This is a genomic window from Colwellia ponticola (genome assembly GCF_005885605.1).
Taxonomy (GTDB): Bacteria; Pseudomonadota; Gammaproteobacteria; order Enterobacterales; family Alteromonadaceae; genus Colwellia; species Colwellia ponticola.
In genome coordinates, this window is the sequence record NZ_SZVP01000001.1 from 57672 (window position 1) to 115342 (window position 57671).

At 37.9% G+C, this 57671-nt stretch carries 51 protein-coding genes, 4 tRNA genes and 1 pseudogene (1 of these 56 only partly in view); 19 read left to right on the forward strand and 37 right to left on the reverse strand.

The window, feature by feature from the left end; translation table 11 throughout:
- Positions 1-161: 161 nt before the first annotated feature.
- From FCS21_RS00230 to yaaA, 3 genes are all read right to left on the reverse strand, one after another.
- Positions 162-1964 carry a TIGR03545 family protein gene (locus tag FCS21_RS00230; protein WP_138619987.1) on the reverse strand — a complete coding sequence of 601 codons (1803 nt, stop codon included), beginning with the start codon at positions 1962-1964 and terminating at the stop codon, positions 162-164.
- A complete protein-coding gene (locus tag FCS21_RS00235) occupies positions 1964-2497 on the reverse strand; it encodes a TIGR03546 family protein (RefSeq protein ID WP_138619988.1) in 534 nt (177 codons plus the stop codon). The genes FCS21_RS00230 and FCS21_RS00235 overlap by 1 nt, the downstream gene beginning before the upstream one ends.
- Before the next feature lie 120 nt (positions 2498-2617).
- Positions 2618-3391 (reverse strand): peroxide stress protein YaaA, encoded by a 774-nt coding sequence (yaaA, locus tag FCS21_RS00240; RefSeq protein ID WP_138619990.1) that lies wholly within the window; start codon positions 3389-3391, stop codon positions 2618-2620.
- Between the two features lie 275 nt (positions 3392-3666).
- Here yaaA and tal point away from each other — a divergent pair, with 275 nt between their 5' ends.
- Together tal and FCS21_RS00250 are read left to right on the forward strand one after the other, a co-directional pair.
- Complete coding sequence (tal, locus tag FCS21_RS00245) at positions 3667-4629, forward strand: transaldolase (protein ID WP_138619991.1); 963 nt, start codon at positions 3667-3669, stop codon at positions 4627-4629.
- Positions 4630-4784: 155 nt separating this feature from the next.
- The gene (locus FCS21_RS00250) at positions 4785-5588 is read left to right on the forward strand and encodes an alpha/beta fold hydrolase (protein ID WP_138619992.1); all 804 of its coding nucleotides are present in this window, start codon (positions 4785-4787) and stop codon (positions 5586-5588) included.
- Between the two features lie 531 nt (positions 5589-6119).
- On the opposite strand, the gene eno is transcribed toward FCS21_RS00250, so the two are convergent.
- Both eno and pyrG read right to left on the reverse strand, forming a co-directional pair.
- Positions 6120-7418, reverse strand: a complete 1299-nt coding sequence (gene eno, locus FCS21_RS00255) for a phosphopyruvate hydratase (RefSeq protein ID WP_138619994.1) — start codon at positions 7416-7418, stop codon at positions 6120-6122.
- A 157-nt stretch (positions 7419-7575) separates the two neighbouring features.
- Positions 7576-9207 carry a CTP synthase gene (gene pyrG / locus FCS21_RS00260; RefSeq protein WP_138619995.1) on the reverse strand — a complete coding sequence of 544 codons (1632 nt, stop codon included), beginning with the start codon at positions 9205-9207 and terminating at the stop codon, positions 7576-7578.
- A gap of 364 nt (positions 9208-9571) precedes the next feature.
- Between pyrG and FCS21_RS00265 the strand changes: the two genes are divergently transcribed.
- Positions 9572-10168 (forward strand): DUF4202 domain-containing protein, encoded by a 597-nt coding sequence (locus FCS21_RS00265; RefSeq protein ID WP_138619996.1) that lies wholly within the window; start codon positions 9572-9574, stop codon positions 10166-10168.
- Between the two features lie 43 nt (positions 10169-10211).
- Here FCS21_RS00265 and FCS21_RS00270 read toward each other — a convergent pair whose 3' ends face one another.
- The 5 genes from FCS21_RS00270 to rlmD form a co-directional block, all read right to left on the reverse strand.
- Positions 10212-10604, reverse strand: coding sequence for a YbaN family protein (locus FCS21_RS00270; RefSeq protein ID WP_138619997.1), 393 nt, complete (start codon positions 10602-10604; stop codon positions 10212-10214).
- Positions 10605-10659: 55 nt separating this feature from the next.
- Complete coding sequence (locus tag FCS21_RS00275) at positions 10660-11280, reverse strand: RNA methyltransferase (RefSeq protein ID WP_138619999.1); 621 nt, start codon at positions 11278-11280, stop codon at positions 10660-10662.
- Between the two features lie 91 nt (positions 11281-11371).
- Positions 11372-12217: a nucleoside triphosphate pyrophosphohydrolase gene (mazG, locus tag FCS21_RS00280; protein WP_138620000.1), complete on the reverse strand. Its 846-nt coding sequence runs from the start codon at positions 12215-12217 to the stop codon at positions 11372-11374.
- A 98-nt stretch (positions 12218-12315) separates the two neighbouring features.
- Positions 12316-14547, reverse strand: coding sequence for a GTP diphosphokinase (gene relA / locus FCS21_RS00285; RefSeq protein WP_138620002.1), 2232 nt, complete (start codon positions 14545-14547; stop codon positions 12316-12318).
- A 52-nt stretch (positions 14548-14599) separates the two neighbouring features.
- A complete protein-coding gene (gene rlmD, locus FCS21_RS00290; protein WP_138620003.1) occupies positions 14600-16072 on the reverse strand; it encodes a 23S rRNA (uracil(1939)-C(5))-methyltransferase RlmD in 1473 nt (490 codons plus the stop codon).
- Positions 16073-16329: 257 nt separating this feature from the next.
- Between rlmD and barA the strand changes: the two genes are divergently transcribed.
- The gene (gene barA / locus FCS21_RS00295; RefSeq protein WP_138620005.1) at positions 16330-19236 is read left to right on the forward strand and encodes a two-component sensor histidine kinase BarA; all 2907 of its coding nucleotides are present in this window, start codon (positions 16330-16332) and stop codon (positions 19234-19236) included.
- Between the two features lie 80 nt (positions 19237-19316).
- Here the strand turns inward: barA and FCS21_RS00300 are convergent, their stop codons facing one another.
- The 11 genes from FCS21_RS00300 to rpoE form a co-directional block, all read right to left on the reverse strand.
- Positions 19317-19565 (reverse strand): hypothetical protein, encoded by a 249-nt coding sequence (locus tag FCS21_RS00300; protein ID WP_138620007.1) that lies wholly within the window; start codon positions 19563-19565, stop codon positions 19317-19319.
- Between the two features lie 102 nt (positions 19566-19667).
- Positions 19668-20408, reverse strand: a complete 741-nt coding sequence (gene pdxJ, locus FCS21_RS00305) for a pyridoxine 5'-phosphate synthase (protein WP_138620008.1) — start codon at positions 20406-20408, stop codon at positions 19668-19670.
- 230 nt (positions 20409-20638) lie between these two features.
- Positions 20639-21388 carry a DNA repair protein RecO gene (recO, locus tag FCS21_RS00310; RefSeq protein WP_138620009.1) on the reverse strand — a complete coding sequence of 250 codons (750 nt, stop codon included), beginning with the start codon at positions 21386-21388 and terminating at the stop codon, positions 20639-20641.
- Positions 21389-21401: 13 nt separating this feature from the next.
- Positions 21402-22319, reverse strand: a complete 918-nt coding sequence (gene era / locus FCS21_RS00315; protein WP_138620010.1) for a GTPase Era — start codon at positions 22317-22319, stop codon at positions 21402-21404.
- A gap of 3 nt (positions 22320-22322) precedes the next feature.
- Positions 22323-23096 (reverse strand): ribonuclease III, encoded by a 774-nt coding sequence (gene rnc, locus FCS21_RS00320; protein ID WP_138620483.1) that lies wholly within the window; start codon positions 23094-23096, stop codon positions 22323-22325.
- A gap of 44 nt (positions 23097-23140) precedes the next feature.
- On the reverse strand, positions 23141-24073 hold the full coding sequence (lepB, locus tag FCS21_RS00325) for a signal peptidase I (protein WP_138620011.1): 933 nt from the start codon (positions 24071-24073) through the stop codon (positions 23141-23143).
- 162 nt (positions 24074-24235) lie between these two features.
- On the reverse strand, positions 24236-26026 hold the full coding sequence (gene lepA, locus FCS21_RS00330; RefSeq protein WP_138620012.1) for a translation elongation factor 4: 1791 nt from the start codon (positions 26024-26026) through the stop codon (positions 24236-24238).
- 118 nt (positions 26027-26144) lie between these two features.
- Positions 26145-26624, reverse strand: a complete 480-nt coding sequence (locus tag FCS21_RS00335) for a SoxR reducing system RseC family protein (RefSeq protein ID WP_138620013.1) — start codon at positions 26622-26624, stop codon at positions 26145-26147.
- Positions 26625-26654: 30 nt separating this feature from the next.
- Positions 26655-27626, reverse strand: a complete 972-nt coding sequence (locus FCS21_RS00340) for a MucB/RseB C-terminal domain-containing protein (protein WP_138620014.1) — start codon at positions 27624-27626, stop codon at positions 26655-26657.
- A 90-nt stretch (positions 27627-27716) separates the two neighbouring features.
- A complete protein-coding gene (locus FCS21_RS00345; RefSeq protein ID WP_138620015.1) occupies positions 27717-28427 on the reverse strand; it encodes a sigma-E factor negative regulatory protein in 711 nt (236 codons plus the stop codon).
- Positions 28428-28519: 92 nt separating this feature from the next.
- Positions 28520-29146, reverse strand: coding sequence for an RNA polymerase sigma factor RpoE (rpoE, locus tag FCS21_RS00350; RefSeq protein WP_246046930.1), 627 nt, complete (start codon positions 29144-29146; stop codon positions 28520-28522).
- Positions 29147-29427: 281 nt separating this feature from the next.
- Here rpoE and nadB point away from each other — a divergent pair, with 281 nt between their 5' ends.
- On the forward strand, positions 29428-31029 hold the full coding sequence (gene nadB / locus FCS21_RS00355; protein WP_138620016.1) for an L-aspartate oxidase: 1602 nt from the start codon (positions 29428-29430) through the stop codon (positions 31027-31029).
- 22 nt (positions 31030-31051) lie between these two features.
- On the opposite strand, the gene FCS21_RS00360 is transcribed toward nadB, so the two are convergent.
- Both FCS21_RS00360 and FCS21_RS00365 read right to left on the reverse strand, forming a co-directional pair.
- Positions 31052-31492, reverse strand: a complete 441-nt coding sequence (locus FCS21_RS00360) for a hypothetical protein (protein ID WP_138620017.1) — start codon at positions 31490-31492, stop codon at positions 31052-31054.
- Between the two features lie 70 nt (positions 31493-31562).
- Entirely contained in the window at positions 31563-31868 is a 306-nt protein-coding gene (locus FCS21_RS00365) for an FAD assembly factor SdhE (RefSeq protein ID WP_138620018.1), read from the reverse strand.
- 306 nt (positions 31869-32174) lie between these two features.
- On the opposite strand from FCS21_RS00365, the gene ygfZ reads away from it, so the two are divergent.
- Positions 32175-33152, forward strand: a complete 978-nt coding sequence (gene ygfZ / locus FCS21_RS00370) for a tRNA-modifying protein YgfZ (RefSeq protein ID WP_138620019.1) — start codon at positions 32175-32177, stop codon at positions 33150-33152.
- A 91-nt stretch (positions 33153-33243) separates the two neighbouring features.
- A complete protein-coding gene (locus tag FCS21_RS00375) occupies positions 33244-33732 on the forward strand; it encodes an FKBP-type peptidyl-prolyl cis-trans isomerase (protein WP_138620020.1) in 489 nt (162 codons plus the stop codon).
- Positions 33733-33862: 130 nt separating this feature from the next.
- Here FCS21_RS00375 and recA read toward each other — a convergent pair whose 3' ends face one another.
- Entirely contained in the window at positions 33863-34924 is a 1062-nt protein-coding gene (gene recA, locus FCS21_RS00380) for a recombinase RecA (protein WP_138620021.1), read from the reverse strand.
- A 293-nt stretch (positions 34925-35217) separates the two neighbouring features.
- Complete coding sequence (locus FCS21_RS00385; protein WP_138620022.1) at positions 35218-36111, reverse strand: ArgP/LysG family DNA-binding transcriptional regulator; 894 nt, start codon at positions 36109-36111, stop codon at positions 35218-35220.
- A gap of 116 nt (positions 36112-36227) precedes the next feature.
- On the opposite strand from FCS21_RS00385, the gene FCS21_RS00390 reads away from it, so the two are divergent.
- Positions 36228-36851, forward strand: coding sequence for a LysE/ArgO family amino acid transporter (locus FCS21_RS00390; RefSeq protein WP_246046931.1), 624 nt, complete (start codon positions 36228-36230; stop codon positions 36849-36851).
- Between the two features lie 253 nt (positions 36852-37104).
- Positions 37105-39750, forward strand: a complete 2646-nt coding sequence (gene mutS, locus FCS21_RS00395) for a DNA mismatch repair protein MutS (RefSeq protein ID WP_138620023.1) — start codon at positions 37105-37107, stop codon at positions 39748-39750.
- Between the two features lie 126 nt (positions 39751-39876).
- On the opposite strand, the gene FCS21_RS00400 is transcribed toward mutS, so the two are convergent.
- From FCS21_RS00400 to FCS21_RS00415, 4 genes are all read right to left on the reverse strand, one after another.
- Positions 39877-39952, reverse strand: a tRNA-Phe gene (locus tag FCS21_RS00400).
- A 140-nt stretch (positions 39953-40092) separates the two neighbouring features.
- Complete coding sequence (locus tag FCS21_RS00405; protein ID WP_138620024.1) at positions 40093-40470, reverse strand: DUF1289 domain-containing protein; 378 nt, start codon at positions 40468-40470, stop codon at positions 40093-40095.
- Between the two features lie 228 nt (positions 40471-40698).
- On the reverse strand, positions 40699-42222 hold the full coding sequence (locus FCS21_RS00410; protein ID WP_138620025.1) for a SulP family inorganic anion transporter: 1524 nt from the start codon (positions 42220-42222) through the stop codon (positions 40699-40701).
- Between the two features lie 294 nt (positions 42223-42516).
- Positions 42517-43179 (reverse strand): GntR family transcriptional regulator, encoded by a 663-nt coding sequence (locus FCS21_RS00415; protein ID WP_138620026.1) that lies wholly within the window; start codon positions 43177-43179, stop codon positions 42517-42519.
- 593 nt (positions 43180-43772) lie between these two features.
- On the opposite strand from FCS21_RS00415, the gene FCS21_RS00420 reads away from it, so the two are divergent.
- Positions 43773-44135 carry a hypothetical protein gene (locus tag FCS21_RS00420; RefSeq protein ID WP_138620027.1) on the forward strand — a complete coding sequence of 121 codons (363 nt, stop codon included), beginning with the start codon at positions 43773-43775 and terminating at the stop codon, positions 44133-44135.
- Between the two features lie 49 nt (positions 44136-44184).
- Here FCS21_RS00420 and trmB read toward each other — a convergent pair whose 3' ends face one another.
- Positions 44185-44910, reverse strand: a complete 726-nt coding sequence (gene trmB, locus FCS21_RS00425; protein ID WP_138620028.1) for a tRNA (guanosine(46)-N7)-methyltransferase TrmB — start codon at positions 44908-44910, stop codon at positions 44185-44187.
- Between the two features lie 137 nt (positions 44911-45047).
- Positions 45048-45386: a YggL family protein gene (locus tag FCS21_RS00430; RefSeq protein ID WP_138620029.1), complete on the reverse strand. Its 339-nt coding sequence runs from the start codon at positions 45384-45386 to the stop codon at positions 45048-45050.
- A 280-nt stretch (positions 45387-45666) separates the two neighbouring features.
- On the opposite strand from FCS21_RS00430, the gene mutY reads away from it, so the two are divergent.
- From mutY to FCS21_RS00465, 8 genes and pseudogenes are all read left to right on the forward strand, one after another.
- Positions 45667-46764, forward strand: coding sequence for an A/G-specific adenine glycosylase (gene mutY, locus FCS21_RS00435; protein WP_138620030.1), 1098 nt, complete (start codon positions 45667-45669; stop codon positions 46762-46764).
- A 174-nt stretch (positions 46765-46938) separates the two neighbouring features.
- Positions 46939-47211 (forward strand): oxidative damage protection protein, encoded by a 273-nt coding sequence (locus tag FCS21_RS00440; RefSeq protein WP_138620031.1) that lies wholly within the window; start codon positions 46939-46941, stop codon positions 47209-47211.
- Positions 47212-47425: 214 nt separating this feature from the next.
- Positions 47426-47501, forward strand: a tRNA-Phe gene (locus tag FCS21_RS00445).
- 111 nt (positions 47502-47612) lie between these two features.
- A tRNA-Thr gene (locus FCS21_RS00450) sits at positions 47613-47688 on the forward strand.
- Positions 47689-47864: 176 nt separating this feature from the next.
- A tRNA-Thr gene (locus tag FCS21_RS00455) sits at positions 47865-47940 on the forward strand.
- Between the two features lie 559 nt (positions 47941-48499).
- Positions 48500-48898, forward strand: a pseudogene (locus FCS21_RS00460) (DUF4136 domain-containing protein); the annotation flags it as partial.
- A 258-nt stretch (positions 48899-49156) separates the two neighbouring features.
- On the forward strand, positions 49157-49285 hold the full coding sequence (locus tag FCS21_RS17075) for a hypothetical protein (protein ID WP_281279938.1): 129 nt from the start codon (positions 49157-49159) through the stop codon (positions 49283-49285).
- Between the two features lie 270 nt (positions 49286-49555).
- A complete protein-coding gene (locus tag FCS21_RS00465; RefSeq protein WP_138620033.1) occupies positions 49556-51730 on the forward strand; it encodes a cation:dicarboxylate symporter family transporter in 2175 nt (724 codons plus the stop codon).
- 72 nt (positions 51731-51802) lie between these two features.
- Here the strand turns inward: FCS21_RS00465 and FCS21_RS00470 are convergent, their stop codons facing one another.
- The 4 genes from FCS21_RS00470 to FCS21_RS00485 form a co-directional block, all read right to left on the reverse strand.
- The gene (locus tag FCS21_RS00470; protein WP_138620034.1) at positions 51803-52663 is read right to left on the reverse strand and encodes an N-formylglutamate amidohydrolase; all 861 of its coding nucleotides are present in this window, start codon (positions 52661-52663) and stop codon (positions 51803-51805) included.
- A gap of 126 nt (positions 52664-52789) precedes the next feature.
- Positions 52790-53248, reverse strand: a complete 459-nt coding sequence (locus FCS21_RS00475; protein ID WP_306461452.1) for a TM2 domain-containing protein — start codon at positions 53246-53248, stop codon at positions 52790-52792.
- Positions 53249-53281: 33 nt separating this feature from the next.
- Complete coding sequence (gene yidD / locus FCS21_RS00480; RefSeq protein WP_138620035.1) at positions 53282-53512, reverse strand: membrane protein insertion efficiency factor YidD; 231 nt, start codon at positions 53510-53512, stop codon at positions 53282-53284.
- A complete protein-coding gene (locus FCS21_RS00485; RefSeq protein ID WP_138620487.1) occupies positions 53505-53729 on the reverse strand; it encodes a DUF4177 domain-containing protein in 225 nt (74 codons plus the stop codon). Before FCS21_RS00485 ends, yidD begins: the two co-directional genes overlap by 8 nt.
- Before the next feature lie 255 nt (positions 53730-53984).
- On the opposite strand from FCS21_RS00485, the gene FCS21_RS00490 reads away from it, so the two are divergent.
- Positions 53985-54710 carry a YebC/PmpR family DNA-binding transcriptional regulator gene (locus FCS21_RS00490; RefSeq protein WP_138620488.1) on the forward strand — a complete coding sequence of 242 codons (726 nt, stop codon included), beginning with the start codon at positions 53985-53987 and terminating at the stop codon, positions 54708-54710.
- Between the two features lie 142 nt (positions 54711-54852).
- Here FCS21_RS00490 and FCS21_RS00495 read toward each other — a convergent pair whose 3' ends face one another.
- Positions 54853-56022 carry a metallophosphoesterase gene (locus tag FCS21_RS00495; protein WP_138620036.1) on the reverse strand — a complete coding sequence of 390 codons (1170 nt, stop codon included), beginning with the start codon at positions 56020-56022 and terminating at the stop codon, positions 54853-54855.
- 140 nt (positions 56023-56162) lie between these two features.
- On the reverse strand, positions 56163-57671 hold the 3' portion of the coding sequence (locus tag FCS21_RS00500) for a TonB-dependent receptor domain-containing protein (protein ID WP_138620489.1). The gene runs 1551 nt beyond the window's last position; 1509 of the gene's 3060 nt are visible here — the last part of the coding sequence; its start codon lies beyond the right edge, outside the window — the gene reads right to left on this strand; its stop codon occupies positions 56163-56165.

Genomic DNA, 57671 nt, shown 5'->3' on the forward strand with positions numbered 1-57671 from the left:
TTAAAGCCTCTCGCAAGAGTGAGCTAAAGTAACGCGCTAAGCCATATTACAAACTTCACAAACGTCGAATAAAAAATAAAAAAAGACCGGTTTGCTATTAGCAAGCCGGTCTTTTTATTTATAGCACAAAATCAGTGCATGATTAATAACGGACTAAGACGTTAACCAAACAAGTCGCCCAACTTTCCTTTTAACTTATCTTTGGCTTTATCTTTAAGCTTATCTTCTAGTTTTTGCTGTTGTTGCTTAACAATATCTGAATTTTGTAAATCACTTAACGCATTATCTGTGTCTGTTAGTAAGGCCTCAATATCAAGTAGTTGTGCTGTTTGACTATCACCTAACTTTAAAGCCGTCGATAACTTGTCATTTAAGCCTTTATTTACCTTACCTTTAAAATCAGTTAACTTGGCACTAAGTTGCTCTTTCACCGCACCTGTTAATGCATCATTTAACGACGAAGCCATGGTCAAGCTGGGCTTGGTAACTGGGCCATTTACACCAACATCAAGCGTTAAACTCTCTAAAGACTTAACCGTATCAAGTAATAGCTTAGTAACAGTAGACGACGCAGTACCTTGGTAACTTGCTTGCTCAAGTGAGAAATGATTACTCGCTCTGATGTCACTATTTTTCAAGGTAAAGTTACCTTTACCATCAAGTTGCCCTGTACTCAGTGATAAGTTAAGCACCTTGCTTTTTGTTAACTCAGTATCAGGTAATGCTCTATTGTTAACTAGCCATTGACCCGCGCCATTAAAATCACCTAACTCTGTTAAGTTGAAGTTACTCGTTAGTTTAAGTTCACCATTATCAACGGAGTTAATATTAATTAAGCTATCTTTACCTCTAAGCCAATGTTGGTGCGTTAATTCACTCCCCGTGACCGTAATTGCATTTTGTCCAAGCTGAACCGAGAATAGTGCCTTTTTAATTAATACTGAAGGTAATGGTTGCGCCTCTTTAAAAAAGATAAAGCGACCTTTAGCATGAGACTTCTCTTCGACGACGACACTGTCATCATTGTTCATATTAGCCATCATTGGTGAGATAGCATCATAAGCCCATCGTGCTTTCTCCACATAATCACGCGCTTTTTCCCCAAAAATAATATGGGCGAAATCTTCAGTTTCGATACTCTCTAGTTGATATTTTTGTTTAATGTGTTGCCAGTCTTTAGTTGGTGCCGCTTTTAGATCATTAACCTGTTCAGTGAGTAAGTTTTTAGTCTCTGCAACTTGTTGCTTAGCTTGATTCACAAGTGCTTGGTCCGCTTTAAACTCCGTTTTAATTTCTTCAAAGGCTGCTTTTATCTTTTCTATATCTGCTAGCGAGTTAACTTTCATTTTCCCTAACGCTTTTACTTGCGTTTGATAGGCGGCCAATTTAGTTTTATCTGGTATTTTTGCTTGCAGCGCTTTAATTTTTTCCTGCTCAATGTCATAGCTGTCTTTGAGTTGATTGCTCGCTTTAACCGTTAGCAAATTACTATCATTCAGCACAGTATTCACATCAGGCAATTGCCTGTCTATTGCTGGTAACATTGCTTTAGCTTTATCAGACAAGCTGTCTTTTTTGTCTTTACTTTCACTTTTCTGGTAAACATCACCGGTTTTAGCCCTAACGCCAGCAAAGGCTAATTGACTTACGGTGAGTTCATCCACAATGATTTTACCAAATAGGTATTGCCATACATCGACACCAGCAGTGGCTCGCTCAAAACTAAATACATTATGTGTTGGCATATCTTTATCGGTTACTTGTAAGCCCAGCACACTGATTTGTAACGGCGAGTATGACAGTTCAACGTCTGCTACATTCACTTCTGCGCCAAAAGCACTTTCTGCTGAAGTAACAATAGCGGCTTTCACTAAGCTTTCGGCAAATAGATAGAATAAACCTACAATAAGTACACTTAAGATAAAAAAGGCTACCATGCCTTGCCAACGAATAAAACGTGCCATTATAAGCCTCCTTTAGTAAAGCTAGATTCACCTGAAAAACGACTATATAAACTATAAAATTTAGAGGCTTTTAATGCTTTAACTATTCTAAATTTTTGGAAAAAAGTCATGATATGCACGCGATATTTCTCAATAATTAATTTACTTGTAAAGTAGATAGGTACGCATAAAGCAACGCCTAACACCAGTGCTCCTAACACATAAGTATGATGCCAATGGGCTAATTTAAACCAGTCGAATTGATATAAAGATGTAAAAAATATCGCTAAAGCCGGCTGAGTAAGTAACGACTCACCAACACTAACAATAGCTGGAGATAATAAATAACTAAGCCCTGAAAAAAAACCAACCGCTAGAATAAAGCTACCTAAATGCACTCTAATGAGTAGTACAAAAAAAATAATAGCGATGTTGTGTAAAGTAAATAGTGGCGATAAACCAACGATAAAACCTAGTGCTATGGCTAGGGCTATTTGCCTGATAGAACTATCACTGTTTAAGGCATGTAGTAGTTTGGCTAATAAAGTTAACATGTCACCTCCTGTTAATGTTTGGCTATGTTTGAAGTTATATCAAACTAAAATGTTACTGGTATGCGACGAAAAAATCTCGAAAGCACTGCCAGTTTACGGTTAATAATTAACTATAAAAACTTAATTTTCTTTGCGGGTAAATACCCAATCATTACCTTTAGACATTGTTTCATCATAACGATACCCCGCTAAATCAAATGCGGTTAATTGCTCCACCGTAGTTAACTTATGTTGGATAATATAGCGCGCCATAAGACCACGGGCTTTTTTAGCGTAAAAGCTAATAATTTTATATTGGCCATTTTTCCAATCTTTAAATATTGGCGTAATAATCGTACCTTTAAGCAATTTTTTATTGACCGATTTAAAGTATTCAGTCGAAGCAAGGTTAATAAGCACGTCCGTTTTTTGTTCACTCATCGCTTGGTTTAATTCGTTAGTGATTATATCGCCCCAAAATTGATATAAGTTATCACCGCGACTATTACTTAGTTTACAGCCCATTTCCAAGCGGTACGCTTGTATTAAATCAAGGGGTTTTAATAAACCATATAAGCCAGATAAAATTCTAAAATGTTGTTGGGCAAAATCAAAATCTTCTTCACTAAAGGTTTGTGCGTCAAGCCCGGTGTAAACATCACCGTTAAAACTTAAAATAGCTTGTCTAGCATTAGCTGGCGTAAATGGCGTTGACCATTCACCAAATCTAGCGGCGTTTAAACCGGCAAGTTTATCGCTTAGTTTCATCAAACTAGCAATATCGCTTGGGGTAAGCTTTACACAGTCATCAATCAGTAACTGGCTTTGTTCCAGTAAGGTGGGTTGGCTAAATTTTTCTGTCGCTAAGGGAGATTCAAAATCTAACTTTTTCGCTGGTGAAACAACAAGTAACATGCTTAAAACCTAATCAGTAAATACTTAATAATAGCTAATATATCATAAGCTTTACAAAACTTAATAGCGTTTAATCCTGAACACTTTTTAGCTTGGCATTTTTACTCTAGTGTTAACGTTTTTAAGCGTTGAAAAACAAAAAATACATCAGCCTTATTAAATATTACCTAATTAAAGGGTGCTTTTTTATTTTTATATTGTAGTATTTCTTCAGCTACATTCATTATCTAGTTTAATTATGTATAAACTTTCAAGGAAATATTTAAGGTAACGCCATGACAAATTCTTCTTCACAGCTTGCACAATTGAAAAAAATGACCACTGTTGTAGCTGATACAGGTGACATTGAAGCTATTGCAAAATTTCAGCCTCAAGATGCAACCACCAACCCATCACTTTTACTAAAAGCAGCCTCTTTACCTAATTATCAAGGACTAGTAAAAGACTCTGTTATTTGGGCTAAGACACAATCTGATGATGCAGCGCAGCAAGTTATTGATGCCGCCGATAAGTTGTCTGTGCTTATCGGTTTAGAAATTTTAAAAACGGTTCCAGGTCGTATTTCAACGGAAGTCGATGCTAGACTATCTTTTAATACTGCGGCTTCAATTACTAAAGCACACAAACTGATAGCCATGTATAACGAAGCAGGTATTAGTAACGATAGAATTTTAATTAAGCTGGCTTCAACCTGGGAAGGTATTAAGGCAGCAGAGCAGCTTGAGCAAGAAGGTATTAACTGTAACTTAACTTTGTTATTTAGTTTTGCACAAGCCCGAGCCAGTGCAGAAGCCGGTGTTTACTTAATTTCGCCATTCGTCGGTAGAATTTTAGACTGGTATAAAAAAGATACTGGACGCAATGATTATGCAAGTCATGAAGACCCTGGTGTTGTCTCTGTTACCAGCATTTATAACTACTATAAAGAGCAAGGTTATAACACAGTAGTAATGGGGGCTAGCTTTAGAAACACTGGTGAAATTCTTGAATTAGCAGGCTGTGATCGTTTAACGATTAGTCCACAATTAATGGACGAACTGGCTAGTAGCAATGAAAACGTTGTACAAAAATTAACAGCGAGTCAAGCAACAGCAACACAGCAAGCGCCTTTAAGCGAAGCACAATTTCGCTGGCAGATGAATGAAGATGCCATGGCCACAGAAAAATTAGCTGAAGGTATTCGTAACTTTACTATTGATCAAATAAAGCTTGAGCAACAATTAACTGAACTGCTTTAACAAGCTTACTCAAATTACCTTGCCAATAAGCCCAGTTTTCTGGGCTTTTTTATACCGTTTTATAACGGTTATCTCAGTCAGATATAACTCTCCTATTGACAAAAATCAAACACCCGTTTAAGTTTTGTCTTAACTTTTCTTTATAAACTGATCTCATGTCAAAAGATATTATCGTTTTTTCCCACGCCAATGGCTTTCCAGCAGGTAGCTATAAAACGTTATTTAGTTACTTACCTGACAGTATGCAGGTTGTCGCCTTAGAAAAATATGGACATAACGCTAACAAACCCGTTAATCATAACTGGCAGGCTCAAGTTGAAGAGTTAATAACTTTTGTTGAAGAGCAGCAGCTTGACGGTAAAAAAGCTATTTGTGTTGGTCACTCTTTTGGCGGTGTCATCTCTTTTCTTGCCTGCTGTCAGCGACCAGACTTATTCAAAGGTCTTATTATGCTAGACCCGCCGGTCTTAAGTGGCATTAATGCGTTAACGATTAGGCTATTGAAAAAGACAAAATGGATAGATAAGTTTAGCCCCGCAGGTCTTGCTAAAAAACGTCGTAGTCATTGGCCGTTAGGCGCTGATGTAGGTTTAGGTTTTTCTAAAAGAAAACTGTTTAGAAACTTTGATAGTCGCTGTTTGGCTGATTACATAACGCACGGAATTTGTCAGCGTAACAATCAGTTAGAACTCGTTTTTGATGCGCAAATTGAAGCTAATATTTTTAGAAATATTCCTTCGAATTTAGCCCGTTACAAAAATAAATTAACAATACCTGCCACACTAGTTCACGCTGAAAGTACCGATACTTTTCCGCATGAGATCTTTCAGCGCTTTACTAAATTAAATAAGCACATAAAACTAACCACCATGCCTGGTGGTCATATGTTTCCACTGGAAAGTCCAGAGCAAACCGCTAAATTAATTAGTGACATTATCAGTGATTTTCCTGATAGCTAACGCTGACATGACAGTTATACCAAGTTGATTAAGTGCTTTCCCACTCAGCACGAATTAAAAGCTTTAGCGGCAAGGCATTGATTGAAGAGCATGGTCATTCAGGAGAATGTGCTCCTGCATTCCTAATAAGCTACCTGCGTGTAGCGTCCTTGTCAAAATCAATAACGCCGCCTGTAAGCCTTTACCTTTTATTGGGTACTTGCCCCCTTGGGAGCTTGCTCGAGGCACACTAACCGCGTTAAAGTTATTTGATGTAGAGTGATTAAACCGAAAAATTCGCCTTGTGATTACACATAGAGCATAGCGCTGAGTTGGGAAAAAATTTAATCAACTCAGTATTATAAAATCTGTCGATATAAAAAAAGCACGCTTGCCTTTACAGGAACAAGCGTGCTTTTTCTATTAGTACTAACAGATAACAATTAAAATTAAAGCGACTTAGTTTGATAACAAGGTGCTTACGCGGCGTTGAACCGAGTCAATAAGCACAAACAACAAAGTGATAAACCTAAGAAGCAAAAGGATTAATTATTATTGGCCTTTAATTTCAGACAAGCCATTGTAGATAGCTTTATCACCTAAGAATTCTTCAATACGTAATAATTGGTTATACTTAGAGACACGGTCAGAACGACATAAAGAACCGGTTTTGATTTGACCTGCAGCAGTACCTACCGCTAAATCGGCAATGGTTGCATCTTCAGTTTCACCACTACGGTGAGAGATAACCGCTGTGTAACCCGCATCTTTGGCCATTTTAATCGCCGCTAATGTTTCTGTTAAGCTACCAATTTGGTTGAACTTAATTAAAATTGAGTTAGCGATATTTTTATCGATACCTTCTTTTAATATTTTGGTGTTCGTTACAAATAAATCATCACCAACGATTTGTACTTTATCGCCAAGTAAATCAGTTTGGTATTTAAAACCATCCCAATCAGACTCATCTAAGCCATCTTCAATTGACACGATAGGGTATTGGTTACAAAGTTCACCTAAGAAGTCAGAGAATTCGTTTGAGGTGAATTGCTTGCCTTCACCTTTAAGGTCGTAAATACCTTTTTCGTTGTCATAAAATTCTGATGCAGCACAATCTAATGCTAAAGTGATATCCGTACCTAGTGTATAACCTGCAGCAGATACCGCTTCTTTAATAACGGCTAAGGCATCAGCATTTGACGCTAGGTCAGGCGCGAAACCACCTTCATCACCAACAGAAGTGCTTAAGCCTTTATCTGATAACACTTTTTTCAGCGCGTGGAATACTTCAGCGCCCATACGTAATGCTTGGCTAAAGTTTTTAGCGCCAACTGGTTGGATCATAAACTCTTGAATATCGACGTTGTTATCAGCATGTTCACCACCATTGATGATGTTCATCATTGGTACGGGTAAGCTGTATACGCCTGGGGTGCCATTTAAGTCAGCGATGTGTTCAAATAATTGCACGCCTTTATCGGCTGCTGCTGCTTTAGCAACCGCTAAAGACACGGCTAAAATTGCGTTGGCACCAAATTTTTCTTTGTTTTCAGTACCATCTAAATCAATCATGATTTGGTCAATGCTAACTTGTGCTAACGCACTTTGGCCAATAAGTGCAGGAGCAATGTCATTACGAATAGCGGCAACAGCATTTAAAACGCCTTTACCTAAATAACGTTCTTTATCACCATCACGTAATTCAAGCGCTTCACGTGAACCTGTAGATGCGCCAGAAGGAGCTGCAGCACGACCAAAGGCGCCTGATTCTAGGTATACATCGGCTTCAACTGTTGGGTTACCACGAGAATCCATGATTTCACGTGCTAAAATTTTGCTAATTTTTGACATTATCATTCCTACTGATTTTTATGACGCTCAAACAACGTGCTGAGCAATAAAGTTAATGTGTAAACTTAGGTGGTTACTCAGTGCGATGACAAGCAACCTCTATTATTACTAGACCTAAACCTAAAACCGTAGCAATAGCTACGGTTTTAGTGGTGAGTTATTTACTCTTTTTTAATTCAAAAGTAGTGGCAATAAAACTTTCGAATAAACGGTGACCATCGCGTGGCGTAGAGTTAAATTCTGGGTGGAATTGACCGGCAACAAACCAAGGGTGGTCAGCAACTTCAATCATTTCAACTAAGCTCTTATCTGCTGATAAACCTGAGAAGATTAAACCTGCTTTAGTTAACTGTTCACGGTAATTATTATTGACTTCATAACGATGACGATGTCTTTCATGAATCGTTTCGCTACCGTAAATCTCACACGCTTTAGTACCTTTAATTAAGTGACATAGCTGTGAGCCTAAGCGCATGGTGCCACCTAAGTCTGACTGCTCACTGCGGTATTCAACTTGACCTTCTTTGTCTAACCATTCGTTGATTAAGCCAACGACTGGGTAAGGTGTTTCTTGGTTGAATTCAGTACTGTGTGCATCAGTTAAACCAGCAACGTTACGAGCAAATTCAATGAGCGCCACTTGCATACCTAAACAGATACCTAGATAAGGTACTTTGTTTTCACGGGCATATTTAGCTGCTGCAATTTTACCTTCAACGCCACGTTCACCAAAACCACCGGGTACTAAAATTGCATCAAGTTCAGCTAAAATTTCAATACCTTTGACTTCGACATCTTGTGAGTCAATGTATTTGATATTAACGGTAACTTGATTTTTAAGTCCGGCATGTTTTAAGGCTTCGTTTACTGATTTATAGGCGTCTGGTAATTCAATGTACTTACCCACCATACCAATGGTCACTTCGCCTTTCGGGTTGGCTTCATGATAAAGCACTTCTTCCCATTCGCTTAAGTCTGCTTCAGGTACATCTAAACCAAAGCGTTTAACCACTATTTCATCGGTGCCTTGGGCTTTTAATAACGCTGGAATTTTATAAATACTGTCAACATCACGCATTGACACCACTGCTTTTTCTTCAACGTTAGTAAATAATGATATTTTGGCGCGCTCTGAGTTAGGAATAACACGGTCTGAACGACACACTAAAATATCAGGTAAAATACCAATAGAGCGTAAGTCTTTTACTGAATGCTGAGTCGGCTTAGTTTTAATTTCACCTGCAGCCGCTAAGTAGGGTACTAAAGTAAGGTGCATAAACATAGCGCGAGCTCGACCTACTTCTAACGCTAATTGGCGAATTGCTTCTAAAAATGGTTGTGATTCCATATCACCCACTGTACCGCCTATTTCAACCATGGCAATATCGTAACCCTCAGCACCTTCAACAATACGTCGCTTAATATCATTAGTGATATGAGGAATAACTTGGATTGTTGCACCTAAAAATTCACCTCGACGCTCACGCGCTAAGATATCTTGATAAATACGACCTGAAGTAAAGTTATTACGCTTGGTCATTTTGGTACGAATAAAACGTTCATAATGACCTAAATCAAGGTCGGTTTCTGCGCCGTCATCGGTAACAAAAACTTCGCCATGCTGTATTGGGCTCATGGTGCCTGGATCAACGTTAATATACGGGTCAAGTTTTAGCATAGTGACTTTTAAACCACGTGCTTCAAGAATTGCGGCTAACGAGGCTGCGGCAATACCTTTACCAAGAGACGATACTACACCGCCAGTTACAAAAATATATCTAGTTGTCATGTTTACACCGATGTCAGAAAAAACAGAATTTTGTGCTTTGTTTGTTAATATTTAGTAAACGCAATTTCAAAAAAACTTATATAAACAAAAACATACGTCAGTGTTAAATAAGTTGTAAATACATATTTAACTACATAATTCGCATAAATGTTATTTAGTGGAAATTGGGGTTTTGTCAAACAAGCAGGACGGGAAAGTATTATACGTAAAAGCGAAAGGAGTAACAATAACTACTAGCTATTATGGTTATAAATTTATATTTTAATTATTTTATTGCTCACTTAAGAATACGGTTAATGCTTTTCTTATCTGTAGATGGGTATAATACCACCATTGAAAAAAATATAACTGAACTGACTTAACTATGACTATAGACAAATTAAACAATACCTTATCAGCTATTGACGACATTAATCGCCAAGACCCTAATGTAATATCATACCAAGGGAGCAACCAAGCAAAAGAGTTAGTGTACGGACAACAAATGACGGACTGTTTACAGCGCTATTGGCCTCAAGCAAATGAAGTATTACAAATAGCGGTTAGAGCACAACATATAAAACGCTGGCAGCTAAAACGTACTGAGTTTAGTGAAGGAAAAGCCGGTTATTACCAATGGAGAATTGCACAAGGTAAATTTCATGCTGAGCTTACGGCCAGTATTATGCTTAAACAGGGTTATTCAGTCGCAGAATCAAAACAATGCGCCAGTATTATTAGAAAAGAGAACTTACAAACTAATACCGATACACAAACATTAGAAGATGTCGCTTGTTTAGTATTTATGATGCATTACTTTGATGATTTTGCGACTAAATACATACAACAAGATAATGAAGCGAAGATTGTGCGTATTGTGCAGTTAACGTGGAAAAAAATGTCGCCACAAGCACATGATATTGCGTTAGGGCTAGCCTTACCTGAGCATTTAGCGGCGATAGTCACTAAGGCACTTTCTTAGCGATATTTAGTTAATCGCATAAATCACAGCATACGTTAGCTAACTACTTGCTTTCTGGTAAGCGAAAAACAAAAATAAATGGCCCTAACATCAATGCTACGACAAGTGCTGTTAACATGGCATTTTGTAGCATAAACGCTGACCAAGATAACGAAAGTATCATGGTTAATAAGGCAATACGTTTCGCTTTTCTTGGAATACTTCGGTACTTTTGCCAATCATGAATTAATGGACCAAAGGTTTTATTGGCTAACAACCAGCGCTGCATTTTAGGAGAAGATTTAGCAAAACAAGCTGCTGCCACCAATAAAAAAGGCGTGGTCGGCAAAATAGGTAGTAACACCCCTAACATAGCTAAACCAACAAACAATATTCCTATTATTTTTAAGAGTAACACTTTGCCTTTACTGCCTGCTTGGGCTAATTGATATGCCATACAAGCCCCCTATTTTATATAGCGATTAAGTTAGCTTAGCTTATATCGTAACATACTAACACTGCTTCACTTTCACGGTATTATTGGTATCACGACTGCGACGAATTAACTCGTTGTCTGCCAGCTTAGCGCCTGCTAATTGCGTATCAGTTAATTGCCCCGTGTTTTGCCCGACCATTGATTTTGCCAAACGGTCATAAAGTAATACATTTACTGATGCCGCTAAATTCATACACCCTACGGTAGGTACATAAACAACATCATCGGCACAATCAATCACTTGTTGTTTTATAGTGCCATCTTCTGGGCCAAAAATATAAACCGCCTGCTGCGGATGAACAAAATGTGGCAGCGGTATCGCGCCTTCAACTAAATCTACACAGATAATTTTAGCGGTCTTAGGAATGTTTTCCACTAAGTCTTTAATATTGATAAAGTCGTCGACCGCCACTAATGGTATTTTATCTTGTGCATTCTTGGTATCTGTCTTTAAAGTATCTTTATTATACTTAGCTGCTTGTTCATAACGCCTCCCCGTATAAAGTACTTGGTCAGCTTGATAACAACCTGCCGCGCGCATTACCGCACCGACATTAGTAGGACTTTTAGGGTTAGTTAACGCAATTGAGATGTGCGCTTTTTCTTGGTGATTCTTATCGTTCATATTACGGGTCATATTTTCTATTTCGCTAATTCACTGTACTAAAGCTGTTTACGTAATGAAGCAGAACTATTTAACTAATTCAACAGAGTGTTAAAGAGACATGTTAATTTTTATTTTCTTGGTTTTTAACTTGTTGCCAATAGTTTTCTAGCTCAGCTAAGTCATGTTCAGTAAAGCCTTTACCGGATTGGTTTACTTGTGTTTCAACACCAACAAAGCGTTTAGTAAATTTTTGATTGGCTTTACGTAGCAAAGTTTCTGGGTCTTCTTTAGCATGTCGACATAAGTTAACAACGGCAAACATTAAATCACCTAACTCTTCAGCTAGCGCTGTTTTATTAAGCGAACCAGCGGTCAGCTCGTCTTTGACTTCTTGTACTTCTTCTTCAATTTTAGCAAAAACGTCGGTCATATTGTCCCAATCAAAACCAACATGAGCACATCGTTTTTGAATTTTTGCCGCTTGTGATAAAGCCGGTAAGTTTTTCGGAATATCAGCCAAAATACTCAAGGGAGTTAAATCACTGGAGCCGCCAGCATGGGCTAATGCTTTTTGATTTTTTTGTTGTCTTTCGAGTGCTTTCTCATTTTCCCAATTAGCTTTAACGTCTTCATCGGTTGTTAACTCTGCCTGAGAAAAAACGTGAGGATGGCGCCTGATAAGTTTTTCACAAATAGCAGCGATTACCGAATCAAAATCAAAGTATTGTTGTTCTTTACCCAGTTGACTATAAAAAATCACCTGAAAAAGTAAATCACCGAGTTCTTTTTCGAGCTCAGCAAAGTCACCTTGTTCGATTGCATCAACCACTTCGTAAGCTTCTTCTAAGGTGTGACTGGTTATCGAGGCGAAATCTTGTTTAATATCCCATGGACAACCCGTTTTAGGATCGCGCAGCTCTGCCATGATCCAACGTAGTTTTTCTATTGAAGCTTGTTCATTTAGCATAGTCTTTTCTTCTTAGTGAACTTATATATTATTAAAAAATCTTGCTGTGGCCGCGTTTAACAACTAGCCGTATTTTAAATCGATTACATTAACGTTAATTAAAGCCGCTTTACCTGCGTCATATCATCTAATTGGCGTAACTTCTCTAAAATACGTGTTAATAATGCACTACTCTCTACTTCAAGCTTTATATTCATACTCATCGTTTGTTTGGCATTGTTGGTATGGCTTTCCATACCAACAATACTAACTCTTTCATTAGAAATAATGGTCGAAATATCGCGTAAAAGCCCTTGTCTGTCGCTACCAATAATTTGTATAGACGCTTGATAACTTTGTTTATGATCATTGCCCCACTGCACTTCAACAAAACGTTCAGGCTGCAAGTTAAGTGAATTAGCAAGTTGCTCACAATCTTCTCTATGAACCGAAATACCGCGTCCTTGGGTGATAAAGCCTGAAATACTATCACCCGGCACAGGTTGGCAGCATTTAGCCATATGAGTCAGTAAATTACCCACACCTGACACGGTAATACCATTGTCTTCTTGTGTTAACACTTTATTGGTAGCGCTTTGTTTTACTAGACTTTGGGGGTCTATTTCAACCGGCGGTTTTAACTTATTATCTAGTTGAGTAAAATAGTTAACCACTTGTTGCAATCTAACGTTCCCCGTACCAATACCGGCATAAAGATCGTCAACGGTCTTCATATTAAAACGTTTTGCCGCTGCGAGTAAGTTCATTGACGCTAACTCATGTTTAGCTATTTCACTGTCCAAAAGCTCTTTGCCTTCAGCAATGTATTTATCTCTATCGAGTAACTTAAAGAAGTGCTGAACTTTAGCGCGAGCACGAGTAGAATAAATATAGTTTAAGTTCGGGTTAAGCCAATCGCGACTTGGATTAGGTTGCTTACTGGTGAGAATAGTGACTTGATCACCCGTTTGTAAACGGTGGGTAAAAGGGACAATTTTCTCAAATACTTTAGCCCCGATACAACAATGACCAACATTAGAGTGAATGTAGTAAGCAAAATCTAAAGGCGTTGATCCCATTGGTAAATCAATAACATCGCCACCAGGGGTAAATACATAAATACGATCTTCAAAAACCTGACTACGCAATTCATCAAGTAATTCGCCACTTTCAGCAACATCATCTTGCCATTGTAATATTTTTCTTAACCAGCCGACTTTATCATCAAAACTGTTACTTTTACTGCTAGCATTACCTTCTTTATAGCGCCAATGTGCAGCGACACCAAGTTCAGCATCATCATCCATTTGTTTGGTTCTGATCTGTACTTCAACTGACTTTCCTTCTGGCCCTATCACTACCGTATGGATGGATTGATAGCCATTACCTTTAGGCGTAGCGACATAGTCAGAAAACTCTCTAGCAATATGTGGCCACTTGGTATGAACAACTCCTAAAGCAGAATAACAATCTTGTACTTTTTCAACGACTACACGCACTGCCCGCACATCAAACAGTTGTTCAAAATCAAGTGACTTTTGCTGCATTTTTTTCCAAATGCTGTAAATATGTTTAGGTCGACCATAAACCTCGCTCTTAATAGCAAGTGCATCAAGTTCTCCCCCTAAGCAGCTAACAAAGCTCGCCATGTATTGCTCTCGCTCTAAGCGAGTTTCATCTAGTAATTTAGCTATTTTTTGATAAACCTGAGGATGAAGGTAACGAAAGGAGATATCTTCTAATTCCCACTTTAATTGCCCTATGCCTAAACGATTCGATAGCGGTGCATAAATATTAGCACTCTCTTTGGCTACTAATACTCGGGTTTCTTCATCACTATTTTTCTTTTCACGTAAATCACATAATCGTTCAGCTAACTTAATCACTACTGCACGAACATCATCAACCATTGCTAATAACATTCGACGAATATTATCTATATTTTGAGGGGCTTGATCGGTTGATTGATTATTTTGTTGTCGTAACGCTTTAATAGCTGCCATTTGCTCAACGCCTTGACAAAGCGTGACAATATCTTGAGTAAAGTGCTCTTTAACAAATTCTATGTCAATAATATTATTGTTTAACAAGGGAGACATAAACGCGGCAACTAAGGAGTCTGCATCAAGATTTAAAGCACTTAAAATCTCGACCATTTCCATACTTTTATGCAGTAATGCAAGTTTTTCATCAGTTAAAGAATTTACTGAGCTTTCATGCTGATAAAACTGAGACACCTGTAGCCATAAATCCGACAAGGCGTTGGCTTTCACATCGCTCAATGTCAAATTGCTTAACCACTGCTCAAAGCTTTGCTTCGTTATCTTATGTAATTTACGCACGGAAACCATAGATATCCCTTTATCCTTGTAAGGTAATGTAAAGATTATCGAATAATAAGTATTATTGAGTAAACAATACCATAGTCTCAACATGCTTTGTTTGTGAAAACATATCCATGAGTGATATTTTTTCAAGCTTATAGCCTTGAGCAATCAATATTGCACTATCTCTTGCTAAGGTTGCTGGATCACAGCTTACATAGAGTACCTTAGGTATTTTTAAAGTGGCAATTTGACCCACTGCTTGCTCTGCCCCAGCTCTTGCGGGATCAAGTAATACTTTATCAAAAACCTGCGCACTAGCCCATGACTGTGTTAACCAATCACTGTTTAAGTCAGCTTGATAAAACTGACAATTATTATAGCCATTGTGCTGGGCGTTATCGGTTGCTTTATCAACCATCACTTGCACGCCCTCAACACCAATAACAAACTTGGCTTTATTTGCTAGCGCTAAGCTAAAATTTCCCAAACCACAAAATAAATCTAGCACAGTATCGGCAGGTGAAATAGCTAACCAAGCTAAAGCTTGGCTAATCATCGCATTATTAACCTGGTGGTTAATTTGAATAAAATCACTACTGGCAAAGTTAATTTTATTATTGTCTGCTAAGGTATAAAATAGTTGCGATGTAGTATTTTTAGCAACAAGCGGTTGTTGTTTGTGACCATCATCAATCATGACATGCCAATTATGTTGCTGTGCGTACCGCTGCCATAGCTCAATATCAGCATCATTCATCGCTTTTAGTTGTCGAACAACCAGCACAACTTGATTATGGTTAACAAGCCCCTTGTTCGAATCAGCGTCAACTATCCCTAGCTCAACCTTATCGTTGTCAGTAGTTTTACTTTCAATGCTCTTATCTTCAACATTACCACCTTTAGTAATATCAGCCTGTATTACTTCTATATGACCAATCGCTGATTGTACCGTTAATTGCGCCAATAGCTTTTTCAGTAGCGGAAAAATAGCATCAAGTGGCTCAACCAGTACAGGGCAAGATTTAATAGACGCTAAGTCATTGGTTCCTTTTTGTCTAAAACCGATGATCGCATGTGATTTTTTATCAAACTGAACACCAATGCGTGCTTTACGACGATAATGCCAAGGGTTACTTATGATAGCAGGCTGCCAAGGTAGTGTTGTTGGCGTTACTGTACTCGCCAATTTTTGAGCACTAAAGCTACGTGAAAAAAGCTCACTCACTTTACCTTGTTTAAAGTCGAGTTGTGCTGTTATCGCCAACATTTGTAAGTCGCAACCACCACACAAAGCAAAATGCTGGCATTTAGGGATAACTCGCTGCTCACTTTGCTGATTAACAGCAATCAGTTTAGCGCGAACATATTTACTTTTTTGTTCGATAACTTGCACTTCAACGGTTTCGTTGGGTAAAGCACCAGCAATAAAGACAGGTTTGTTTTGCCAGCGAGCAACACCAACACCGTTCATATCAAGCTTATCTATACTGACCGTTAATCGTTTGTTTTTTTCGGTTGCTTTTACTGCTGCTTTAAAATAATTTGCCATGCGTACCCTAGAGGTTATGCTAACTTTACTTACATCTAACTTATTACCTACGCTTTTTGCCTAAAACGTATACTCAAGTAACCGTTATTGAAACATCAGAACGATAAATTGATCGCTACTGATAGAATTAGCTAATAAGCAATTTATTGATCTGTTTGGTAGTATTTATGTTAAATTGGATAATGAATTAAATAGTTGGATAATGAATTAAATAGCTGACTATTTTACCCTAAATTTATCAAGAAAGTTCAACAAAAATGTATAAAATAAGTCTTAAAGACTGGGTTATCCTACTTACTATTATACCAACAACCCTGATCGGTTTTGGCCTAGCAAGTTACTTTTCTTATAATCGCTCTGTTGAATTAAATAGCTTTCTTGAGCAACGTGCTAAAAGTATTATTGAACCAATAGCCATTGCCAGTAAGGACGCTTTACTTAATAGAAACAGAGAAGAACTTCGTCAACTGATAGGATTTACTCACCGTAATCAATCAAGCATTGTTAAAAGCATTGTTATTTTTACTGAGGATAATCAAGTTTTTGTTGCTAGTGCTTATCATGGCGATACTCACTTAATGGCACTAAAAAAAAATGTAACGTTGCCAGGCCACACTACAACACAACCTCTAGCTGATTATATCATTTTTAGAACCCCCATTATCGATGAAAACGCTAGTGAGCATACTGATACTCATAGAAAGAATGGTGATGTTACTAGCAGAGCATATAACACTACTAATGTAACCCCAAATAACGCCCCCTTTGCTACTATCACCGCTACTGACCAAGCGAAGCCGGTAACTATTGGCTATATAGCGATGCAAGTTGATAAAAGTCAGCTTAATTTTCAACAGCAAAGTCAGTTTATTATCGCCTTTGCTTTTGCTTTACTGGGCGCTTTACTTAGCGCTATTTTTGCCCTTAAATTGATTAAGAAAGTCACTAAACCCATTAATTCTATGGTACAAGCCATTGAGCGTATTCAAGATGGGAAATTAGAAAGTAGAGTGAGTGGAGAAATGTTTGGCGAACTTAATTTTTTAAAAAATGGTATTAATGCTATAGCTCAATCTCTAGACAGTTATCAAAATGAAATGCATATGAGTATTGACCAAGCCACTATAGAGTTACGTGAGAGTTTAGAACAATTTGAAATTCAAAACGTTGAACTCAGCATCTCTAAACGTAAAGCTCAAGAAGCGAACAAAGTTAAATCAGAGTTTTTGGCTAATATGAGCCATGAATTACGTACCCCACTCAATGGCGTTATTGGCTTTACTAGGCAAGTGTTAAAAACACCACTCACTGAAAACCAACGTGATTACTTACAAACCATTGATCGTTCAGCAAATAATTTATTAGCTATTATTAATGATATTCTCGACTTTTCAAAGCTTGATGCAGGCAAAATGGTTATTGAAAATATTCCTTTTTCTCTAAGAGAGTCTATTGAAGAAACATTGATATTATTAGCACCAACAGCCCATAAAAAAAATATTGAATTATCGATAAATATTCCTCAAACCTTAGACGACTCTCTTATTGGCGATCCTATGAGGATCAAACAAATAATCACTAATTTAATTAGTAATGCTATCAAGTTTACTCCCCAAGGCGCCGTCACTGTAGACATAACAAGTGAAGCTGTAGGTCTGCAAAATATAAAATTTAAAGTGACGGTAAACGACACTGGCATTGGTATGACGGTGAGTCAGCAAGAAAGTGTTTTTGAAGCATTTACTCAAGCAGACCAAAGCATTACCCGTTTGTATGGCGGTACAGGGCTAGGCTTAGTCATTTGCCAGCGACTCGCCCAAGAAATGCATGGTGACATTGGCTTTACCAGTATAAAAGATCAAGGCTCTAGTTTTTGGTTTACTTTTCAATGTGAAACTAATGCTATGCCATTAATGTTAGCGTTAAACAACCAGCATTTAGTTAATAAAACCGTACTCTACTTTGAAGAAAATACTCATAGTCGTGAAGCCACTAAAAACATATTAAAACACTGGAAAATGCGTGTTACCAGTGTAATAAACAGACATCAATTATCGCAAGTCTTCTCTCACAGCAGTCAGGCAAAGCGAGGTTTTGATTATGTGATTATTGGCTATAACCAAACGGCTACCGCGTTAAGTGATTTGAAAAAAATGATTGCGCAGTTAATGCCCGTTTCTAATAATATACATTTGGCGCTAAATAATAACTCTCCAAATTTACAAGAAGCACTCATTGCTAGTGGCGCAAAAAGCTGTATGAGTAAACCGCTAACACCAAGTATTTTAAGTAAGGTGTTACAACCAGCGATAGACTCGAAAGAATACGTTAAAATAGAAAAACGCTCTGAAAGTACACTGATTAACAACATATTACCGATAAAAGTATTAGCGGTTGATGACAATGAAGCAAACTTAAAATTAATTAAAGCCCTACTGCTAGAACAAGTAGCTGAGGTTGTGGTAGCTACTAATGGCTTATTAGCGACTGAGCGCTGTAAAGTAGAGGCATTTTCGTTAATTTTTATGGATATTCAAATGCCAGTAATGGACGGCATTAGCGCGCTCAAAGAAATAAAAAAAGGTGATAAAAATCATAATACCCCCATTATAGCGGTTACTGCGCATGCCTTAAGTGGCGAGAAAGAAAAAATGCAGCAACAAGGCTTTAAAGCCTATATGACCAAGCCAATAGATGAAGCCATGCTACGTCATATTATTTATGAGTACTGTGATTTTAACCACTTAGTGACTCCTACCGCGGTAACAACGTTAACTAATATATCTAAAGCAGAACAATCTATTAAAGTCATTGATTGGTCTTTGGCATTACAGCGCAGCGCTAATAACGTAGAGTTAGCCAAAGAAATGTTTACTGGCTTAGTAGATAGTTTGCCAGAAATTCAACAAACAATAAATGAGGCGATGGTTGAGCAGAATATAACGTTAATCAAACGTGTCATACATAAGCTAAATGGCAGCTGCTGCTATACCGGAACACCTAACTTAGCCAAGATTACCAATGAATTAGAAACACAATTAAAGGCGGGATTAACTATTGAAGAGCTTGAACCTGAGTTTTTAGAGTTTTTTGAACATATAGAGCAAGTACTCTTTGGCGTACCACAAGCACTAAAAGAAATAAACTCAGCAGGTAACCTATAAAAAACAACTTACAAGTCAATAAAAAAACACCTACGACTGTTGCTTTTTTATTGACTAAAGCCACCTACATACTTATTTATTTAACGAATAGTAATATTTGGCGAAGTATCTATGTCGCCATCCTCAGAGATAACAGCAATTCCACCACTACATTGCAAAACTGCTAGGCTGTAGTCTCCATTATTACGAATAAAGGTGAGTTCATAACCAAACTTACCTAAACTACTCGCTGAAAACTTTTGTGCTAGCGATAACTTATGCCACCAAACTGATTGCTCTGGAGCTTCCTGTCTCCGTTCGAGCACTGGTTTCATTTGTACTTCTTTCATGGATTCTCACTTGTTGACTGAATCCTTTCAATATTTTGGTCCGTAAAGTATAGACTATAATGTAAACAAAAATAAAATAAGGCGGTCATTGAATCTAGGGCTCTATAAGCTGTAGTTTCTTGCTTCTAGCATTAATTGCTTCATATCTCTAACGGCTTTATCTAAGCCATCAATCGCAGCTCGAGCAATAATGGCATGACCAATATTCAATTCAATGATTTCTTTAATAGCGGCAATAGGTTTTACATTAAAGTAATTTAAACCATGACCTGCATTAACTTTTAAACCTAAGCTGTGCGCATATTTAATCCCTACAGTTAAGCGTTCAAGCTCTGCTAGTTGCTCTGCCTCTGAAGTCAAATCGGCATAATGACCGGTATGAATTTCTATATAAGGAGCTTTAGTGGCAAGAGCCGCATCAATTTGTGCTTTATCTGCATCAATAAATAAACTTACCGCAATACCCGCCTCTGCTAACGTGGCCGTTGCTTTAGTTATTTTATCTAGTTGTCCGACAACATCTAAACCACCTTCGGTGGTGAGCTCTTCGCGTTTTTCAGGTACTAAACAACAAAATACCGGCTTAACATCGCAGGCTATAGCGATCATCTCATCGGTAACCGCCATTTCAAAATTCATTCGGGTATGTAATGTCTGCTTTAATACATGAATATCTCTGTCTTGGATATGGCGTCTATCTTCACGTAGGTGAACGGTAATGCCGTCTGCTCCTGCATGTTCCGCAACACTTGCTGCATAAACAGGATCAGGATAATTAGTGCCACGGGCTTGTCTTAGTGTGGCAATATGGTCAATGTTTACACCTAATAATAATTCAGACATTCTTGTTCTCTTTGTTAATTTTAGTTTTTGGTTTTAATGTTAATTTTGACACTTTAGCTGTTTTCTAGCGCGATATAATCAAGTTATTTCAAGATACAAGTAAGATAAAGGTTACCAGTAAATAGCTAAACAGGTAGTACCATAGTACTAATCTGAGTACATTATACTGGTCGAACACAGTTATTGATCACTAATGCAGTAATAAACCTAGCAGTAGTACGCAACCTCCCTCAACTATAGGCTTTGTTTGCAAACAGCTTACGGCTATTTAAAGGCTTGTTACCTAGTAGCTGATTAATCACTTGTCGCATGAGTAACTTAAAGGTATAACTCACCTCTTCTGTAACCTTATCTTCAGATAATAGTTCATCAGTTGAAGCTCTTTGATATAACGCTTCCCGTTGGGCAATTGCCTGTAAATGCCTTTTATCGAAACATAACGCACTGTTTTTAGAGAATGTATTAGCGTTACTATAAACAGGAACAAAGCCTTGTTCAGCTATATAATGAAAGTAGCTAACATCGTGCTCAAAGACCGGACTAAAGTCAAATGATAAACCCAATTCTTCAAGTAATGACAGTTCAAATAGGCGTAATTGTGGGGCTATTTCTTCACCCTGAGATAAGGCAAATAAGGTTGTTTTATATTGAAAAAATAATTGCTGACAAGTGATGTGTTCGGTGAGTAAGCGAATCAATAACTCATTAATATAAAAAGCGCTAAACAGGCTATGTTTTATTAATGGGTATGATTTGCCTAGCGTATCAACTTGACTGATTTGCTTAAAGCTACCTTGCCCCTTCAATATAACGTTTAGTGGTAAAAAAGGCTGTATTAAGCCTTTTTTTATCGAGCGTTTAGATTGGCCAACATACACTAAAGCGGTTACTTTACCGTCTTGCTCGGTGAGTAAATCAACTAATTGCTGATTTTCTCGGTACGGACGGCTATGTAAAACAAACGCACTTTGCTCAATCATCTATGCCGCTCTACTAACCAGAGTAATCATCACCATAACCTAAACTACGTAAGGCTCGCTCATCATCAGCCCATCCTGACTTAACTTTTACCCACGTTTCAAGAAAAACTTTACTCTCAAATAAACTTTCCATATCGCGTCTTGCTTCTTGACCTATAGTTTTTAGGCGCTCACCTTTATTACCAATGACCATACGTTTTTGACTATCACGTTCAACAAGTATCAACGCATTGATATGAATAATGCCTTTTTCATCCATCTTAAATTGCTCTATTTCAACCGTGATAGAGTAAGGTAATTCATCACCAGTAAAGCGTATAAGCTTTTCACGAATAATTTCTGACGCCATAAAGCGACTAGAGCGATCGGTAATATGATCTTCAGGAAACCAAAAAGCGCTTTTAGGTAACGATGATAAACATAATTGACGGATGGTATCAACGCCATGACCTTTAGCTGCACAAATAGGTACAATATCTCTAAAGTCATGCATAGCGCCTAACTTTTGCAAGTGTGGTAATAACTCGTCTTTATCAGTAATATTATCGGTTTTATTGACCACTAATATACAATCAGCCCCACTTTGTTTGACTTTAGATAACACTAATTCGTCGTCTGTTGTCCAATGAGTGCCTTCAACTAAAAAGACAATTAACTCAACCTCTGCAATTGAACTGCTAGCGGCACGGTTCATAAACCGATTTATCACACGTTTTTCTTCGGTATGTAAACCTGGAGTATCAACTAATATCGCTTGTCTGTTTTCTTCCGTTAAAATCCCTAAAATACGATGACGTGTAGTTTGCGGTTTTTTAGAGGTAATACTAATTTTTTGCCCTAAAAGAGCATTTAATAATGTTGATTTACCAACATTGGGTCGACCAACAATAGCAATTAAGCCAGCATAGGTATTTGAGGTATCGTTGTGCATAATTTAATTTCTCGTGCTGCTTTTTTTGCTTAGGTTACTTTTAGTAGTTCGTGCTTTTGCTACTTTCGATTGCGTTGACGCTTTTACTTTTACTGCTTTTTCTTGTTCAATTAAGGCTAATATTTGCTGGGCGGCTTCTTGCTCTGCTTTTCTTCGACTAGTGCCTTTAGCGATAACCACTTCGTTGGTTACTGACGTTTCACAGCGCACCGTAAACTCTTGATTATGTGACTGTCCAGAGGTGTCAATAACTTCATAAGTAGGCAGTGGTATTTTTCTACCTTGTAAAAACTCTTGTAAACGCGTTTTAGGATCTTTTTGCTCATTACCCGGTTTAATAATGGTTAAACGTTGTTCAAACCAACTTAAGATTAATGCTTTACAACGTTCAATACTCGAGTCTAAATACACTGCGCCAATAATAGCTTCAATGGCGTCCTCAAGTATCGATTCGCGACGATGACCGCCACTTTTTAGCTCGCCTGGGCCTAATATTAAGCATTCACCTAAATTAAAGTCACGAGCAACTTTAGCTAAGGTAACGCCTTTTACTAAGCTAGAACGCATGCGAGTAAGATCGCCTTCATCATGCTTAGGGAATTTGTCATAAAGGGCTTCTGCAATAACAAATCCTAGGATTGAGTCGCCTAAAAATTCAAGTCTTTCGTTGTGTGCGCCCTTAGCGCTACGGTGCGTAAGCGCCTGCACCAATAGTGAGGGATCATTAAATTGATAACCAAGCTTTTTGGTTAATCTAGCAAGATTATGTGGATTAATATTCACGATATAACTCTTTGTGCCATGTTAGAAAAGTGCTCATATTAATTAATAGCGCCAATACGATCAAAACGGATACCCGTTGGCAACCAATGCGGTAAAAAGCTATCTTGTGCTCTGTCAAAATCAAAACTCATCCAAATAGCAACAGCTTGCCCAACTAGGTTTTCTTCTGGAACAAAGCCCCAAAAACGTCCATCTAATGAATTGTCTCTGTTATCACCCATAACAAAATATTGATTTGCGGGCACCACAAACTCATCGGCTGCAGTACCTGCTTGTTGAAAGTAATGAGAAACTCTAGGTGAAACAGGAGCGTTATTTAATATCTGATGGCTTTTATTGAATATTTTTGCTTCGAATTCATTCATACCGGTCTCAGAATCAGGCCCTGTATATTCACCAACAAGCTTTTGCTGCACTTGTTCAAATTCAGGGCATGTGGTATCAGATTCATGACAAGCACGTTTAATATAAAGTGATTTATTACGGTAAATAATACGATCGCCGGGTAAACCAATAACACGCTTAATAAAGTCAATTTTGGGATCTTCAGGAAACTTAAACACTACAACGTCTCCGTACTCAGGTAATCCGTTTTCAAAAAATTTATGTCTTGCAACCGGATCCTTTAAACCGTAATTAAATTTATTCACTAAAATAAAGTCGCCATCAAGTAAAGTAGGCATCATTGAGCCTGACGGTATTTGAAAAGGTTCATATAAAAAGGATCGTAAAATTAACACAAAAGCAATCACGGGGAAAATTTGTACTGCGGTATCCACTAAAGGTGATGGCTCAGTTAAACTGGCTAAGGCTTTAGGTGTCAGCTCAGTATCAGATAATTGTTTTGCTGATACTTGTGCAGCAGCTGCTTTTAATTTACGTTGCGGTGCTAAATAAAGCTTATCCGCAAACCAAACGATACCGGTGACGACGGTGATTATTACTAAAATTATGGAAAAATAAACGGCCATACTATTCCTATTGTAAACTGCATTTAGGGGTGTTTTTGATAAAATCAATTAGATAAACAAGAGCGACAAAAAGTAATTATTGTCGCTCTTATCAAATTAAGTCAAGTCGTTGAAAAAGCATACTTAGCGTGTTCAAGCTAAGCAGTTAAAGCCAACTTATTACTAGCTATCTAATTTAAGAACCGCTAAAAACGCTTCTTGTGGTACTTCAACATTACCCACTTGCTTCATACGTTTTTTACCATCTTTTTGTTTTTGTAATAGCTTTTTCTTACGGCTAATATCACCGCCATAACATTTAGCGGTTACGTTTTTACGTAATTGCTTCACGGTAGTACGGGCAATAACATTATTACCAATGGCCGCTTGAATAGCGATATCAAACATTTGACGATGTATTAACTCTTTAAGTTTATCAACCAACAGTCGACCACGTGCTACTGAATTAGAGCGATGAGTAATCATGGCTAAAGCATCAACGCGATCGCCATTAATCATCACGTCTACCCGCACCATATCGGCCGCTTCAAAACGAATAAAGTTATAATCTAATGAGGCATAACCGCGACTTGTAGATTTAAGCTTATCAAAAAAGTCCATAACTACTTCAGCCATAGGCATCTCATAAGTAACGGCAACTTGGTTTCCATGATAAATTAAATCTTTTTGTATACCGCGTTTTTCAATACATAAGGTAATTACATTACCTAAATATTCTTGTGGTACTAAAATATTTGCTTGAACAATCGGCTCACGGATTTCATCAATATTGTTGATTGCTGGTAAATCCGACGGGTTATCTATCGAGATAACATCACCGTTGGTACAAGCTATTTCATAGTTTACCGTGGGCGCTGTAGTAATTAAATCGAGGTCATATTCACGCGCCAAACGCTCTTGAATAATCTCCATGTGTAGCATACCAAGAAAACCAATACGGAAACCAAAACCAAGGGCTGATGAGTTCTCTGGTTCAAAAAATAATGAAGCATCATTGAGGCTTAACTTGTTAAGTGCATCCCTAAAGTTTTCATACTCATCTGAACTTATTGGGAAAATACCTGCATACACTTGTGGCTGTGCTTTTTTAAAGCCAGGTAAGGCATGTGGGGTTTCTTTTTTACTGATAGTAATGGTGTCACCTACTGGTGCGCCATGAATTTCTTTAATACCTGCAATAATAAAACCTACCTCGCCTGCTCTTAGCACACCGGTATCAGTTTGCTTAGGCGTGAATATGCCTACTTTGTCAATTTGGTGAACTTGCCCAGTAGACATCACCAACATTTTATCGCCTTTTTTCACTTCACCATTGATAATACGCACAAGTGAAACAACACCTTGGTAGTTATCAAACCATGAATCAACAATTAGCGCTTGTAATGGTGCATCAACCTTACCTTTAGGTGGTGGAATGTTTTTAACAATCGTTTCTAAAACATCTTCAATACCTAAACCTGTTTTAGCCGAGCAAGTTACTGCGTCGGTAGCATCAATACCGATGATATGTTCAATTTCTTCACAAACACGCTCTGGATCAGCTTGTGGTAAATCAATTTTGTTTAGAATAGGTAAAACTTCTAAGTCCATTTCAATGGCGGTATAACAGTTAGCAACTGTTTGCGCTTCAACGCCTTGACCGGCATCAACTACAAGTAAGGCACCTTCACAAGAGGCCAATGAACGAGAGACTTCATAGGAGAAATCGACATGACCTGGCGTATCAATAAAGTTTAATTGGTAAACCTCACCGTCTTTAGCTTTATAATCTAAAGTAACACTTTGTGCTTTAATGGTAATGCCGCGTTCGCGTTCTATATCCATAGAGTCAAGCACTTGCGCTTCCATTTCACGGGCTTGTAAGCCACCACAGTGTTGAATTAAGCGGTCAGAAAGTGTTGATTTACCATGGTCGATGTGGGCAATAATTGAGAAGTTTCGAATATTTTTCATAAAAGGCAGTCAAATAAGGCGTCAAAATAATACAATGCTGTGATTTTAACGCTTTTACTGCCTTGGGGCTATCTTTTGTTCAGATATCTTTTATTTACAGCAATAATGTGATGAAACGCTATTTAGTTAGATCCACTGAGGGCAGCACGGCTATTATTTCAGGTTGTAAACAGGCACTTTTTTTACCTTGTTTTTGTTGAAATTTGGCAAATCTATAGCCTAAATAGCCACCAGCGACACCAAGCGCTAACGCAAATAATTCATGACTGAAAACTTGCTGTTTTAACAACCACTGACCTATAGCTGACCCTGTAATTAAACCAAATAATGGCAACAAATACACTTGACCAGCACTAGAGAGTACATGCTTTTCTGGCAAAGCCAACATAACGCTATCGCCAAGCTTGAGTGTATTTTTTGGGGCATTGGTATCATAGGGTAAAGTCAGTGTTAATTTAGCTTGTGGTAATGCTTTAGCCACTTGACCACTACCGCAAGTATCAACTTGCGCACAGCCGCCACAGCTTGATTTTATTTGACTAGTTACGGTAATTTCACCGACGCCAATAGCAACCACATTCGCTAATTCTTTAATCATTATCGTTGTTCTCTTATTGATAATTAAGCATTATTTGCTAGCCGATTTGACAATTATTGATTCGGCAATCTTTTGAGCTGTTGCTAGCGGTATATCACCAACAATACCCACTTCTATTCCCCGCACTATCTGGTTAAACACCATAGTCGCGCCATCACTAGCATACTCAGGATCTCTAAACTTTTCTTTACTTAGGTTTACATACACAGACACTTCAGTAAGCCCATCTGAAAACAACATAAACTCAACGGCTTTAACATCGTTACGGTTATAACTGTTCAAGTAATGTTGGTTAGATTTTATCACAGAAAAACCTTGTGGCATCCAACTAACCTGCCAAGCAAGCTCTTTAGTCGTTATTTCATTAGTTAAACTAATAATATCAGGTAGTTCAGTTAACTGTAGTTGCGCTAAGTTGTCTGATAATTGCTTACTTACTTCAAGATGGGTAAATTGAACTTGTTCAAGTAACTGTCCTTGGCGAGTCAATATTGCCATTTTTAACAACAAACCTGTTTTTTGATCAAGCCATAGCCAATAACTAAAGCGGTAATCATCTTTTGCAACAATGCGCACAAGCTGAGCGACACGCCCTAAAACTCGACTACGTCCGACAGAAATAAAACGATAACTTACTTCAAGCTCGGTAAAGTTACCGCGAAAAATAGCAGGAATTGGCCCTCTAATATCGGGAGAGATTAGTGAGTAAGGCTCGTGTTCTGGCTCGATATAACTAACAATATTACCTTGGCGTAAAAAGTCACGACGAGAGCCGTTGAGTCGAGTGAAAATCTCTAGTTCTTGATCATCATTACCGATGCCATGTAACCAATGATAAGGCTCTGCTTGATTATTTTTAACAACAACAAAGGAAGTGGTAAAGTTAAGTTGCTTTAACGATTGGGATAGCCGCTCTAACCATTCTTTAGCCGATTTTGTATCAGCATTGATAGCCGACACATTAAAGCTGAGCAGCAATAAAAATAATACTGGTAATTTCATAATTTCTCATCGGTAATGGCTTAAATGGCGATTATCAACTAATTCAACCACTCAAGCCATTAATAGCAACTAATCAATATTAGTTAGTTATTAATTACCTAGTTTCACTTGTTGGTTGTGATCTTGTAAAAGTGCTTGTAAACGGCGCTGTTGAGCAAGTTTTTCCGCTATAATTTGTGCGTTAGTCGGCGGTTGTTGTGTTTGCTGACTTGATAAGCCTTGTGTGGATTGAATCGGCTGCACATTAAAACTCACAGGGTTTGCATACCCCGTTAAAGGTACTGTTTGCACTACTTGGCTTGGGGTAACTAAGTCATTACCACCAAGGTTATGCTGCACACCAATAATCATCAACCCTGCGGCAGAAGCAGCGATAGCAACCTGGCCTATAGGTTTAAGTAAGCGTGATATTTTCGCTTTAAAGCGATTTGTACCGTCAATAACTGTCTGGTCATTAATTTTCTCGATAGATTTTTCAGTACCTTGCTCGTTATTATGGTCGCTATTTTGCTCCATGGCTTGTTCAAGCGTTTTCGAGAATGCCTGTGTCGATGAGTTAGGTGACAATATCGTTGCTTCTTGAGCAATAGCGGCCGAAATAGTTTTACTTAAATCGAGCTGCAATGATTGTGGCACTTCATCACGTAATACATCACCGATTAAATGGTAATTTTTCCATGCGGTTGATAAGTGTTCATCCTTGAGCATATTATCGACTAAATGGCTACTAACACTATCACCTGTTGATGGTGAATAATTATCAACTAATGAAGATATTGACTCAGATTTAATTTCACTCATATTTTACCTTAAAACTTGGTTAACTTTGACTTTAATAAATATCTTAATAAAGCCTCTAACAAAGACATTGACAAATAACTTAACAATTGAGCTTAACTATTTTTTTGTAACAACGGTCTAATTTTTTTGTCGATGGCATCACGCGCTCTAAATATTCTTGAGCGTACCGTGCCGACAGGACATTCCATTATCGTAGCAATCTCTTCATAACTTAATCCTTCAATTTCTCGAAAATTTATCGCTAAGCGAAGATCCTCGGGGAGAGACTCCATCGTAGTAAAAATAACTTTTTTAATTTCAGCGGTAAGTAATATTTTTTCAGGGGAAGCTGTCTCGCGAAGTGCGCCGCCAGTATCATAAAGTTCAGCATCACTAATTTCGATATCATTACTTGGTGGTTTACGTCCTAATGAGACGCTGTGGTTTTTGGCGCAATTAACCGCAATACGATAAAGCCAAGTATAAAAGGCACTATCCCCTCTAAAGTTAGGTAAAGCTCTGTAGGCTTTAATAAAGGATTCTTGAACAATATCAGGTACATCACTATTATTTTTCACATAGCGACTGACCAAATTGGCAACCTTGTGCTGATACTTAGTGACCAATAAATTAAACGCACTTTTATCGCCACGCTGAACCCGCTCAACTAATTGCTGATCTATATTAAGTTCACTCTTTTGAGCCATATTTTTTAACACTGACAATTGATTGATACTCATATTTTCCATTGGCTCGTAACAAACATATAACATAGGACTATGGTTTTTCTAAAAAGTTCTTTTTATTTACATATTTTGTAAATAATTGCACTTAATAGTTCAAGCTAAACATTTTCAAGCAATGGGGTGATTGATTTTTTAACCGCGAGTTAGTTACTAGCTAATATATATTACGCAGTAATTCAACGCTATTATCTGGCGGCTTATCACTATGTATTATAGAATAGAGACCTCTTATTTACTTATATATTCGCTTTTATAACCGAACTTAATCAAATCCTATGACTCAACAAAATAATTGTGATGTGCTAATTATTGGCAGCGGCGCCGCAGGTTTAACTTTAGCATTGCACTTAGCTAAAAATGCTGATGTGGTTATTTTAAGCAAAGGCCCATTAAATGAAGGGTCAACCTTCTATGCCCAAGGCGGTGTTGCCGCGGTATTTGATGAAAATGACTGTATTGCCGCTCATGCTCAAGACACCTTGATTGCAGGTGCTGGGCTATGTGATGAAGATATTGTGCAATTTACCACTGAAAATGCCAAGTCTTGTTTAGAGTGGTTGATTGACCAAGGCGTTGAATTTGATAAAGAAAAAAGTAGTAAAGATGAATCTCGTTATCACCTAACCCGTGAAGGTGGTCATAGTCACCGAAGAATTTTGCATGCTGCCGATGCTACAGGTCAAGCCATACAAACCACACTAGCCGATCAAGTAAAGCAACACTCCCGTATTCGTATTTTTGAGCGTTTTAATGCCATTGACTTAATTTGTCAGCCAAGTACCACTGGCAATAAGCCAAAACAATGTATCGGTGCTTATATTTGGAATAGAAATACTGAAAAAGTAGAAAGTATTTATGCACAAAAAACGATTTTAGCAACCGGCGGTGCGAGTAAAGTCTATCAATATACCTCTAATCCTGATGTGTCTAGTGGTGATGGTATCGCTATGGCATGGCGCGTAGGTTGCCGAGTAGCCAACATGGAATTTAATCAATTCCACCCGACTTGCTTGTTTCATCCATCAGCTGGCACCTTCTTACTTACCGAAGCACTGCGCGGTGAAGGCGCTAAATTAAGACGCCCAGACGGTAGTCGCTTTATGCCTGCTTTTGATAAACGTGCCGAACTAGCGCCGCGTGATATTGTCGCACGTGCTATCGACTTTGAAATGAAACGCTTAGGCGCTGACTGTATGTATTTGGATATTAGTCATAAACCCAGTAGTTTTATTAAAGAGCATTTTCCAACCATTTACGAAAAAACCATGTCTTTAGGCATTGATATCACTAAACAGCCGATGCCAATTGTACCTGCTGCCCATTATACCTGTGGCGGCGTAATGGTTGATAAACAAGGTAAAACAGACGTGAGCCAACTTTATGCTATCGGTGAAATGTCTTACACCGGTTTGCATGGAGCCAACCGTTTAGCGAGTAACTCTTTACTTGAATGTCTTGTTTTTGCTCGAGCAGCCGCAATGGAGATAAGTGAAACCCTAGTACAGGATAATCTTCATTTAACCCTACCCCATTGGGATGAAAGCCGAGTAACTAACTCAGACGAAGAAGTAGTTATTCAACATAATTGGCACGAACTGAGATTATTTATGTGGGATTATGTTGGTATAGTTCGCACGACTAAACGCCTAGAACGCGCTTTACATCGCGTTGAGTTATTGCAGCGAGAAATAGAAGAGTATTATCGAAACTTCAAAGTGAGTAATAACTTACTAGAATTAAGAAATTTGGTACAAGTAGCTGAATTGATAATAAGGTGTGCGATGGACCGAAAAGAAAGCCGAGGCTTACATTATACTTTAGATTATCCGGAGCTATTAACCACCGTTAAACCCACCATACTATCGCCAATTGATTAGATTCTGTTGAGCTGTAGTGGTTTTAGGCTAATTTTTTTATAACATTAGCAAGGCGAGAAAAGTCTTTATTATTGATACTGTCTCTAAATATAAAGACTTGTTTACTTTGCAGGCCTTGCAATGACTTACCTTGACCACGCTGTTTAACTGCTTTGGGCGATAACTCTCTAGGTGATAACTGAATAAGTGGCAGCTGCGTAATTGCCATGTAATTCGCTGTGGTTGCTATAGATTGCTTAGGTATCATAACTAGCCAACAGCCGATAAAACTCAGCCGACTATTAGCCACTAATTGATAGCTAGTTTTATCGCTTTTAAACCAGATCTCACCGCTAGTACTTAACAAAAATGACTCGTTAAAGTATTTATCCGCATTAAGTGATAAAAAGACACTCACTGTAATAATACTTAGCACGGTGATACTTAACGCTAACGCATAATAAAAAGTAAAGCTAACCAGCATAACTAACAACACCACTATGGCTACAAAACTGTAAGTGGCTAGCTTGTACCGAGATTTTCTAACGGTAATATTATACTTTGACGCGCTTGAGTATAAGTTGCACCATGGCGTTAAGTTCTTTATCTTCACAAACTTTATGTCCCATAAACCATGCAAATAGTTCAGGATCTTGTTCGGTAAGTAAACGTTCAAAAGTAAATTGTTGTTTTGATGATAAGCCATCATATGCTTCATCAACAAAATCAATAAATAATATATCTAACTCTAACATGCCTCGACGACACGCCCATTTTAAACGGGCTTTATTAACTTTATCGAGATGAGCAGGGTTTTCGTTATTTGTTACTGCATTATTTGAAGCTTCGTTACCAGACATACGTATCCTTGATTAATTAACCACTCTTCATTGTAGCAACATCTCTGATGGCACAGCTATTAAAAATACTCAATATCATTAATAAAATTACCCAAACGAGTTGTTTTTGTTATTTTAGTCCTTACCTATATAGTTATACCTATATTATACCAATATAGTTGTGATAAATTTATTAGCCTTTTAAGTTAGAACACAAAGCTAATAGCATACTCACTATAAAACGAAATAGTAATTTACTGAAAAAATAACTACATGCAGCTACTTAACACACATAGCTAAACTCACCTTTTTCTCATAGAGTTCATCATGACAACCATTGCCGATACATCATTACCTTCGCTAAAACAGTTACCAGAAACTTTCCTTATAGAACTAAATGATTTTGGCGCTATTTCTTTATCTGGTGAGGAGCAAACTAAGTACTTACAAGGGCAAGTAACCTGCGATGTTAATAACAGCAGCGCTTCTAACTTACTTGTTGGCGCGCATTGCGATGCTAAAGGAAAAGTCTTTTCTGTTTTTAGATTAATTAATCGCTCGTCTGCTCACTTATTATTACAACCTAAAGCCAGCATTGAAAACTCTCTTAAAGAGCTCAAAAAATTTGGTGTTTTTGCTAAAGTGACTATTAATGAAGTGGATAACTTACGCTTTATCGCTTTAGTGGGTGAACAAGCCAGTGGCTTATTACAACAAGAATTTGCACAAGTTCCCGATAGTTTAAGCCCTGTAGTACAAGTTGGTTCAACTAACTTAATTTACCTTGCTGGTAAGCAACCTAGATATATTATTATCGATGAACCAAGCGTGATAAGCACACTGGTTGATAAATTATCACTACCAACTTATTCTCAGCAAGTATGGAACTTATTAGAGATAAGCCAAGGTTTCCCTATTTTATCAACAACCACCAGCGGCCATTACGTGCCACAAATGCTTAACCTACAAGCCATTAACGGTATAAGTTTTACTAAAGGCTGTTATTTAGGACAAGAAACCGTTGCTAGAATGCAGTATCTAGGAAAAAATAAACGCGCACTCTTTTGCTTACATACCGATCTTAAACAAACATTAACAGCCGATGATATTATTGAAAAACAATTAGGTGATAACTGGCGCAAAGCTGGCGATATACTTGCCTATTATCAAGCGGATGATGGTAGCTGTGTTATTCAAGCAGTATTAACAAACGATGGCGCACAACCTGCAATGCGTATTGCTTCAGATGATTCATCTATCGTCTCTGAGCAAGCATTGCCCTATAGTCTTAACACTGAAAAGTAGCGCGGTAAACTCTATGCTTGCCCCTCAAAGCTACCCCCTAAACGAAACCTTAAAACTAAACTTTAAATATTTAAAATCACTAGGATAAAATATGAAAATAGCCAAAAATAATGTTGTTGTTATGCACTATGCCGTATCTGACAGCGAAGGTACCTTAATTGATAGTTCTTACGATGATAAACCAATGGCGATTATTCAAGGTACTGGTTACTTAATTCCAGGATTAGATGATGCACTTGTTGATCACGAAGCGGGCGATAAATTTGAAGTTGCCGTTGCTTGTGAAGACGCTTACGGCGAACGCCATGATGATTACGTACAAACTGTGCCAAAAGAAGTACTTGCTGGTGTTGAAGATCTTGCTCTGGGAACCCAGTTACGTGCAACCACTGATGATGGTGAGCAAACAGTGATTGTCATTGATGTACAAGATGATGTTATTACCGTGGACGGTAACCACCCTCTTTCAGGTTTAGATTTAAACTTTGACGTTGAAATTCTTGAAGTACGTGAAGCTACGGCAGAAGAGCTTAAACATGGTCATGTCCACAGCGAAGGTGGTTGTGGCCACGAGCACTAGTATTTTTACTGTTAACAAGTAAAAATGATCAGATATAAAAAAACGTAACCTTACGTCTAAGGTTACGTTTTTTTCGTTTTAAGCTCATTAATGAAGCGCTAAGCTGTCTATTAAATTGTTCGGCTTGGTATTACTCAGCCGATAGTTTTTCTACTGTAGTTGGGGTATCTATTTCGTCTGCAATTTTATCATCGGTAATGACAACTTTTGATAAAAACATATCACGTAATTTAGCATCAACATCTTTAGCCATTTCAGGATGATCATCTAAGTATTTCGCCGCGTTAGCTTTACCTTGACCAATTCTTTCGCCATTACAGCTATACCAAGCACCGGCTTTTTCTACAAAACCATGCTTAACACCTAGCTCAATTAACTCACCTAAGCTGTTAATACCTTCGCCATAAAGAATTTGAAATTCAGCTTGTTTAAAGGGGGGAGCAATTTTATTTTTAACGACTTTAACACGTGTTTCGTTACCAACAATTTCATCACCATTTTTAACAGCGCCAATACGACGAATATCTAAACGTACTGAGGCGTAGAATTTTAACGCATTACCACCCGTAGTCGTTTCAGGCGAACCAAACATAACACCAATTTTCATACGAATTTGGTTAATGAAAATAAGCATGGTATTTGAACGTTTCAAATTCCCCGTTAATTTACGCATGGCTTGTGACAACATACGCGCTTGTAAACCCATATGTGAATCACCCATGTCTCCTTCAATTTCCGCTTTTGGCGTCAGTGCCGCAACAGAGTCAACCACGATGACATCAATAGCGCCAGAGCGCGTTAACATGTCAACAATTTCTAGAGCTTGTTCGCCAGTATCAGGTTGAGAAATTAATAACTCATCAATATTCACCCCTAACTTTGCCGCATAAACAGGGTCAAGCGCATGCTCTGCATCAATAAAGGCACAAACTTTACCGTTGCGCTGTGCTTCAGCAATAACTTCTAAAGTTAATGTTGTTTTACCACTTGACTCAGGACCATAAATTTCAACCACACGACCCATTGGTAAACCGCCAGCACCTAAGGCGATATCCAAGCCTAATGAACCCGTAGAAATAGTTTCTACGTCCATGGTGTTATTGTCACCAAGTTTCATTATTGAACCTTTACCAAATTGACGTTCAATTTGAGCTAAGGCTGCTGATAATGCTTTTTCTTTATCGTCTTTCATAATTTACTCCAAGAGCATGTCTGTTATTTCGTTTTGATGGGCTAAGTATACTGTAAGCGTGTACAGTATCAAGTTTTATTACAATTATTTTTATTTTAAATAAAAAACTAGCTAGACGTCACTTTTAAAACACTGAAAAATAAGGCTTTAAAAGGCATTAATAACTTTTTAAAATTTAAGGTTAAAAAGTTATCAGCTAGTTTTTACTTTTATTAAATGCGTTAAATACAGTACTTATAACGTATTTTTCTTAGCCCTTCTCTTACCACGAGTCAAACTATAACCCAACATAGCTAAGCTAGCTTTTTTTGACCAAAACTAACAATCTGTTCAGACATTTTTTTATTAATGCCTTTTACCAATACCCAACTATGCCAATATAAGGTTTCCACTAAGTCTTTATCCGGACATAAGCTTATTAACTGTCCCGTTTTAAGCTCTTGCTCTATTTGTAATTTAGGTAATAAACAATAAGCAACGCCTTGCTTTACTAACTCAACAAAGGCCTCAGATGAGCGAACACTATGACAGTAATATTCACTGGCTGCTAAGTTAAAATGTTTTGCTATATAACGTACGTGCATATCATCTTTATGATCATAACTTATCGCAGGTGCCATTTTTAAGGAGCGTCGACTGACACCATCGGGGAAATATTTTTGCGCAAAGCCTTTACTTGCCACTAAGCAATATTGCATTTCCCCTAACTTAAAAGAACGATAACCTTTTAACGGTTTTTCTATAACGCTGACTGCGCCAATCGCTTGGCCACTGCGTAACTTATCTAACGTTCTTTCTTCATGCTCAATAATTAAATTAAGTTCAACTAAATAATTTTTAAGTACTGGGGTAATAGCATCAATAAACCAAGTGGCAATACTGTCGGCGTTAACAGCAAGTGCTACTTTCATCGGTTTAATGGGCGTATCTGGAGATAGCAAAGGGACTAACTCATGCTCAAGCTGTTTTACTTTTTTAAAGTGACTCAGTAATTGTTCACCGGCAATAGTTGCAACAATAGGTTGATTGCGAATAAGTACAGGTTGCCCTACATGCTCTTCTAACGCTTTAATTCGTTGAGATACCGCTGACTGAGAAATAAATAATTTTTGCGCTGCTAACTCAAAGCTTTGTAACTCAATAACCTCAGCTAGCGCTGCTAAAAGTTTATAATCAAAATTTGCCATAATGCTCTCTAACCAAATAAGTTTTACTAATGATAGTTAATTATTATTAATTATGTTCAATTAAATAATTAATGCAAAATAGCGCGCATTAATTTCCTGACCGTTTTATAGAGACCATGTTGAGTTTATTAGTTTTAGCAAAAGGCTTCACCCTGACTTTAAGTATGATTATGCCTATTGGTACGCAAAATTCGATGCTAATCAACCAAGGCATTAGTCAAAATCATCATAAAATGACAGCGGCTCTTTTTGTACTTTACGATGCTTTATTAATAAGTATGGGCGTGCTCGGTGGTAGTATTTTACTATCGCATAACCCGATGTTATTTAACCTACTTACTTGGGGCGGTATCTTATTTTTAACGGTTTATGGCTCGCTATCAATGAAGTCCGCCATTGTGAAAAGTAAAAACACCACTGATACCGTATTGAAAAAAAAATCAGCAAAGATTGTTTTTTTAACGTCTTTGGCAGTCACTTTTTTAAATCCCCATGCTTATATTGATACGGTAATGGTTATTGGTAGTGTGGGTGGGCAATATGCCGATGAAGGAAAAATATACTTTTTGGTTGGTTGTATTTTTGGTTCATTAACTTGGTTTACTTGTTTGGCATTAGGCGCAGCTAAGCTGTCAAAACAATTAAGTAAACCGAAAGTAAAAATGATTATAGATATTATTATTGCCTTGGTTATGTGGTTGGTTGCTTGGTCACTCTTTAATACTTGGTTAACAAGGTAATAAGTTAATAAGTTAACGACTACCTAAGCACTTTACTAAGTAGTTATCTAGGAAATAAAGCTACAGACAATAAAGGTTAAAAAATCAAGAAATGCTAACACTGCTTATGGCATAATCTAACGATAATACCTGTAGGTATATTTATACCCATTATCCCGATTATTTAGCTGTTAATAAACGACTAGTACCCTACTAACACGGTACTAACACCTTATTAGCAAGCTACCTATAACATAAGAGTTTTAGCTTTTCTATGACCACTGCCACCAAAGATTTATCCGCTCACACGCCAATGATGCGTCAATATTTAACCATTAAAGCCGAGTTTCCACATACTTTAATCTTTTATCGTATGGGCGATTTTTATGAGTTATTTTTTGATGATGCCAAAAAAGCCTCTGATTTGTTAGATATTTCACTTACCGCGCGTGGTAAAACCGGTGGCAATGCTATTCCTATGGCCGGCGTGCCCTATCATGCTGCTGAAAACTACTTAGCGAAATTAGTGAGTTTGGGGGAATCAGTCGCCATTTGTGAGCAAATTGGTGATCCTGCTACGAGTAAAGGCCCCGTTGAGCGTAAAGTGGTACGTGTTATCACCCCTGGCACCGTTAGTGATGAGGCGCTCTTAACCGACAGGCAAGATAATTTAATTGTCGCCATAGTTGATAATCAATCACCCAATGCCAAATTAAAAACTAACTCTGCGCCAGCTTTTGGTCTAGCTTATTTAGATATGGCTAGTGGTCGCTTTGTCCTCACTGAGCCACAAACTAGTGAACAACTACAAGCGGAGCTGCAACGCTTAGCGCCTGCTGAATTACTTTATAGTGAATCACTACAAGACTTTGACTTAATAGCCCATAGAAAGGGCTTGCGCCGCCGCCCAGAATGGGAATTTGATCTTGATACTGCAATAAGCTTACTCAATAAACAATTTGATACCAAAGCGTTAACGGGTTTTGGCGTTGATGATAAACCTTTAGGCTTGGCGGCTGCCGGCTGTTTATTTCAATATGTAAAAGATACTCAGCGTACTGCCCTGCCCCATATTCGCGCCATTGTTTGTGAATCGGCTAATAAAGGTGTAGTACTTGATGCCGCTACTAGACGTAATTTAGAGCTTACTCAAAATTTGCATGGCGGTTTAGATAATACTATCGCCGCTATTTTAGATAAATCATCAACGCCTATGGGCTCGCGCTTACTTAAACGCTGGCTACATTTTCCGTTACGTGATTTAACCGTATTGCATAATCGCCAAAATACCGTTGCTGATATCATCGCACTAGATTTAATCACGCCGATTCAGCCATTATTAAAAAGCTTGGGTGATATTGAGCGTATTGTCGCCAGAATAGCGTTAGGCTCTGCCCGACCACGAGATTTTGCTCGTTTACGTTTTGCTCTACAACAACTGCCAGCGCTGCAAACAGAACTAACTACAGAGTTAAATGCCGCGCAACAAGAGAAGTCACCCAAAGCCATAACGAGTTACTTAACCACTATTGCCGAACAAAGCCAGCCAATACCTGGGCTACAACATTTACTAGAACAAGCTATTGTTGAAAATCCACCCGTGTTGATACGTGATGGCGGTGTTATCGCACCTGGTTATCACGAAGAGCTCGATATATTACGTGATTTAAGTGATGGTGCAACGGAGTTTTTAGCACAGCTTGAACAACGTGAAAAAGAACGCACAGGCATACAGTCATTAAAAGTAGGTTATAACAAAGTACATGGCTTTTTCATTGAAATGAGTCGCACCGCTGCCGTTGATGTCCCTGATGATTATATTCGCCGACAAACATTAAAAAATAATGAACGCTTTATTACCGAAGAGTTAAAAAAACACGAAGAAAAAGTACTGAGCGCTCAAAGTAAATTTTTAGCCTTAGAAAAAACACTTTATCAAGAGCTATTCGACAAGGTATTACCTGACTTAGCGCAATTACAGCAGTTAAGCCAAGCGATTGCTGAACTTGATGTATTAACCACTTTTGCCGAGCGAGCATTAACGCTAAATTATGTAAAACCTCGGTTAGTTGCAGAGCCTGGCATTAGCATTGATGCTGGTCGACATGTTGTTGTTGAACAAATGACTACCGATGCCTTTATTGCTAACCCTGTACTATTAACAGAGCAGCGAAAAATGTTGATTATTACTGGGCCAAACATGGGCGGTAAATCAACTTATATGCGCCAAACGGCTTTAATCGTACTACTTGCGCATATCGGTTGTTATGTGCCAGCAAGTAGCGCCACCATAGGGTTAGTCGATAGAATATTTACCCGAATAGGTGCCTCTGATGACTTAGCCAGTGGCCGTTCAACCTTTATGGTAGAAATGACTGAAACTGCCAACATACTACATAATGCGACGGATAAAAGCTTAGTGTTACTCGATGAAATTGGTCGTGGTACCAGTACTTACGATGGTTTGTCACTGGCTTGGGCATGTGCAGAAATGCTAGCTCTAAAAACCAAAGCATTCACTTTATTTGCTACTCATTATTTTGAGTTAACCTTACTGGCCGAGCAAATATCCACGCTAGCTAATGTTCATTTAGATGCAATAGAACATGACGATAATATTGTTTTTATGCACGCTATTAAAGAAGGTGCTGCCAGCAAGAGCTTTGGCTTACAAGTAGCGCAGCTAGCGGGGGTACCAAAAATGGTGATCAAGCGTGCCAAGCAGCGATTAACTGAACTAGAGCAACAGCAAGCGCCAACGGTATTATCACCAGCACCGGCAGAAAGTAATGCTTTTGAGCAATTAAGTTTAGTGACCGAAGAACATCCAGCGCTAACAACACTTATCGACACAGATATTAATGAGTTAAGCCCGCGACAAGCACTAGAGTTATTATTTACTTTAAAAGAACAGCTATAGGTAACTTATAACAGAGCCAGTTGAATAAACTTAACTGGCTGTTGGTTAAGACCAGTGAGAAACATATAGGGCTTAGAAACGAAAAAAGCCTCAGCAGTATTAGTGCTGAGGCTTTCATCTTTTTTATGGTGCCCCGACCCGGATTTGAACCAGGGACACGAGGATTTTCAATCCTCTGCTCTACCAACTGAGCTATCGGGGCATTCTTTATAAAGCAATAACTCTCTAAAGAGCGCGTATAATATAGTTAAAAATTATAAGAGGCAACCATTTTATGAGAAATATTACATAAAAAAGTGAATTAAATTAACGCTGTTCAATTAAGCAACTACTAGTGGCTATTTAAAGTTCAAAATCACTAAAGTCGATATCAGTGTCTATATCGATATTCGTCTCTACGTCTGCAGTAGGCTTTGTTTTACTTGGTTTAGGTGGATCAAGTAATGAGGGTTGCCTATCAAGTTCATTTTCTTGATTAAGCTCAGTTGCTGATTTTACTGTCGGCTGTCTTGTCAACTGTGCTGCTTTTAACTTTTTATTTTGCTTACGTTTCTTGCGTTGAAGACAACGTTTAATTACTTTTTGCTTTTCATTAGTGCTGAACTCTTTCCAGTGTTGACGTTCATCACGTGAACGCATACAACCTAGGCAGTGACCTTTGTCATCAGACTCACAAATGCCAATACAAGGGCTAGGGATATCAAAAAACTCTAATTGCACTTATCTCTCGCTTAGCTTTTAGCTTAACTTGATATTAGTTTGTTCTTAACTTTTATTTATCGTTTAACTATTATTCAACGATTAGTTAACTATCACTACAACGCTTACGATACCTTTATTAGCAGTAATAAAAAATGCGCTGTAAGTTAACTATAACTTATCAGCGCATTCTTATAATAGCTAGCGGTGTTAACGCTAACTCATCAATTTATAACAAAAAAGGGAATATTAATCTTTACTCACTACATGGTAATGAGGATCTTCAATAATATTAAGCTCTACTAATTTATCAGCTTTATGTAGTAGCGCTTTACAATCCTTATTTAGATGCTTTAAATGCATGTTTTTATTACGTGATAAGTAACGCTCGGCTAGGGTATCAATGGCTTCAATAGCAGAGTGGTCAACAACACGAGCACTTTTAAAGTCAACAATCACATCATTACTGTCTTCTTCTGGAGTAAATTGCTCAAGAAAGTTCGCAATAGAACCGAAAAATATCGGTCCATCTACTTCATATACTGTTGAGCCGCTTTCATTAACAGTGCGATGTACAGCAATATGTTTAGCATGCTCCCAAGCAAACACTAAGGCTGAAACGATTACACCAACAATAACAGCAACAGCAAGATCAGAGTAAACAGTAACCCCTGAGACCAATACAATAACAAAGGCATCCGCTTTAGGTACTTTGCCTAAAATGCGCAGGCTTGACCATTCAAACGTACCAATAACCACAATAAACATCACACCCACTAATGCAGCAAGTGGAATTTGTTCAATCAAATCAGAGGCAAATAATATAAAGCCTAATAAAGCTAATGCTGCAGTAATACCTGAGGCTCTACCACGACCACCTGAATTTACGTTGATCATCGACTGACCTATCATGGCACAACCACCCATGCCGCCAAAAAAACCTGTTGCCGTATTAGCTGCACCTTGAGCAATACATTCTTTATTGCTCTTACCACGAGTACCCGTTAGCTCATCAATTAAAGTCAATGTTAGTAATGACTCAATAAGACCAATGGCTGCCAGTACTAACGCAAAAGGTAAAATAATTTTTAATGTTTCTAATGAAAAAGGCACATCAGGAATAGCAAAGGTAGGTAAACCACCAGCAATTGAGGCAACATCACCAACAAGTTTGGTATCTAAATCAAGGACAAACACTAATACTGAAATACCGACAATAGCCACTAAGGTAGAAGGGACTGCTTTAGTGATTTTTGGAAAAAAGTGAATAATAGCCATAGTTAACACAATTAAGCCAGCCATGATAAATAATGGGTTACCTTGCATCCATTCAAGTTCTCCAGCGGCGTTAGTCACTTTAAATTGCCCTAACTGCGCTAAAAAAATAACAATGGCTAAACCATTAACAAAACCTAACATAACAGGGTGTGGTACTAGGCGGATAAACTTACCTAATTTAAAAATACCCGCCATTATTTGCAATAGACCGGTGAGCACCACAGTGGCAAATAAATATTCAACACCGTGAATAGCAACTAAACTGACCATCACGACTGCCATAGCGCCGGTAGCACCAGAAATCATTCCCGGACGACCACCAAAAATAGCAGTAATTAAGCCCACCATAAAAGCGGCGTATAAACCGACTAATGGCTCTACGCCAGCAACAAAGGCGAAAGCTACAGCTTCAGGTACCAGTGCTAATGCAACGGTTAGGCCTGATAGCACATCATTTTTCAAGTTAGACACTTTACTAGCGTGTAATTCAAACATTTTTATCTCATTGGGTTTATCGCCAACAGTTACGGTTAAGTTAACCTATTAGCGGGTACGAATTGGCAAACCTGAATCTTCTCTGCTTAACTAGCGTAGCATTAACTAAGCTAGTATTAGCTCACGTAAATTAATTAACGCGAACATAAGCTATGTATAAATAACTAAAATAAACAGAGACAAAGAAGCAAATTTTGTGTGATTTTGCGGGGCGTGAATACTATAGAAATGCACAATAAAAGTCAATATTTGCTTACTTTTACAACACAATAAACCGGTAATGTTAAGTGGAAGCTACATTAATTCACGTTGCTCTAAAAAAGCTTTGATTTCATTTCTAGAGCTAAGTATATGGTGCTTTAAAACCTCAACAGCTTTATCAACATCGCCCGTTTTACAGAATGCTAATAGCTGATGATGCTCAGGACCTGCTTTTGAAATACCGCCCGCCCATAATAAGTGCATACGAATATACCTATCTGCATTCTTGTTTAAGGTATTAACTAAATCTTGTGTTTGTGGGCGATTAGCCCCTGAGTATAAACAATTATGAAAACGAGAGTTAAGTTCGCTCCAGGTATTGGTGGCATTTTCTTTACCAAGCGCCTGGTCTAACTCGATTAAAATATCATTCGCTTCTGTTAATTTTTTATCCGTTAAAAAAGGTAATGAAGCAGCAAGTAAGTGTCCTTCAAGCATCGCCCGTAATTCAAAAAGCTCAGCCACATGCTTAGCATTAAGCTCGGTTACTGTTGCGCCTTTATGAGCCTCAAAAACAACAAGGCCTTCCCCTTCTAAATGCAATAATGCCTCTCTAACGGGAATACGACTAACGTTTAATTCTGCCGCTAGTGATGCTTGGCGAAGTGACTCTCCTGCTTTTAATTCACCACTTAAAATTTTTTCTCTTAGGGTTTCAACCACTAACTGCGTTCTTGTTTTATATACTATGGTCATAAAATGATCCTAACTAGGGTCTGTTGATCTTTCAGGGTTAAAATTTATTCAATTTAAAACGGGGTTAATCGCGGCGCGAGCTTCAAATAATAGTTATTCTATTTAAAAAGCGAGCAACAAAGAGTACATTCGTTTTAAATGAACCTAAAGGGAGCACTTGTTTGAAATTTATAAGGCGTTATCACATGTTCGTGTAGCTAGCTACACATCACATGCTCTGCCTTTTTAAAATACCAAACAAGTCGCTGTAAAAGTAATCTCGAAAGGTTAACAGACCCTAGCCTCAACAACTCTTTTAACAGCGTTTTAATAGTACATTATTAACAATGTATATTACTCTTTTATTCCTAACACTTTACTTACTAATGAACTATCCAGTCAGTTTCTTTTACTTGCTAGGCAGTGCACAACCGCTTAAATACAAAAAACTACAGATTAAAAAACTTTGTTCATGGTTAAAGATCCATCTGTAATAAAAATTACGGCAGTTTAACCAACTACCGTGTTTTTATCATTAACTTTATCGAGTTGTATGGATCAATAATGAAATTAACCTGCTATGATATCGATGAACATTATTATAGGAAAATCACATGGAAATTATCGCCATACTGGCGTTGCTGCTATTAATTTGGATGCTATGGCAGTTAGTAAAAGCAAAAAGGTTTACCCGCTTTAAACGACAAATTGATACTGAATTAAAAGATAAGGTAATTGCTAATATTATTGAGGAATTAACGTTAACTCGTAGTGAGCAATTACCTAACAACGAATGTCATCAAGCAGCAACATTACTTTTTTGGACACAATATAAAAGCCGTATATTGCATGCAGCTTTAACACGTGAAATAGTTGATCAACAATGGCTGATAGACACAGGTAATTTACGTAACGCCCAACATTTATTTTTTATTGAGCGTCACCACTTACCTAAACCGCAGCAAACAGAAGAATAAGGTAACCATACCGATAACGCTGGTGATTCGAAACGAGCTAAAAAGGCTATTAAGCCTTTTTAGCAAATTGTAAATCCCATACGCCATGACCTAGGTTTTGGCCACGGTTTTCAAATTTAGTCAATGGACGAGAATCAGGGCGTGGTACATAGTCGTTTGTCTCAGACAAGTTACTATAACCTGGCGCACTTTGCATATCTTCTAGCATACATTGTGCATAATTTTCCCAGTCAGTTGCCATATGAAATACACCGCCGACTTTCAATTTTTGTCTGATCGTTTCAACAAATTCAGCCGAAACAATTCTTCGTTTATGATGCTTTTTCTTATGCCACGGATCAGGAAAAAATAATTGCACCGTTGTCAGTGAGCCGTCAGGTATACAATCAGCTAAAATCTCAATAGCATCATGCTCATATACTTTTAAATTGCTAACGCCTGCTTCAACTGCAGATGAAATACAAGCGCCAACACCGGGCTTGTGTACTTCAATACCAATAAAGTTTAGCTCTGGTGCCGCTTTAGCCATTTCAACTAAAGATTTTCCCATACCAAAACCAATTTCTAACACCACAGGGTTGGTATTAGTAAATAATGTTTGAGGTTCAATAACGCCATCACTATGGTTTAGTCCCATGTTTTGCCAATGATCGTTAATCGCACGTTCTTGATTTTTGGTTAAGCGACCTTCGCGTTTAACAAAGCTACGTACTTTACGAATGTACTTACCTTCTTGCTCAGCCTGCTCTATGGTTTTATGTGTTTTTTCTGTCATTTTAGATCTTTACTCATCTTCATTTATATATTCAGCAAGTAATATAAAAATTACTGCATAAGTAGTTATTCAAGCTTATTACGTAAAGTCAATGCGCTTTAGGCAATGCCGCATAAAGTTCATTGATAAAACGTAAGTTATTCAGCCCACCAAACATCGTACAAATCGCTTACTGCCACTGACGTCGCACCATTGTCCGTTAACCATTTTTTAACCGCACTGCGATGCTCCTCAGTACAAGAGCCTAATGCTTGCGTACAAATAAGACCATGCCATAAAGTATCGCCTTCTCCGCCAAAACCTAAACCATTAGGCTGAATAGCTTCGGCAAAAAATTTATTGATAAACGTATCAAGTTCTTCGCCACTGATGTCATCTTTTAATTTCCAAGCAACATCGAAGCCTAATTCTTGAAACTCATCAACACGTAATTTTTTACGGATACGGGTACTACGGTTTTTTGCGTTTATTTTCATTATTAAAGCCTTATATTTTTCTTAATGCTAAATGGGAACTCTTAATGACTCTACTAATTAATGATGAAAAAATGATTAACGAGCCATTAAAATGAACTAAGCGAAGCGAATTTTAAAGGCGATATTATATACCCCTTACTTAGTAAAGGGTAGGATTTCAGTGGTAATTGAAGTCCGAGCCACCCTATTTATCGATAATTAGCGCTATTCGCCATAATTGGTACGAAAAGCTTAATTTGTCTATTTGAGCTCAACAAATTATTTAGTTACACTGCGCGCTATGAATAATCCTATAGCACTATCAGCCAATTCGGCTGAAAAATTTGGCCAACAAGTGGTAAGTTGGTATCACCTGCAAGGTAGAAAGCATCTACCTTGGCAGCAAAACAAAACCCCATACCGCGTATGGATTTCAGAAATAATGCTACAACAAACCCAAGTTGCTACTGTTATTCCTTATTATCAGCGTTTCATGGCAAGTTTTCCGACCATTACTGACTTAGCCAATGCCGATGAAGATACCGTGTTACATCATTGGACCGGACTGGGTTATTATGCTCGAGCCCGAAATTTACATAAGTCAGCCAAGATAATGCTTGCTGATTATGATGGTAATTTTCCCATAGAAATTGAACAAGTTATTGCTTTACCAGGCATTGGGCGTTCAACCGCAGGCGCTATTCTAAGTTTATCATTAAAGCAATATCACCCTATTTTAGACGGTAATGTAAAACGCGTTTTAGCACGGAGCTACCTTGTTGAAGGTTATAATGGCTTAAGTAAATTTGATAAAGCCTTATGGCAATTAAGTGAACAATTAACACCGGCAATAGAAACGGATAGTTTTAATCAAGCAATGATGGATTTGGGCGCAACGGTGTGTACTCGCAGTAAACCAAAATGTGAGCTATGCCCTATTAAACAAAGTTGTTTAGCAAAAGCGAGTGATCAACAAGCGAACTTTCCTCAGAAAAAGCCGAAAAAGAAAATCCCTGAAAAGAAAACGATCATGGTGATCCCAAGATTAAAAAACAACCTCTCTGATAAGGTGCTAATGGAAAAACGCCCTCCTGCAGGTATTTGGGGCGGCTTATGGTGTTTTCATGAAATTGATGATGTCACGGAAATTGATGACTTAATGACTAATTTATCACTTAAAGCGCTCTCATCACAAACCTTAACAGAGTTTAGGCATACCTTTAGTCACTTTCATTTAGATATAACACCAGTCATAGTAGACTGCCAACAACTTGATAATAGTCAGAGTACAAAAATAAACGAACCAGACCAGCAAAAGTGGTATGATTTACAACAAGAATTAAGTGTTGGCTTAGCCGCCTCAACACAAAAATTACTGACATTACTTAGAGACTGTTAAACGTAAAACTACTGAAGCTGAACGTATAAAACATTGAACTTTAGCAGTTTGACTTGAATAATCAGTAAAATGTAACAATCTACACTAAAGCTAAGTTCATTGATGAGTGGGCTTTGAATAAATAACTACATACCAATAACTACTAATAATAACTACCAATATAGAGAAGCCATTATGAGTCGCACAGTATTTTGTCAAAATTTAAACAAAGAAGCCGAAGGTTTAGGCTTTCAACTCTACCCAGGTGAAATAGGTAAACGTATTTTTGATAATATCTCTAAAGAAGCGTGGGGATTGTGGCAAAAAAAGCAAACCATGCTAATAAATGAAAAAAAAATGAACATGATGAATGCTGATGACCGTGCTTTTTTAGAAAAAGCTATGGTTGCTTATTTATTTGAAGGGAAAGAACCTGAAATTGAAGGTTACGTACCACCGAGCAAATAATCGCTATTATTTTGTTCAGTGTTTTTCCTTGCTCATTTTATAACTCGTTAATGTACATAAAAAGCTCACAAAAAACAGATGTGCTGCAAAAAGCAGCAAACAAACACTTTTTATTAAAAAGTTGGTAAAAAAGGGTTGACGAGATAAAAGAAAAACAGTTTAATACGCCCCGTCTTAACGAGGCAGCGAACTGCAGCCAAGTTAAACATGTTAAGCCCCGATAGCTCAGTTGGTAGAGCAGAGGATTGAAAATCCTCGTGTCCCTGGTTCAAATCCGGGTCGGGGCACCATTTTACAGAAGTACTACTAATTAATTTCTCGTTAATATTATTAAGTGATACTTCGGTGCCAAAAGTATTTAAGCCGTTATTTTAACTTAAATATTGCACACAGCTTTGTGTGCCGACTTAGCTCAGTTGGTAGAGCAACTGACTTGTAATCAGTAGGTCGCCAGTTCGATTCCGGCAGTCGGCACCATTTATTCTCTTCTGAGAAGAAACCAAACCTTGACAGCAATGTTAAGGTTTTTTTTCACCTAAAGTTTAAGAGCAGATCTTACAAAGATATTACTCAATAAAAATATTAAATAATATTTCAGTGCCAAAAGTATTTAAGCCGTTATTTTAACTTAAATATTGCACACAGTTTTGTGTGCCGACTTAGCTCAGTTGGTAGAGCAACTGACTTGTAATCAGTAGGTCGCCAGTTCGATTCCGGCAGTCGGCACCATTCATTCTCTTCTGAGAAGAAATCAAACCTTAACAGCATTGTTAAGGTTTTTTTTCGTCTGTAATTTATTAGATATTTAGCGACATACTGACGACCATACTGCTTGAATCAGTAACTCATTAAAGATCAGCAGTTCGATGCCAACAGTCGGCACCATTTATTCTCTTCTGAGAAGAAATCAAACCTTGATAGCAATGTTAAGGTTTTTTTCGTCTGTAATTTATTAGGTATTTACTTAGCGACATACTGACGACCATACTGCTTGAATCAGTAACTCATTAAAGATCAGCAGTTCGATGCCAACAGTCGGCACCATTCATTCTCTTCATATTGTCTGAAATAATAACCCTTTATTAATAATGGCTATGCCATTATCATCAAGTAATACTGTTTACACTTTAGGTACAATGATGAAAAAGCTAATAACTGTTTTATTAACGCTATTAATAACGGCTTGTAGCACTACAAATACCACTAAGTTTGACTATAACGAAAAAACTGACTTTTCATCACTTAACAGCTTTCAATTTAGTGAAAAAATCAGAAAACTGTTGATTCAAATCCCATTATGGATAACCGCATTAAAAATGCTATTGAAAGTGCTTTAACACGCCAGCTTTTTACCCATCAAGCAGAGCCTGCTGATTTACAGGTAAGTTATCACTTTACTCAACAGGAAAAAGCCAATAACTCATCATTTAGTATTGGCTTGGGTGGTGCTAAAATGGTCGGTAACGGTCGTGCTGGTATAGGTTTAAGCACCAGTATCCCTATTGACAGTGACGCCACCATCATCACTAAAATATTTATCGATATCAGCCATAATAACACCGCTATTTGGCATGGTACTGATACCTATGAAGGCAAGGGAGATATGTCTTATCAAGACAAGGAAGACGCTATTACTACAACAGTCAATCGCTTGCTAGCTAACTTCCCTCCGACTAAAAATAAATAAGGTAAATAAAGCACTTAGCAATGCCCTGAAGGTTTACTCAGGCGTATTGCACCATGGTTAATTATTTAACAACTTTAGGCATTTTCACTTTCGTTAACCCATTATTTATTTTGTTATATTTGGTGAAATACTCATGGCTTTAGTAATTAGCGCTGTTCATAACACTCAAGCTACCTCATTAAGTCATCACACCCTACTTAGTGATATAGCTATTAATAACAGTAATCAATGGACAATTGAGAGTAGCTCACTATTGGTATGACAAAGATAAAGTCAGCTATGGAAGCACCTATTAATGCAATACAATTAAACACATTAGAAGGCAAGCAATATCAATTACTTGCTAGTAACATACAACAGTACTTAAATGACTTATTTACCCAGTAAAAATTAGCTAATGATGCCGATAAACAATTGCATGCTCTGCTCTATAGCATTATGTAAAATACTGAAAAGCTCCCTTTAACACTTCAACGATGTTAAGTAGCAGCCATTACAGCATTAAGCGTTATTATTTAGTCGTGCTAGTTAGTTGAATAATCCTCTAAAAAAGTGATAATAGCATCAATGCCATTAAATTTATTGACCCGATTAGCGCTTCAGTCGCGAGTTAAAAATAGTTATATATAATAAATAAGCCCTTCCCCTGGAGAAAACATGCCATTAGTAAACCTATATCAAAAACTGAGCCCTTTTCAGCGGGTTATTATTGCGCTAATACTGGGTATAAGTACGGGTATTTTTGTAGGAGAGCCCGCGGGAAATATTGCCGTTATTGGCGATGTTTACATCCGCCTATTACAAATGACCGTATTACCTTATGTACTTGTCTCTATTATTGGTGGTCTAGGGCGTTTAGACAGTTCAATGGCTAGTCGCATTGGTATGCGCGCAGTCAAGGTTATTATTATTATGTGGTCGGCTGTAATGGCAACCCTATTACTACTTCCTTTAGCTTACCCTAACTGGCAAACCGCTGGTTTTTTCAGTACCAGTATGATTACTGAGCCCAGCACTTTTAATTTTGTAAAACTGTATATTCCCAGTAATATTTTCGCCTCACTATCCGAAACCATTGTGCCCGCGGTTGTTCTCTTTTCATTGTTGATGGGGGTTGCCTTAATACAGGTGAAAAATAAAGAGACACTATTAACCTTAACCACAAATATTGGCGACAGTTTAATGAAGGTTGCCTCTTATGTAGCCAAATTAGCACCTTTAGGTATTTTTGCTATTTCAGCGGCTGCCGCTGGTACCTTAGAAGTGGAAGAGCTTGGTCGTCTACAAGTATTTTTATGGGTTTATATCATTGCCGCTGCCCTACTCGCTTTTGTATTTTTACCGTTACTGATTCATTGGGCTACGCCTTTCTCTTATCGTGAAATTTTATCCACCGCCGGTGAAGCCATGGTAACGGCATTGGCAACAGGGACAGTATTAGTTGTTCTGCCTATGATAATAGAGCGTAGTAAAGAGTTATTAGCTAAGCATGGTATGGAATGTGAAGAAACAGACTCAACGGTAGATGTGTTAGTTCCTACCGCTTACAGTTTCCCAAGTACCGGTACTTTATTAGGTTTAGGTTTTATTCTATTTTCTGCTTGGTATGTTGGCACACCATTAGGAGATGACGATTATATTTCTTTTGTGGTGATGGGTGCATTAACGGCCTTTGGTAGCATGGCTGTTGCTATTCCTTTTTTACTTAACTTTTTCGACTTACCTGCTGATCAATTTCAATTGTACCTATTAGGTAGTGTTGTTACAGCGAGATTTGCAACCGGTTTAGCCGCATTACATGGCTTTGTGGTGACTTTATTAGTTGCCTCAGCAGTATTGAAAAAGCTTAGATGGCATAGAATGATGCAAGCCATTGGTATTCACTTAGCGGTGACATTTGGCGTGATGATTGCCACTGGCTTTATTTTAAAAGCAATGATCCCCTATAAATATGAAGGTATACAAACCTTTGAATCAATGAAAGCAATGAATACAATTACTGAGTTTGAATCCTATCAAACACTTACGCCACTAGGGTACTTTGAGCAGCAACAACCTCGCCTTGAAGTCATCCTTGAACGTAAAAGCATCCGTGTTGGCTATTACGAAGCAAGTTTACCTTATGTTTTTAAAAATAAAGATAATCTTATGGTTGGCTTTGATATCGAAATCTTGACGCAGTTTGCTAAAGATTTAGATATTAAATTAGCAGTGATACGACTTGAAAGCAGCGCTAATGAAGCTGAGTTATTAGCTAATGGCAGCATTGATATAACGCTGGGCGGTCACACTATTACACCTAAGCGAGCCTTAGAAGTAACCTTCTCAGATGCTTATACTTTCCACACAGTAGGTATATTAGTCAATGATGCTAAACGTGATAAGTTTGCGGATATTTCGACCATTGCAACCATAAAAGATTTAAATTTAGGTGTAGGACGTAGCAAGTACTACAAAGATATGGTTAAAGAGTACCTACCCAATGCCAAGCTAACACAATTAACGGATGAAGATTACGTAAGGCAATTTCTTAAAGGGCATTATAAAGGCATAGATGCCTTAATTTATTCCACTGAAGCTGGTTCCGCTTGGGCTATGCTGTACCCTAACTTTTCAGCCATTATACCTAAAGGTATGCAACTTAGAGCACCTGTTGCGTTTGTTATGCCAAAAGGTCAATTAGACTATGTACAATACATGAATACTTGGCTCAAACTAAAACAAGATAATGGTTTTCAAGATAAGGTATATGACTATTGGATTTTAGGTAAAAACCCTAAAGCCAAAAAACCACGTTGGTCAGTAATGAAAGATGTACTCGGCTGGATTTAGCTAATCCCACAATTACCTACTAGGCACAAAAAAAGCACCTTGTGGTGCTTTTTTATTATCTAGATAATAAGGCTAAGCTTTATTATTTTGCTTATGGTAGTTATTAATATACCACTGAGTATGTTGAGCAATAGTATCATTATACGCTTGCTTTAATGATGGCAACACCACAGTATTAGCCTGCCCAGTTAATTCATCCATAAAAACTTTTTTAGTTTCAGTGGCTAACACTAATACTTGCTCGTATTTACCATGACAAAACGCCGCTAAATACCCTTTACCATAAAAAATATCATTTTCTGCTGCGATAACCTTTACGCTATCAACTTGCATACCCTGTAAGGCCGTTAACCAGCTATCAATAATAGCTCGCCACTGCTCACCTTTAACTGAGGTAGTCCCTACGTTAAATACCGGTAAATCTTGCCTTTCATGGCGCTTAAAATTATACGAGTGGTTGTCATAGACAACACATTGCCCAAAGTCTTCAATTAGCGCTTCAACAACGCCAGCAACAATGCGATAAAATTGCGCATGTTTCGCCTTACTTTTAGCAATCATGACTTCAGTTAAAGGTGTTGTCCAAATATCTTTGCCCCAAGCAGTTTCATAAACACATTCATCAGTATTACGATTTAAATCATATTCATAACGCGAATCGTGAGCAATTAAGGTGATCGCTTGTTTGGCAATAAAGCTCGCTGTGTGTGGGTCTTCTTCATAATAACGCGATGCTTTATCTAGTAAGCAATTTTCTTCAAGCTCTGCTCTAAAGTTGCTACCATCATGAATAGCAGCGGACATAGCTGGCAAATATTTCTCAATTTTAAGGGTGAAAGCTCCGCCGACTACTGTAGCTTCAAAACAGTGACGTCGCTTTATTTTATTAATAATTTCTTGTTCGGTGAGTTGTTTGGTGAGTTGTTCAGTCACAAAGGACTCCTTAGCGAATTTGCATAAGTTAATGCGTATATCTCAATCCCTGTAAAGTATACGACTACGGGTAAGTACATGCGGTAAAAGGTTATTAACAACAGGTAAGTAACTAGTCATATATAACTAGTTACTTACCTGTTTGAGTGTCTGTTTAAGTAAACGCTTCATCAGGGCATTATTATATTGATGAATGATCTTTTCACTAGTAAAGAGCTGCGGTAACTCAATAATAAAAATTAATATGACTAGTGTGATACCTACAATAGGAAGCAGGTGGCTGAAATATAAAAAGCCTCCTATTATCATCATAATCAAATTAGCCAAGCCACGTTGCCACTTACCTAAATAAAAGTGGTGTAAGCCAGCGATAAAGACCCAGTTTAAGGCGGCATAAGTATCGGGATCTTTTACTTGGGCAACTTCTAACGCATAGTAATATTGTTTTTGTTCTCGACTCAGCTGAGCTATTTGCGCACGTAGTTGCTCTTCTTCTTGACGTAAAGACAATGTACGCATAATCGATTCCATAGTTATATCATTAATTTCTGTAACTTTCTGATCATTGATACTCAGGACTGTCATTCTTTACCGATGGTATTTTGCGCTTTTTGTTGGCTACTTATTCGGTACAGGATCATCAGTGATATTAACACAATCGGGGTTATTACAACGTTTAATGCGCTTAACACCGATAATAACGCCTTTAACAACCCCAAACCGCTCAATCGCTTGATAGGTGTAATGCGAGCAGCTTGGGGTAAAGTTACAGCTAATAGCAAAGTGTTTAACTGAGCCACCTGTTTTTTGATAAAGACGGATAGCCTTTAATAAAGCTGTTTTAACCACGGCTTCGACCTAAAGTAATAATGATGGCTTCTCGTGACCAAAATAACCAAAAGCGTTTTTGTTCTATTACTTGAAAAACGAGTTGCCAACCATCGGCTGCCTCTTGATTTAATGTTGCTTCTAAACGTTTTAACGGTAAACCACTAGAGCCTAACAATAACGTTCCACAACCACCTTCAGTAACATAAAGTACTTTGTATTCATCGTATTTACTCATCATCACATCTCTATTTATGGTATTAAAAACTAGGGTTTATATAGTTTGCCTATTAATGTCAAAATATAAAAGCAAGATGATAATAACAAGTATTAGTTTTTTTGTGCTCTGTAATCACTAAAATTATTTCATAGTGTGTAATTATTTTATTACCTATATAGTGATAATTTATAAGGCTGAGTACTAGTCAAGCTACCGTTGCGGCTGGTAGAATCTTACTTACTATATTTCTTGAACATAAAAGAAGACATTGAGATGGGCAGAGCATACCAAAACCGCAAATTATCCATGGCCAAAACTGCGGGGGCCAAAACTAAAGTTTACTCTAAGTACGGTAAAGCAATTTACGTTTGTGCTAAAAATGGTGGTGTTGACCCTGATGGTAACCTAGCGTTGCGTGGTTTAATTGATCGTGCAAAAAAAGATCAAGTCCCCACTCACGTTATAGATAATGCGCTTAAAAAAGCCTCTGGTGCTGGTGGTGAAGATTTTGTTGAAGCCCGCTATGAAGGTTACGGTCCTGGTAACTGTATGGTTATTATTGATTGCTTAACGGACAATGGTAACCGTACCATTAAAGATGTTCGTCAGTGTTTTACTAAGACAAACTCTAAAATAGGCACGTCTGGTTCAGTGTCACATATGTTCGACCAGCAAGCCGTTTTTGCTTTTCAAGGCGAAGATGATGAAAGTGTTTTAGAAACATTAATGATGGCTGACATCGACGTAACTGATGTTGAGTTAGAAGACGGAATTATCACCGTTTATGCCCCGCATACCGAGTTCTTTAAAATCAAAACAGAATTTGCTAACTCAATGCCTGAGTATGATTTAGAAGTTGAAGAGATTTCGTGGATCCCACAAAACTATATTGATGTTGAAGGCGAAGAAAACTTAGCAAACTTTGAGAAATTTATCGCTATGTTAGATGATTGTGATGATGTGCAAAATGTTTATCATAATGCCGAAGTTAAAGCTTAATAAGCGAACTTAACCTCTGCCTTTACATAATTAAGCAATAGACAACTAAAAAGCCAATATTACTCATATTGGCTTTTTAGATCTTAGTGCAGTAACTAACTCTTATTCATATGGATTAACTGATATTTTTACTGATACCTTACTATTCGTCATAAAGCGGTAGTACTTTGCCACTTAAGCTACCACGCCACTTTTTACCTTTTTCAATAAATAGTATTTCACCGTATTTGCCACGTTTAATACTTGAGTCTATCGCGATTACTCTGCCTTGATAACGTGTTTCAATCTGCTTTTGTGAGGTGTGACCAACAATTATGTGTTTAACATCAAAGTGCTTAAGTAGCATATCAATTTCTGCAGAAGTCGCGCCCTTGTCTTGAGCAAAGTAACCACGATACCAAATAGGACCGTTGCTTTTGTGTAAGAATTTAGCCCAGCCTTCCCTTGGCTGCTCAAGCTCAGCCTTAATTAAACTGTCTTTAAATACCGTATTAATATCAAGCAAGCTGCGCTTTTCAGTGGCTAAACTTGGATGAAACCCACCATGGGCAAAGAGCATATTATTTACTTTTACCAATACGGGTTTGCTTCGTAGCCAATTACCTAAAATACTATTTTGGCTAAATAACTGCTCAAAGGGTTTATTTAATCGTTGCGCTGTTTTTATATACTTGGGGTGTAAGTAGCGTAAATCACCATTAAGCACCATCACTTCATGATTACCTAAGGTTAAATGAATACCGCCACCTGCTTGTTGCGCTTGTTGCTCTAAGTCGTATAAAAACCATAAAATCTCAGTCACCTTGTCACCGCGATCAAAAATATCACCGGTGATAACAAAATGGCCTTTGCCAAAAGCCCAATTTTTATTTTCATCAATAATGTTGTTATTGGTTAATAGTTCAATCATTACATCATATTGACCATGAAAATCACTTAAGGCGGCCACAGGATAATCACCCGAAAATTCCAGTACTTTATTTTCTATACTAGTCAAAGCATGTATTTGAGCTGGCATGTTACAAGCCGAAATAGATAACGGAAAATTAACAGTCTCAGTAACACTTGTTACCACATCTCCTTGGCATAACCAATAAGACTCAAGCTGTTGTTGCTGGTTAACAAAAACATAGGGACCATCGTTCACTGGCGCTAATGTTGGTTTTATTACTGGCGTCGATATTATTGTTAATGCTTCAACCTTTGCTTTTTCAGCTGGCATGGAAAAAGCAAAAGTTGAAACACTGCTTGTTAGTAATAGCATTAATATCAGTGCGGTATTTCTAAAAACGAAAAAAGAAGAGTGAAACATAGAAACTCCAAGAAAGTAGGACAAGATACTAAAAAAGTACCAAGAAAAGATAAAAACCACGTCCGTGTGAGGATTTAAAAATGGAGGTAAGCGTTGCTTACCTCCATTTAAATTGACTTAACTAATTAGCTTAATTATGCTTAAAAAGTAATTTCAGCACCTGCGTAAAGGAAACGGCCAACACTACTACCGTAACCACTGTAGAAATGGCCACGGCCACCTAAGCTGTAATCGCCTTGATTATCAAAGATGTTATTTACACCACCAAAAACACGTAAATCACCACCTTTTGATAGAGAAATATCATAAGAAACCGATAAGCTATGTGTTATGTATGAACCAATTTCGTTTAACATCAATGCTTCTGGGTTTGCAACACACTCTGCATTGCCAGCTGCACAGTTTTCATCGTTATTCGCCATATCTTCTAACCAATCTTCTTCATCGCCTTGGTTAACGGTAATTGGTCCTTTGTACTTAGTACTCCAGCGTACGCGCCAGTCTTCTTTATACCAAGTTAGTGACGCCGAGCCTTGCGTATCATAAATATCATTATCGTAGTAACCTTCATAGTTTTCAGTTACTGGACCACTTGGCGACTGTACTGTTTTAGTCCAATCGAGCACATGAGTCCAATCACTCTTAAACTTAATACTACCTAAGTCATCAAAGTCATGAACGTATTCAATTGCTAAATCAATACCGCTGGTGCTAATTTCATCAACGTTATAATCACGCTGCATAACTTCAATTAAGCCGCCATCTTCATCACGTTTTAAGTCATTACAAAATGAGTTACTGCCACCGCGCTCATCCCATGCCAATTCAGAGTTATAACAGTACTCCATAATATTGTCATTAGAATATGTCGATAACGCATCTTCAATGGCAATATCGTAGTAATCAATGGCAATGCGTAGACCTTCAACAAATGATGGCGCTAATGTGACACCAACGGTTAACGTGTCAGCCGTTTCTTCGAAAAGGTCTGGGTTACCAACGCCTGGTGAATAGTTATTATCAGCAACATCAAACTCACCATTTTGAGCAATATAATTCGCAATGCTAGTTTCTTTTCGACAATTATCATGGCCGGCATCGGTTGAGGTTGCCGTAGCGCCCAAACAAATATCAGTATAATCACTATCGTAATCACCTGCTGGTGGTGACATTAAGTTATCAATTGATGGCGCGCGTTGTGCTCGTGCCCAGTTAGTTCTAATGGCATAACCGTCAACAATTTCCCATACAAGACCGGCACGGTAACTGGCAACTAAATCAACACCTTTAGCGCTGTAGTCAGCAAAACGTGCTGATATATCGGCAGTTAAACTTTTCGCACCAGTAACATCTCTCAGTAATGGAATACCTGCTTCACCAAAAATTTCAGCTACGTCCATTTCGCCAGAATACTGTGGTACATAGTTAAAGCTAATACCGCCTTCTACAGCGCCGCCACCAGTTTTAACTTCTTGTGAATCACGTCTAAATTCAAAACCAAAGGCGGTTGCTACTGGTCCTGCTGGCATATCAAATAAGTCACCCGCCATATAACCGGTAAAAGTAAGTTGCTCAACTTCAGTATCAATGGTTGGGTTAGCCCGAATATAATCTGCCGCCTCTGTGGTAATAGAACCTTCACCAAATAA

What these genes read in the sequence shown, in the direction of transcription:
- FCS21_RS00485 (WP_138620487.1), bottom strand. Translation starts at nt 53,729, where the DNA reads ATGAGTAAATACGATGAATACAAAGTACTTTATGTTACTGAAGGTGGT.
- FCS21_RS00250 (WP_138619992.1), top strand. Translation starts at nt 4,785, where the DNA reads ATGTCAAAAGATATTATCGTTTTTTCCCACGCCAATGGCTTTCCAGCA.
- FCS21_RS00270 (WP_138619997.1), bottom strand. Translation starts at nt 10,604, where the DNA reads ATGGCATATCAATTAGCCCAAGCAGGCAGTAAAGGCAAAGTGTTACTC.
- FCS21_RS00365 (WP_138620018.1), bottom strand. Translation starts at nt 31,868, where the DNA reads ATGTCTGGTAACGAAGCTTCAAATAATGCAGTAACAAATAACGAAAAC.
- mutY (WP_138620030.1), top strand. Translation starts at nt 45,667, where the DNA reads ATGAATAATCCTATAGCACTATCAGCCAATTCGGCTGAAAAATTTGGC.
- FCS21_RS00345 (WP_138620015.1), bottom strand. Translation starts at nt 28,427, where the DNA reads ATGAGTGAAATTAAATCTGAGTCAATATCTTCATTAGTTGATAATTAT.
- FCS21_RS00375 (WP_138620020.1), top strand. Translation starts at nt 33,244, where the DNA reads ATGAAAATAGCCAAAAATAATGTTGTTGTTATGCACTATGCCGTATCT.
- FCS21_RS00410 (WP_138620025.1), bottom strand. Translation starts at nt 42,222, where the DNA reads ATGTTTGAATTACACGCTAGTAAAGTGTCTAACTTGAAAAATGATGTG.
- FCS21_RS00385 (WP_138620022.1), bottom strand. Translation starts at nt 36,111, where the DNA reads ATGGCAAATTTTGATTATAAACTTTTAGCAGCGCTAGCTGAGGTTATT.
- lepB (WP_138620011.1), bottom strand. Translation starts at nt 24,073, where the DNA reads ATGGCCGTTTATTTTTCCATAATTTTAGTAATAATCACCGTCGTCACC.
- ygfZ (WP_138620019.1), top strand. Translation starts at nt 32,175, where the DNA reads ATGACAACCATTGCCGATACATCATTACCTTCGCTAAAACAGTTACCA.
- recO (WP_138620009.1), bottom strand. Translation starts at nt 21,388, where the DNA reads ATGATTGAGCAAAGTGCGTTTGTTTTACATAGCCGTCCGTACCGAGAA.
- FCS21_RS00415 (WP_138620026.1), bottom strand. Translation starts at nt 43,179, where the DNA reads ATGACCATAGTATATAAAACAAGAACGCAGTTAGTGGTTGAAACCCTA.
- FCS21_RS00495 (WP_138620036.1), bottom strand. Translation starts at nt 56,022, where the DNA reads ATGTTTCACTCTTCTTTTTTCGTTTTTAGAAATACCGCACTGATATTA.
- FCS21_RS00490 (WP_138620488.1), top strand. Translation starts at nt 53,985, where the DNA reads ATGGGCAGAGCATACCAAAACCGCAAATTATCCATGGCCAAAACTGCG.
- FCS21_RS00465 (WP_138620033.1), top strand. Translation starts at nt 49,556, where the DNA reads ATGCCATTAGTAAACCTATATCAAAAACTGAGCCCTTTTCAGCGGGTT.
- FCS21_RS00275 (WP_138619999.1), bottom strand. Translation starts at nt 11,280, where the DNA reads ATGACCCGTAATATGAACGATAAGAATCACCAAGAAAAAGCGCACATC.
- recA (WP_138620021.1), bottom strand. Translation starts at nt 34,924, where the DNA reads ATGAAAGACGATAAAGAAAAAGCATTATCAGCAGCCTTAGCTCAAATT.
- mutS (WP_138620023.1), top strand. Translation starts at nt 37,105, where the DNA reads ATGACCACTGCCACCAAAGATTTATCCGCTCACACGCCAATGATGCGT.
- FCS21_RS00440 (WP_138620031.1), top strand. Translation starts at nt 46,939, where the DNA reads ATGAGTCGCACAGTATTTTGTCAAAATTTAAACAAAGAAGCCGAAGGT.
- FCS21_RS00335 (WP_138620013.1), bottom strand. Translation starts at nt 26,624, where the DNA reads ATGATTAAAGAATTAGCGAATGTGGTTGCTATTGGCGTCGGTGAAATT.
- FCS21_RS00360 (WP_138620017.1), bottom strand. Translation starts at nt 31,492, where the DNA reads ATGCTGGTTAGCTTTACTTTTTATTATGCGTTAGCGTTAAGTATCACC.
- pyrG (WP_138619995.1), bottom strand. Translation starts at nt 9,207, where the DNA reads ATGACAACTAGATATATTTTTGTAACTGGCGGTGTAGTATCGTCTCTT.
- FCS21_RS00235 (WP_138619988.1), bottom strand. Translation starts at nt 2,497, where the DNA reads ATGTTAACTTTATTAGCCAAACTACTACATGCCTTAAACAGTGATAGT.
- pdxJ (WP_138620008.1), bottom strand. Translation starts at nt 20,408, where the DNA reads ATGTCTGAATTATTATTAGGTGTAAACATTGACCATATTGCCACACTA.
- FCS21_RS00230 (WP_138619987.1), bottom strand. Translation starts at nt 1,964, where the DNA reads ATGGCACGTTTTATTCGTTGGCAAGGCATGGTAGCCTTTTTTATCTTA.
- mazG (WP_138620000.1), bottom strand. Translation starts at nt 12,217, where the DNA reads ATGCTAAATGAACAAGCTTCAATAGAAAAACTACGTTGGATCATGGCA.
- era (WP_138620010.1), bottom strand. Translation starts at nt 22,319, where the DNA reads ATGCACAACGATACCTCAAATACCTATGCTGGCTTAATTGCTATTGTT.
- tal (WP_138619991.1), top strand. Translation starts at nt 3,667, where the DNA reads ATGACAAATTCTTCTTCACAGCTTGCACAATTGAAAAAAATGACCACT.
- FCS21_RS17075 (WP_281279938.1), top strand. Translation starts at nt 49,157, where the DNA reads ATGACAAAGATAAAGTCAGCTATGGAAGCACCTATTAATGCAATACAA.
- barA (WP_138620005.1), top strand. Translation starts at nt 16,330, where the DNA reads ATGTATAAAATAAGTCTTAAAGACTGGGTTATCCTACTTACTATTATA.
- nadB (WP_138620016.1), top strand. Translation starts at nt 29,428, where the DNA reads ATGACTCAACAAAATAATTGTGATGTGCTAATTATTGGCAGCGGCGCC.
- FCS21_RS00340 (WP_138620014.1), bottom strand. Translation starts at nt 27,626, where the DNA reads ATGAAATTACCAGTATTATTTTTATTGCTGCTCAGCTTTAATGTGTCG.
- rlmD (WP_138620003.1), bottom strand. Translation starts at nt 16,072, where the DNA reads ATGGCAAATTATTTTAAAGCAGCAGTAAAAGCAACCGAAAAAAACAAA.
- eno (WP_138619994.1), bottom strand. Translation starts at nt 7,418, where the DNA reads ATGTCAAAAATTAGCAAAATTTTAGCACGTGAAATCATGGATTCTCGT.
- yaaA (WP_138619990.1), bottom strand. Translation starts at nt 3,391, where the DNA reads ATGTTACTTGTTGTTTCACCAGCGAAAAAGTTAGATTTTGAATCTCCC.
- lepA (WP_138620012.1), bottom strand. Translation starts at nt 26,026, where the DNA reads ATGAAAAATATTCGAAACTTCTCAATTATTGCCCACATCGACCATGGT.
- trmB (WP_138620028.1), bottom strand. Translation starts at nt 44,910, where the DNA reads ATGACAGAAAAAACACATAAAACCATAGAGCAGGCTGAGCAAGAAGGT.
- rpoE (WP_246046930.1), bottom strand. Translation starts at nt 29,146, where the DNA reads ATGAGTATCAATCAATTGTCAGTGTTAAAAAATATGGCTCAAAAGAGT.
- relA (WP_138620002.1), bottom strand. Translation starts at nt 14,547, where the DNA reads ATGGTTTCCGTGCGTAAATTACATAAGATAACGAAGCAAAGCTTTGAG.
- FCS21_RS00390 (WP_246046931.1), top strand. Translation starts at nt 36,228, where the DNA reads ATGTTGAGTTTATTAGTTTTAGCAAAAGGCTTCACCCTGACTTTAAGT.
- FCS21_RS00300 (WP_138620007.1), bottom strand. Translation starts at nt 19,565, where the DNA reads ATGAAAGAAGTACAAATGAAACCAGTGCTCGAACGGAGACAGGAAGCT.
- FCS21_RS00475 (WP_306461452.1), bottom strand. Translation starts at nt 53,248, where the DNA reads ATGACAGTCCTGAGTATCAATGATCAGAAAGTTACAGAAATTAATGAT.
- FCS21_RS00420 (WP_138620027.1), top strand. Translation starts at nt 43,773, where the DNA reads ATGGAAATTATCGCCATACTGGCGTTGCTGCTATTAATTTGGATGCTA.
- FCS21_RS00265 (WP_138619996.1), top strand. Translation starts at nt 9,572, where the DNA reads ATGACTATAGACAAATTAAACAATACCTTATCAGCTATTGACGACATT.
- FCS21_RS00430 (WP_138620029.1), bottom strand. Translation starts at nt 45,386, where the DNA reads ATGAAAATAAACGCAAAAAACCGTAGTACCCGTATCCGTAAAAAATTA.